The sequence below is a fragment of the Pseudoalteromonas sp. Z9A4 genome, assembly GCF_011378845.1.
In the GTDB taxonomy this organism is placed as follows: domain Bacteria; phylum Pseudomonadota; class Gammaproteobacteria; order Enterobacterales; family Alteromonadaceae; genus Pseudoalteromonas; species Pseudoalteromonas arctica.
Window position 1 is genome coordinate 115343 of record NZ_WTLA01000008.1, and the last position, 51879, is coordinate 167221.

Consider the following 51879-nt stretch of genomic DNA (forward strand, 5'->3'; position numbering starts at 1 on the left):
GCGCAATGGTAATGTCTGGATTATATTTAGCTTTTATTTCTTTAGCTAGCTTTGCGGTAACGTCAACAGGGTCTTTAAACTCTAAATGCCCAATATATTGAGGATTACCAATTTTAGCTGTGTCGGTTGTTGTTAAACCAATAACAGCAATAGTTAATTCATTTTTTTTGAATATTTTGTAACTATCAAACGCATGCTCGCCTGACTCTTTTTCAAATATATTGGCTGATAGGAAAGGGAAATTCACCCATTTTTGCTGTTGCTTTAAAACATCAATAGGGTTGTCGAATTCGTGATTACCTAATGCCATTGCATCGTAACCAATCAAAGACATACCTTTAAAGTCAGGCTCTGCTTTTTGTAAATCTGACTCAGGAATGCCAGTATTAATATCACCACCAGAGAGTAGTAGTACTGCATGACCTTGCTTTTGAGCTTTATTGCGTAAAGAGTCAATTAACGTTTTGCGAGCGGCCATACCGTATTCGCCTTTTTCGTTTTGCCAAAAACGCCCGTGGTTATCGTTAGTGTGAAGTACAGTAAGATATTGAGTTGCAGGAGAGTTACTTACACTTGAGTCGGTTGTAGCCGATGTACACCCAAGTACGCTTAAAAAAACTGAAAATAAAATAATTATTCGCATAAAATACCTGTCTATTAAGGCCCACTTAATTTATTGAGTGGCTAGTTTAAACTAGTTTTATGCGAAAAAAACATACTTATTTACATTTCATCTTAATTACGGCTTGTCGCAGCAGTTTCTCTGCGCTTTAACTCTTTACTCGCATATTCAGATTTTTCATGATTTGCTGCAATCATCCACGTTAAAAAGCTGGCGGGTAGCTTTGTGTAAGCTTCGCCTCTGTGTAAACCAAAGTCACAAATAGTGTGTTGTGTGTTTGACATTATTATTACCAGTGTTTTTTATTTTGTTTGATAGTACCAAAAGTACACACAGGGGAAAGATGATTTAGCTTTAGCTGTTTTGATTTATATAACTTAAAAGAATATAGCTAAAACAGCGAAAACAATGTAATTAAAATGTTATCGATGCGGTCTGATTTGTATCAATATGCAATTTGCTCTCGATTTATTCAGTGAGTAATAATAACCTATCTTTATATTAACAAAGCATTTAAACAATTATAACAACAGGAGTTAAATATGAAGAAGCTTTTCCTTGGTTCACTATTGGCAGCTGCTAGCTTTAGTAGCACTGCAACTATCGTTGAAATGAAAACTAGCCAAGGTATTATTGTGATTAATTTATTTGATCAAGACACGCCTAAAACAGTTGAAAACTTTTTAAGTTACGTTGATGATGAGTCTTATAATCAAACCGTGATCCACCGTTCACTGAGTGACTTTGTTATTCAAGGTGGGGGTTTTACTTTTTCTGACGACTTTGATCCAATTACTACTAAGCCTGCCATTATTAATGAACCTGTATTTTCAAATGTTAAAGGTACTATTGCAATGGCGAAAGTAGATGGCGATCCTAATAGTGCCACAAGCCAATGGTTTTTTAATATTGTGGATAACAGTGTTGGCAGTGCTCAATTAGACACCCAAAATGGGGGTTTTACTGTATTTGGACAAATAACAGAGGCAAGCCAAGCCACGCTAGATAATATTGCAGCGTTAGTTCATTGTGGTGATAGACCCGTTGTAGGTATTAGTTCTGAGCAGTGTTCAAGCAGTGATGTAACAATTAGCAGCACCAATCTAGTTTCTATAGAAAGTGTAGTTGTATTGGATGACGATCCACGCTCGTCAAAAGGCTTAACGGTTACGCTTAATACGTTGATTGATGAAGAGGATACAACTACACCAATTGAATCTGATAGCAGTTCGGGTGGTAGTATGGCTTGGATTTTAGCAGGGGTTTTATTCGTATTACCGCGTTTAAAACGTACTAAATAAAATGTTGTGAGCGGCGTAACTCGCGTCGCTCATCGTTTAATTACAATGACTAAGAAAGTAGAAACGTTAATTTAAAAAGCAAGTACCCGCCAAACCATCGCAAGCCAAATTGAAAACACACAAACACAACCCAGTAAAAACACTTTAAAACGTGCGCGTACGTTGTTTTCACCTAAATGAATAACACTGTGCACAATACGTGTTGCTACAAATAAACAGGCCAGTATTGCCACAAGTGTACTGGCGCTATTTAGTTGCAGTGCAAGTAAACAACCCACGTAAAAAAGCACAGGTATTTCAAACTGATTCGAAAAATTTCTATCTGCAACCCTAACAGTATCGCCAGCTTTATCTAATTGCATTGTTTTAAAATCGCTTAAATTTAACTGTTTGTTTTTAGCTGCAGCAAAGCGCCTTTTCCCCATTATAATCATTACGATAAGTGAGAGAGTTACTTGAACGAACATTGTTAAAATTATTACTTTTTCCATTGATCTTCCTTATTTATTTGAGTTTACAATTGAGTATGAAGATGTTTTTCACAATGTGTTACACAATTAAGCGTTATTTTGTGGCATATCATTAATTTAAAATGTTAGTTTAGCTTTACTATATTGCTTTCAACTGGCGCACTCTATATTTTGCGCGATGATTTTTAATGGAAAATAAAATGAAAAAAATAATTGGTTTTAGTGCTATCGCATTAGCCGTATTAAGTGGTTGTTCTAACATATCATCTGTTTCTGTGGCGCCTCAGGCCTCTTTACTATCAGACACTTTAGTTGTTAGCCCTAACGATAACCGCGAATATAAAACACTTAAGTTGGCAAACGACATTGAAGTTATTTTAGTGTCGGATCCTGGTGCTGAAAAGTCAGCAGCGGCACTAAGTGTAGGTGTTGGTTTACTACACGACCCAATGTCGCAACAGGGTATGGCGCATTATTTAGAACACATGCTGTTTTTAGGCACCGATCGTTACCCAGACACAAAAGGGTATTCTGATTTTATGACCAAAAATGGTGGCGCGCATAATGCCTACACTTGGCTCGATATTACTAATTACATGTTTAAAATTAATAACGACGCGTTTGATGAAGGGCTAGACCGCTTTGCCGACTTTTTCAAAGCACCTAAGTTATACCCTGAATACACAGACAAAGAAAAAAATGCAGTAAACGCAGAGTGGTCAATGCGCCGCGAAATGGACTTTTTTGGTCAATTTAAACTCGCGCGTAAAATGATGGGCGATCATCCTGCTAACCGTTTTTTAATTGGTAACCTAGAAACACTTGGCGACAAAGAAGGTAGCTCACTTCATAAAGAAACAGTTGATTTTTATAATAAATATTACTCTTCAAATATTATGAAAGTAGCGCTTATTTCAAATCTATCTATTGCTGAAATGGAGCAAAAAGCGCAAAAATACTTTGCTGATATAAAAAATAAAAATATCGAAAAGCCAACAGTGACTGCAAAAGTTGATTTTGATAACGCTGGCGGAAAACGCGTGTTTTATGCACCAAATGAAGATGTAAAACAGCTACAACTTGATTTCACCATTGCTAATAATAATAGCGAATTTGCACTTAAACCAAACCGATTTGTAGCGTATTTACTAAGTAATGAAATGCCGGGTAGCCCAGCGCAACTTCTTCGCGACAAAGGGTGGGTGTCTCAGCTTTCAGCTTCAGCTGCACCAAATCAATATGGCAACTACGGTTCGTTAAATGTAAATGTAGAACTTACCGATGAAGGCATGAAAAATCGTGATGAAATAGTTGCAACTATCATGCAGTACATCGATTTAATTAAAAAAGAAGGCGTTGATAGCAAGTACTTCAACGAAATTCGTACATCACTAAATAACCAATTTAAGTTTTTAGAAAAAGGTGATGAATTTAATTATGTAAGCTCACTTACACAAAGTATGCAAGATTACCCGTTAAATCACGCCATTAATGCACCTTATTATTATGCAAAGTTTGATGCTAATGCGGTAAATAAAGTACTTGAGCAGTTAAATGCCGATACTCTTCGTATTTGGTATGTATCGCAGCAAGAAGAGACAGACTCACAACTACACTTTTACGACGGTAAATACCGCATTAGTGATATTAGCGAACAAGAGATTGCAAGCTGGAAAAAACCAAGCGAATTTAAGTTAGCACTACCGACTGTAAACAATTTATTGCCTGAAAATTTTGCAATAAAAACTCAAGCATTTAAAGAGCAAAAACACCCAGAACTTGCTTACGATAAAAATGGCGTAAAAGTATGGCGCCAAGCAAGTCAAAAATTTGCAGAGCAGCCAAAAGGGCTTGTTGAAGTTTATATAAATACTCAACCAGGGTTGAACGATATTAAAGCAGAAGTCCTTTATTCTGTTTGGGCTGATTTATATAATATTCAACAAAGTCAGTTAAGTACCGAAGCAGCAATCGCCGGTATGAGTGTAAGCCTTGCGCCGAGTAATGGTCTTGTTTTATCTATGAGTGGTTTTACAGATAAGCAAGATGTATTGCTTAAACAAGCTTTAACCGGATTAAAAGCCGATGAAACAGCACAAGCATTTAGCCAAGCTGTTGATCGCTTTAAACGTAATTTACTAAACCAACAAAAGCAGTTTCCGTATGCACAAGCATTTGGCGAGTATTCAAAACTAACGCGTACAGGTGGCTTTGATACGGATGCGCTTATTAAAGCCGCTGACTCACTGAGTGTTGCCGACTTAGCACAACTAAAAACAGCTACGTTTGCACAAAACGATTTACGCGTATTTAGTTACGGTAACTACAATCAGCAAGATATAGACGCGATTGCAGAAGAATTAAGTGCAACATTACCAAGTAACCATAAGCGCAGTGAATTTGCACGAAGCAAAGCGTGGTTGCCACAACCGGGCGAAACGCTGGTACTGCAAAAAGATATTGATGTAGCCGATGTAGCGGTGGTTGATATGACCGTTCATCCTGTTGCGGGTTACAAACAAAAAGCAGAAGCGGCTGTATTACAAAGCCACTTTAGAACAGTTGGGTTTGATAAAATGCGTACTGAGGAGCAGCTTGCATACGCAGTAGGTGCATTAGCTCGCCCAATCGAGGATTACTCAGCAATTGGTTTGTATATTCAAACACCAGTTAAAGGACCAAAAGAAATACAAGCTCGTTTTGATAAGTTTAAAAAAGAATACGCAGTTGAACTTGATAACATGAGCGAAGAGACTTTTGAGCAGCTTAAAAATTCAACCCTAGTATCGCTTAAAGAGCAGCCTAAAAATTTAAGTGACGAAATGAGCCCACTTATAAACGATTGGTACCGTGAAAACTTTACCTTTGATTCTAAGCAAAAGCTGATTGATGAAGTTGAAAAAGTAACGCTTGCAGATATAAAAGACTACTACAAGCAAACAATGCTTAATCCTAATGCGGCACGTTTAAATGTGCAATTACGTGGTACTAAGTTTATAGAAAGTGACTTTGCCGATTTACCAAATCAAACTAAAATCACAACGCTTGATGCCTATTACAATGGTATTAAACTACAAAAATAAGCTTTATTTATACAGCTAAAAATAAACCCCAATGTATTGCTACATTGGGGTTTTTATTTATTCAGCTAATTTAAGCCATTATTAAAAAGCCTATAACAGCTAATGCCGCAGCAATTAGCGTGTAAGGCAATTGTGTAACGGCATGGCTCATTAAATTACAACCAGAGCCTTGCGCTGCTAGCACTGTTGAATCTGAGTAAAAACACGCTTGGCTACCAAAAGAAGAAGCCGATAATAGCGCTCCAATGACCAGTGGTATGTTTGCATCAACCGCATTTGCCAGTGGCATAACAATCGGAATTGATACAGCAAAAATACCCCAACTCGACCCTGTTGCAAACGCTAAAATAGCCATTGAAATAAATACCACGGCTGGTAAATATGCTGCGGTCATATAAGGGCTTAAGCTGCCAATAACAAACTGAGGTAAACCAATTAAGTCGCATACGTCTTTGAATATAAACGCCGCTATAACAGTACCAATAGCGGGGATCATACTTTTAAAGCCATCAAGCATGCGCTCAATCATTTCACTTACGCTCATTAATTTTTGTAGCGCATAAAACGGGAGAGTGACCGCCATTGTTGCTAGTAAGCCTTTGTATACGTCTATTTCAAAGTAAACAGTAAATGCGATTAGTAAAATAATCGGCACTAAAAAGTTACGTAATTTACCTTTAGGGTCGGCATCTTCAAAGTTTTCTTCAGCTGCTTTTACTGCGTATTCATCTGCTGTTTGAACGTTATTGTATTGAGCTGGATCGACTTGAGCTTGCTCAATTTGCGCCATTTGTTCTGCTTTTTTCATTGGACCAATCGCAGGAATAACACCCAACACAACAAGTAAAACAACAAGCACTGCAAACCACGCGTAAAACATGTACGGAATAGCTTGAATATAAACAGCAATACCTTTGCCTTCTTCAGCAATACCGTTATCTACCAATAAGCCACTAAAAAATACCGCCCAGGTAGATAAAGGGACAAGCACACAAATTGGTGCAGCAGTTGAGTCAACAACGTAAGCAAGCATCTCACGGCTAACTTTAAATTTATCGGTAATGCGTTTCATGGTTTCACCCACAGTAAGCGCATTTAAGTAGTCATCAATAAAAATAACCACACCTAAGCAAAAGGTCATAAACAAAGATGAGCGTTTACCTTTGGTGTATTTAAGAGCTAGCTTGCCAAAAGCCGATGCGCCACCTGTACGTACTAATAGCGCGATAAGTGCACCAAAGCCACCACATACAAGTATTAGCCAGCCGATAGTTTCGTCTGTCATCACTTTTAGCGATGTACTTGCAAAGTTAGTAAGTACCTGTGCAGGGTCGGCTATAACTAAACCAACTAAAGCACCAATAAGTAAAGATAAAATAGGGCGGCGTAATACAACAGCCAATACAACCACCACTAACGGTGGTAATAAACTCAACGCAGAAGGTTCAAGCATTTAAGTATTCACAAAATTAAAAGCATGCATAAAAATTAAAAATATAATTTTTAAACTGCTTATACAAAAACAAAGAAGATGATAAATTTGTTGTTAAATCATATTCCAAGTCACTGCTTTTGTACGCGCGGGAGGGTCACTAAATGGTTATGTTAAATAGCCATTTTAATGAAACGCGTTGGCTTTGGCGCCAGACGGTGCAAGGAGTGCAAACCGCTATTGTTGTGCCTGTAAAAACATCAGCGCAAAAATAATCTGCTTTTTAATTTCAGTCAATAAATAAATGCATTAAATAACATTTATTTTAATGCTGTGATTAAAAGCTATTTTGTACTGAACTTTCACTCAGTTAAAAAACGAATCATGATGCTTAAAATAAAAAGCCTATGCTGTAAGGATAAATAGCATAGGCTTTAATTATTAATTTGAACTGTAAGTAATAAACCTAAATGTCATTATGATTTAACGGACTCATAAATCCTCTTTATCAGATATTAGGTCAGTCAAAGTTAATAGCGATAGTTAATAACTCATTTTAAAGTGAGTTTAAAAATGTTAACAATGCTAATTGTTCTGATGAAGTGATGCTTTCATAGGCAATACGCGCATTTTCAGCCTCGCCGCCATGCCACATAATTGCTTCATTTATAGAACGCGCTCGTCCATCATGTAAATAGTTAGCGTCAGGTTTACACACATCATCACCCTGATAACCGGTAGGGTTAGTAACACCACCGGTTACGCAGGCTGATAGACCAAGACCCCAAAGAGGTGCTGTTCGCCACTCTGCGCCCGTTGCATTGCCAGCGCCTAAGTTATCAGCTAAACCTTCGCCCATATCATGCAATAATAGATCACTAAACGGGCGAATAGTTTGGTTTCGTAATTCGGCTAATGGTGCAAACTCACTGGTTTTCATTGTGCTGCGATGACAACTTTCACACCCAATCTCATTAAATATGGTTTCGCCTAGAATAACATTATCGTTATCAAGGTCGCGTTGTGCACGAACACCTAACAAAGAAATATATTTAACTAAATTATTTAAATTTTCATCGGACAGCTCACTACCCAATTCATTTCCACAGGTTGTTTGATTAGGGCCACAATCAGGTGTTGGCTTTACCGATGTCATTACTCCCATGTCAGTATTTAATGCACCAGCAACTTGATGTTTAATAGACGTTGCATTGCCCTTGTAGCCAAAACGACCTAAACGCGTTTCACCAGTAAGTGGGTCTATTGATAATCGCGCTTTACCCGAAATACCATTTCCATCAAGGTCATCTTGATCTTCTCGTTCTAATATAGTTGCTTCGCTGACAGCCCCAAGCAAACCTAAACCGACTAACTGAGGTGCTAATCGAGCAGAAAAACGTGCGGGTCTACCACTAGAAAATTCATAATTAGGAGAGCGCAGACCATTATTTTCAGTCCATGAGGCAATTGTGACTGTACCTTCACCTAATGCAGAGTTAATACCAATATTACTAGGCTGTAATACATAGCCTCTCAAAGGATCTGGTTGAGAATCTGCATCAGCGATTGCAAATACCCACTTATCTAAAGGAACACCGGTATCAGCTACTGAAGCTCGGCCATTGCGTTCATGGCAACCAGAACAAGATGTATTAACATAATGCGTACCAGCTTTACCTACAAGCTCAGTGAAAATGCCATTTTCAACACTTTCGTCGTGCCCACCCGTGGTAAAATTAGTGTGGTGAATTCGTCGACCTTGTACAAATACTTGACCGTTTACGTTTGATAAATTGGTAGCCATTTGCATAAAGTGGTTATCAGGTTCGTTAGTGTAGTTATAAGGTAAAGTGGTACCGCCACCTAGGCGACCATTTTGGGCAATTGGATATGAATCTTCACGTTCAGAACTCTCGTCATCAAAGTTACCAACGGTTTTCCAAGGGGCTAAACCTTCACCAACAATATATAAATAAGTTGTACCGTAGTAATTCGTACGACCTTCAGGGACTGATACATCTAAAAACTGGCTCACTTCAAACTCCATACGTTGGCCAACGTCTAGAGGCATAACATTAGATGGAGACCAATTTAATGGGCGATAATCATTAATAACTAATGTATATCGATATTGATTACCGGTATCGCTTATTTTATTAAAATCATGATCATAACTACCATTATCTAATTCAATCACTCGACCGCCAAGGTTACCATGGTATTCTGCAACGGTATTTAAACCTCGATACCAAGCTCTAAATTCTTTGGCGTCTAATTTCCACTCTGTGATAAAAGTAATTTCAATTGAATCGCCGCCCTTAGCAACATAATCAACAAATTCGAATTGTGCGGTACGGTGTGTCCAATAATGCGATAAATAGTGATCGTAAGCTTGAAATTGATCCTCTTTTGCATGGCGATCCCGTCCCCTGTCTGCAAAGCGAGTAACAAGTGCATCACCACGGTCAAAAGAAATAGCATGCTCAAGTACTGTTGAATTGTTATATAACGGGACAATACTGCCTAAGTCAGCTTCTTCTTCATTATCATTAGGCTCAATTATACAACCGACTGCATCAACAACTACGTTAGTTGCTGTGTTAGGGCATAGATCTTCGGTGTCATTAACACCATCATTATCTGAATCTGTACTATCAACAACAGCATTAAAAATATAGGTACTCCAAGGTGAGTCTTTTGCTGCTCCACTCTCATCTAAATAAGTATATGAGTACTTAATAATGTCGCCATTGCTCAAGCCCGTTAGTGTTCTGGTATTACGTGAGCCATTTATAATCATGCGAGCATTATGTTGATTATCGCTGTTTAAAATATAATGTACATCAGCCCAGTCAGATGTATTTACAAAAAATGTAATACTCGTTTGTGAGCTTATTTCAATACCAAACTGTTCATTAGCAACAACATTAGTATTTGCACTTAAGGTATTAAAAATACCTTTATTTAATTGATTATTAACCGTTGCATGTACTTGTGTGATTGAACACAAAGTAATACTAATAGCACAGCCAAGCAGTGTGCTTTTTTTCATATTATTTTCCTTAAAAAATATCCAATTACTAAGGGATTAACCTCAATTTTTACTACATCTACCGCTTTTATCTTTTATAAAACAGATAATTAAACGTGATATATAAATGATTTAAAGCTGTTAAATAGTAAGTAGAGTTGCGCAGGTTTTAGGGTTTTATGGCGTTGATTTTTTACTCGCTAAAAACAAATTAAGAATTAAAGAATCATTTACCAACTGCTCAATACCTTTACTCCTTACTATTAAGTTCCTTGCTTTTCGATAATTTATGCCTTGTTATCGACACCGTTTTATTACCTCAAAATAGACCTCTAAATTAAGCGAATTGCTATTAAACTAGCATGCATTAATTACATTCGTGTATATAAATACACAACTCAAAAGAATGAATGCAAAACGCATTGTACCTAAAACGGGGTTTGCAAGGTATCGGTAAATAGTGTGGGGAATGTGTCAGGATTAGGTTTGTGTTTAAATTTAGAAGAGGTATGTATTTAATTAAAAATACTTTGATATTTGAATTCAAAAAAATAATATTAAATTTAAAGTTGGTTGCACAATTACGAATGGGGTTTTAGTGAGGTTTTAAGGTATGTTGGAAATGATATTTGAATCTATATACGGTAGTCAGGTTTAGTAAATATTAGCGAATGTTATGAAATTTTATCGATGTAATATATTTGGAATATACAGCAAATTATGAAAGGGCTCTAACATCTTTCGCGCTCGTTTTTCGCTCAGTATAGAAGACCTTCGACCTTTTTATGAGACATTATGCCTTCACATTTATAACTACAGTTACAACGAGTAACACTATAACTGTAGTTAGTGCTTTTATTTAATCACTTTGTTCTTGTACTTTTTTGTCTTTTAACGAATAAAGAAAAAATGGCACTAAAATGACCGGCAAAAAAAACAAAATAGAGAATATGCTACCCGATAATATTCCTTGTATTTTTACCATTAGGCTACCACTCAAATATAATGATAAAGGAAAAATGACCAGTCCAAATACGATGTAATAACGCGTAAACATTGTGCCTATTTTGTCTTTAGTTTTTCTTTTGGAATTTGTTAAGGCTAATCGAATACCTAAAAATGGGTAAAACATTACATTCCAAGCAATAAAGATACCTAAGCCGAAAGGAAGATCCTTTGTAAGTATAAGCAGATGAGCAAGGATGAAGTAGGTTGCAAATACAATGAACAAACCACCTAAGTACTGAAAAAAAACCATTAACTTCAAGCGTTGGTTTGTTTTTGCTAAAACCTAATATTACGTCGTAACAAATACGATAAAACATAGAAAAGCAGATAACCAACACGAGTGAGTTAATAAGCATAATACCGCTCATAAAAATTTTATGTTGTTCAAGAGAAAGTGCTCTAGATATAGTTAAATGTTGTAATTTTGAACCTATATCTCCATAGGCAAGTTCGTAAAATTGACTCAAATTACTAAAGAGATAATCGAAATTAATGCTCGTTCCGAAGTGAAAATCTTGAATTGTAAACGTAAAAGTAAAAAGGAAAGGAAGGGAGACTGTAACCCAAATAGCTAAGAGTGTTCTAAAAAAAACAGACCTTGTTAAAAACATTAACGGTATGCACCAGAAAGGGCTAGTAATAAAATATAAAGGTTCTATTAAAGGAATATCAAGAAAGAAAAACTTTGCAGCAATAAAAAAGCTATATGCAGCGGCCAATAAAACAAGCCCGCCAACCCCAGCACTAATCATCTTCCTTTGACTTACAACATGAGCTCGTTCATCATTTCCCATTTGCATTAATTCTAAGTCGGTATAAGCGACCTCAACTTCTTTCATTTATAATTCCGTTTTAAGTTATTGAAAAAAGGCAACTTACATGCTTTTAAAATAATAATATATTATGAAGGGATTCATTTTTATTAATTTTAATGACCCCTCATTCTTCTTTTTTAGCTAACTAACAAGTGCTTCTTTAGTGGAAAGCAATGAATAAGATCAAAACTAAAGTCTTGCTTGTTCTATTTCTTTAGCGACATTTAGGTTGATGTTTAGCCATATTTTTTCAAGTGCCGAAACTAAACCGTCATAACCATCATCATCAATAGGTACTACGTTTGAAAAGTTATGAATACTAATTAAACGTCGCCCGGTTTCTGGGTGAGTGTAATATAAGCGCCAAAGCCCCGAGATATCAGCATTACCTTTTAGGTCACCATTAAAATGGTGTATTTCATATTCAAGTTCATAAAATGTTTGTTGATCGAGTTCAGTAATGACCGGTAAGCCCTTTATTACCATCCAATTTGGCATAGCATTAAAAAGAGTTTGCTGGGCTGTTGCAGTGAGCATTACATCCGGCGATTCGCCCCACAAGTTGTAATTAGCAGCATGTATTTGGTTGCTATCTATTTTCATAGCAATACCTAAATTATTTAAAGCACCTCTAAGTACAACTGTTTGTATTCTTAATTGTGCGTCTGTGTCTGTCACATTTCGAGATGATGCACCAATAGGCTGCTCAAACTGATAATACTGTGTGGCAGTTTGTATCGATGAACTACAACCTGCCAATAGTAATAATAAACTTGCAGTTAAAAATAACGATTTCATTATTGCTTCCTTGGTTTTGGATCTGCTGGTAATGATTTATCAAAAATTAGCATATTAGGTTGCTCGTTTAATCCGCGAGTTAGAGGCTGTAGGCCCTCACTTAAACGTTTAAACTCTTTTAATGTTTGCTGTATTTGATGATGAAGTTCAGAACCTGCTTGGTAACTGGCCATGGTTTTATCAAATTGGCGCATAGTTACTTCAAACTGCTCCATACTTTTTGTCATCTTTTCGAAATTACGATTAAAGTCACCTGGTAAGTTTTGTGTATCTTTTTGGCTTAGTAGCTCTCGCATTTCATTAGCAAGCGCTCGGTAATCGGTAAATGTGGCTTGCATTTGTTCTAAGCTATCTTCAACTTTTAAGTTATTTACTTTATTAAGTACGTCAGAGACTTGGTCTGCTAATACGGTTATGCCGCTAGAAATACTCGGAAAAACATCATATTGCACAAGTTTACCTAGGTGCGCTTGCGGTGCATCTGGGTATATATCAAAATCAACGTACACTGCACCCGTTAATAAATTACCAGGCTTTAACGAGGCGCGCATACCACTTTCAATCCAGCCTTTTAAACTACCTTGCCAATACTCTTTAGCTGAGGCACTGTCGTGATACAAGCGTCCGTATTCTACTTTTATAAGTACTGGAACCGCCGTATTATGGTTTCTAAAGTGGGCAGGTTTACCGTCAATAATTACATTGGCAGGGGTTTCAACAACAGTACCTACACGCATACCTCTATATTCGACAGGAGCACCTGTGCGTAGCCCTCGAACTGATTGTTCAAATTCAATGAGGTAGTAATCAAAATCGTAAAAGCGCTCTTCTAGCGCTTCTTTATAGCTTTGGCTTAACGAAAAGCTATGCCCATCTTGTGCTATTTCACCCGGGGCCTGTTGTTCAGGTAAGCCAACCGAAATGCCGCCTTTTAAAAGTTTACTTAAAGAGCCCGTATTAATATTGATGCCATCGGCAGATAGGTCAATTTCAATCCCTGCGTTCACCCAAAAAATAGAGTTCATGGTGATGAGATTTTGATAAGGTTCTTTAATAAATACGCCGTACTTCATTGCCTGGTTTTCCCAATCAAAAGTGGCGGTTTCTATTTGACCTATTTTGTAATTTTTGAAAAATATACCGGTACTCACATCAAGCACTTCAGCGTTGTAACTCATTAATTTAAAACGGCCACCTTTCACATCTTTACCAATGAGGGCGGGTTCGTCTTGTAATTTAAAACGCTCTTTTAGCTCTTTACTTTCACCGGGTGAAAACTCTAAATATACACCAGACAATAGCGTACTCATTCCGCTAATACCCGTTTCATCAATGCGTGGTTTTACAACCCAAATTTTGGCATCATCAGTTAATAAGTTATTGTAGTTTTTGTCTATTTGCGCACGGGCAATAACGCTGTCTTGGGTGTCTGATAGTCGAACATGATCAATTTGACCTATTTTTACACTGCGCACTTTTATTTCAGTTTTACCTGCAATAATGCCCTCAGCTTGTGGCATTTCGATAAAAATTGTAGGGCCTTTATTAGCTTGGTATTGGTATAACATCCACATGCCCACTAACAGCGCAATTGCCGGAATGATCCAGATAGCGGAAATTTTCGGTTCTTTTGTTATTTCGGCAGTTTCGGTCATGCTTTGTTCTCTGATTTTTTGTTTTTAGGGGAATCCCACAACAAGCGTGGGTCAAAGGCATGGGCAGCCATCATTTGGCATATTACCATAACTGTAAAAAATACAATGCCTAATCCTGGTGTTACTGACATTAAATTACCCAGTTGAACTAAGGCAACTAAAATAGCAACCACGAATACATCTATCATCGACCATTTTCCAATAAATTCAGTCAGTTGATAAATTCGCGTGTAACTTTTTGTATGTCTATTGGCAGGCCTTGTTACCATAAAGCATAAAAAGCTCAGTACAAATGCTTTAGCGAGTGGGACAACAACACTGGCTAAAAATATAATCGTTGCAATAGGGTACGAGCCACTTTTCCATAGCGTGATTACACCGCCAATTAAAGTCGAGGGCGATTCGTCTCCTAAGCTGGTGGTGTGCATAATTGGTAAAATGTTCGCTGGAATATAGCAAACAACAGAGGTTATTAGCCAAGCTGCCGCTTTTTGCACGCTGTAAGGATTTCTAACGTGTGTTTTTGTATGACAACGCTGGCAAATATTACCGGTACATAGTTGATGGCACACATGGCAGGCTTTAATATTTTCATCTATTGCACGTTTAGCATGCTCTGCGCCTTCGAGTACTTTTACAGGCTTTATTTGAGCCCATAAGCGTGGGCGATTTAAGTGAACAAGCGCGGCTATGTATAAAATAACAAACCCCACATAAGCCCAAAAACTCGTGCCAAAGCTAATATCAGCCAGCGACATGATTTTAACCATACTAACAAGTACGCCAATTAAAAATATTTCCGACATAATCCAGGGCTCTAACGCAAGGGTGAACTTTAGTAGTCGCCTTGCTATGCCCTCTGGTAATGTTTTTAAAAGCCCAAGATGCAAAGGAATTAAAATAAGAAGCAAACCCATAGGCAGAGCAATAATGCTCAAATCAATAAATAAGCCAAGCAGTTCACTATCGTAATTAAATAAAATTCGAGCCGCGTCGGGCAGAGTAATAGTTTGAGTAATACCACTACTGCTAAAAGAAATAAAAGGGTAAAACATACTGCTCAGCAGCATTAATAGTGCGCTAAAGCTTAGTGCAACTATACGACTATCGTGATTAACATCGGCTTCGCAAAGTTTATGGTGGCATTGTGGGCATATCGCCATTTGTTTTGCGATTATGCGAGGTATATCTATGATCAGATCGCAGCAGGGGCATACAGTTTGCAATTTAATACCAAGCATGAAGAATATTTCTCCAATTTTGCAATATTTAATGCATTAATACAACGCGAACAACTAATAAGCATTTAATGGCTAAACAATTTAATATTGTTTGGCCATACTTTTAGTCAAATAACGCCACTGTTTGACGTGTAAGCGCTATTAGCTCACCCGACTGCGACCATATACAGCCATCTTCTAAACCGTAACCATCTTTTGAATGATGAGTGATTGCTTCAAAGCCAAGCCATTCTCCAGGAGTTAAATTTGGCTCTTGTACAAACTCTAAATACCACGACATACTACTTGCCGGCGCAGGTTGTTTGAACATTTGTAAAAGTGTTGGCGGCCATGCATCGGTAAGTGCAATCACATGGGCTTCAGTTATTTGCTCGGGTGTATGTTTAAACCGCATCCAGCCACCTAAGTGAGAAGTTTCTGCACTACTAAATGGCATAGCACCTTGTTGGGGGCATAAATCAACATGTTGGAAAAATTCAGGCATCTGACCTTTTATAAAAGGTAATGTATGGCGCTTATCTACTGGCTTTAAACCCAAAGATTTTGAAACAGGTACATTAATACCTGACTCTCTACTTTTAGCAAAACACGCTTGTACAATTACGCACACTTGTTCATTTTGAATCGCTTTGGCGAGTACCTGTGTGCTACTTTTACCTTGGCGTAGTATTTCAACCGACAACGAAAAAGGAGTATCGGCAAGTAAAGGCCCTACAAAATTAGTACTGAGTGAAAGTAAGCGACGATCACCCGTTACCTTGCCTCTGATTGCTTGATATAACAGCGCAGCCGAAAGCCCACCAAAAGCAGTTCTGCCTTGGCACCAGTTTTCTGGGAATTGCATTGTGTTAGTTGATTGTTCGGTATTGTCTAAATTTCCAATTTTTGAAGCTTGGAGAAGTAATTGTTCAAAATGCATAGAAGATGTCCTTTTATAGTGCGATTTAATAAATTTATAACACAATCAAACTGGTCAGACTAGTAATTAAAAGCGACTCCTGCGGCGTAAAAATCACCATTCCTTACAATTATTAGGGTTATTTTGTAAATAAATCATAAAAAATGAATTTTTTTTCATTTTTACAGTTGAAATAAGTTTGGCGCATCCCTATTTACTATGTCATCGAACGTATTAACGAATATTGAAGTTGGAGAAGTTTCATGGGTAAAATTATTGGAATCGATTTAGGTACTACAAACTCTTGTGTTGCAGTACTTGATGGTGGCAAAGCACGTGTTATTGAAAATGCGGAAGGCGATCGCACAACCCCGTCTATTATTGCTTATACGCAAGACGGTGAAACATTAGTAGGTCAATCTGCTAAACGTCAAGCGGTTACTAACCCGACAAACACATTATTTGCAATTAAGCGTTTAATTGGTCGTCGTTTTGAAGACGAAGAAGTACAACGCGATATCGGCATCATGCCGTTTAAAATTGTTAAAGCCGACAACGGTGATGCATGGGTAGAAGCGGGCGGCGAAAAACGCGCTGCACCACAAATTTCTGCTGAAGTACTGAAAAAAATGAAGAAAACAGCTGAAGACTTCTTAGGTGAAGAAGTAACTGAAGCCGTAATCACAGTACCTGCATACTTTAACGATTCACAACGTCAAGCTACGAAAGATGCTGGTCGTATTGCGGGTCTTGAAGTTAAACGTATTATCAATGAGCCAACTGCTGCGGCACTTGCTTACGGTATGGATAAAAACCGTGGCGAAAACGTAGTTGCAGTATATGACTTAGGTGGCGGTACTTTCGATTTATCAATCATTGAGATTGATGAAGTTGAAGGCGAGCACACTTTTGAAGTACTTGCTACAAACGGCGACACTCACTTAGGTGGTGAAGATTTCGATAACCGCGTAATCAACTACTTAGTAGCTGAATTCAAGAAAGATCAAGGCTTAGACCTTAAAAATGATCCACTTGCAATGCAACGTGTTAAAGAAGCTGCTGAAAAAGCAAAAATTGAACTTTCATCTGCACAGTCTACAGAAGTAAACCTTCCGTATGTAACTGCTGATGCATCGGGTCCTAAGCACATGAACGTGAAACTAACACGTGCTAAGCTTGAGTCACTAGTTGAAGATTTAGTAACTAAAACAATTGAGCCACTTAAACGTGCACTTGCTGATGCTGATTTATCAGTAAGCGACATCAACGACATTATTCTTGTTGGTGGTCAAACACGTATGCCTTTAGTACAAAAAATCGTTGCAGAGTTCTTCGGTAAAGAGCCTCGTAAAGATGTTAACCCTGATGAAGCAGTAGCCGTAGGCGCAGCGATTCAAGGTGGTGTACTTGCTGGTGATGTTAAAGATGTACTATTACTAGACGTTTCTCCATTATCTCTAGGTATTGAGACAATGGGTTCAGTAATGACTGCATTGATTGAGAAAAACACAACGATTCCTACTAAGAAATCGCAAACGTTCTCAACAGCTGAAGATAATCAATCTGCTGTAACAATCCATGTACTTCAAGGTGAGCGTAAACGTTCAAGCGACAATAAATCTCTAGGTCAATTTAACCTAGAAGGTATTCGTCCAGCACAACGTGGTACACCACAAATCGAAGTAACATTTGATGTTGATGCCGATGGTATCTTACATGTATCTGCGAAAGATAAAGATACAGGTAAAGAGCAAAAAATTACGATTCAAGCATCTTCAGGCTTAAGCGATGACGAAATTGAAGCGATGGTTCGTGATGCAGAAGCACATGCTGAAGACGATAAAAAGTTTGAAGAACTTGTAGCTGCTCGTAACCAAGCTGACGCTTTAGTTCACGGTACACGTAAGCAAGTAGAAGAAGCTGGCGATGCATTACCAAACGAAGACAAAGAAGCAATTGAAGCTGCTGTTGTAGATTTAGAAGCTGCAATTAAGAGCGACAATAAAGAAGAGATTGAAGCTAAAACTCAAGCTCTTGCTGAAAAGTCTCAAAAACTGATGGAAATTGCTCAAGCGAAAGCACAGCAAGGTTCAGCAGACGCAGGCGAGCAACAGTCAACTAAGCAAGATGATGACGTTGTTGATGCAGAGTTCGAAGAAGTGAAAGACGACAAGTAATTGTTGCTAACGCTTCTCGCTAACCAAAAGTACTTAACTCAGTTAGGCGCTTAGGTTAGGATGAACAATTGAGGCGCGCGAGCAATAGCTTGTCGCGCCTTTTGCATGTATTCAAGGTTTAAAAATTCAATGATAAATCGATGCGATTTATCGATTTATCCTGCAGCTTACGCTGCAAACAGAAAAGAGTAGTGTGATAGATATGTCAAAACGCGATTATTACGAAGTCCTCGGCGTAAGCAAAGATGCGAGTGAGCGAGACATAAAAAAAGCGTATAAACGCTTAGCGATGAAATATCATCCAGATCGTACCGCAGGCGATAAAGATCTCGAAATAAAATTTAAAGAAGTTAAAGAAGCGTACGAAATACTAACCGATGATCAAAAACGTCAAATGTATGACCAACATGGTCACGCAGCCTTCGAGCAAGGTGGCGGTGGTGGTCACGGTGGTTTTGGTGGCGGACATGGCGACTTTGGTGATGTATTTGGCGATGTATTTGGCGATATTTTTGGTGGCGGCGGTGGTCGACGTCAATCTCGTCAACAACGTGGATCTGATTTACGTTACAACATGGACTTAAGCTTAGAAGAAGCTGTTCGTGGTAAAGAAGTTGAAATTAAAGTACCTACATGGGTTGGTTGTGAGCCATGTGATGGCAGTGGTGCTAAAGCGGGTTCTAAGCCTAAAACATGTACTACATGTCATGGTGCTGGCCAGGTGCAAATGCGCCAAGGTTTCTTTGCTGTTCAGCAAACGTGTCCAACGTGTCAGGGACAAGGTCAAATTATTTCAGACCCTTGTAACAGTTGTCATGGACAAGGCCGCGTAGAAAAAACTAAAACGCTTTCAGTTAAAATTCCAGCGGGCGTAGATACAGGCGACCGTATTCGCTTAACGGGTGAAGGCGAAGCCGGAATGCATGGCGCGCCGTCGGGCGACTTGTACGTGCAAGTATCGGTTCGTGAACATGAAATATTTGTACGTGAAGCGAATAATTTATATTGTGAAGTACCAATTAGCTTTACTACCGCAGGCCTTGGTGGCGAAATTCAGGTTCCAACACTTGATGGTCGTGCAAAACTTAAAATACCGTCTGAAACTCAAACGGGCAAAATGTTCCGTATGCGTGGCAAAGGTGTTAAGTCTGTACGCAGTGGTGCACAAGGCGATCTAATTTGTAAAGTGGTAATCGAAACGCCAGTTAATCTTAACGAGCGTCAACGTGAACTACTTCAAGAGTTAGATGAAAGCATGGGCACAGATAGCTCTAAAAACCGTCCTAAAGAGCAAGGCTTTTTTGACGGTGTTAAAAAGTTTTTTGATGATTTAACTAAATAAATTTAAATTATTATGAACCCAAAAACGACGCTTTTAGCGTCGTTTTTTTTGCTTTAAACTTAATTTTTGTTACTGTGAATAAAAAAGATGAAACAGCATGACACCAGCAATAGATCTACTTAAAAAGCAAAAAAAAACCTTTGAAGTACTCAGTTATGAGCACGATAAGAGTAATAGCCACTACGGGCTTGAAGCCGTTGAAAAGTTAAATTTAGACAGTGCACAAGTATTTAAAACCTTAGTACTTGAAACACATGAAGGGCAACTGATTGTTGCTGTTACGCCTGTATCTCAACAAGTTAATTTAAAACAGTTAGCTAAACTATGTGGTGCTAAAAAAGTAATTATGGCTGCCCCACAAAAAGTACAAGTTAGTACTGGTTATATTTTAGGAGGGGTGAGTCCGCTTGGACAAAAAAAACGTCTAGCTACGTTTATTCATAGCAGTGCTTCTCTCTTTGACACTATTTATGTGAGCGCCGGAAAAAGAGGCTTAGAAATAGCACTCTCGCCAACTGATTTAGCCTTATTGACCAATGCAAAATTTGGCGATTTATAAATTTTATTTTTATAATTACCTTCTATACAAAAAATTAATTCAAGTTAAGGCATTTGCTCAATATCCTATTTATAACTACATTGGGAGTATCTTTATACCGTGAGTGTTTATTCACAACGGTATTACACATTTTGTATACGGCTGTTTGTATGAACCTTTTAGATGTTGATTACTTTGCGGTACTAGTCGCTGCACTATCTTCTTTTATGCTTGGCGGTATATGGTATTCAAAAGCTCTCTTTAAAAATGCATGGCTAGAAAGTATTGGCTTAACTGATCTGGATTTACAATCGGCTAACCCTAAGTTGATATTTGGTGGCAGTTTTTTTTTAGTTTTTATAGCGGCTTTAATGCTATCTCTTTTTTTAGGTAAGGATGCAAGCGTAGGTGAAAGTATAGGAACCGGCTTTGTGATCGGCTTTTTTTGGATCAGTAGTTCATTTGGATTGAGTTATATATTTGAGCAACGCCCTCTAAAGCTTTTTTTAATTAACGGGGGGTACCATATTTTACAATTTTCGTTGATGGGGCTCATTTTAGGGGTATGGCCGTAAGATTTAAATAATCAGCAAATCCAAATTTGATCCTTATCTACGAGTAGAGTAGTTTTATATAATCCCATTATACAATTTGGTAAAGAAACTAATGAAAATATTAGTTGTTGATGATATGCCACTCATGCGACACGTATTAATTAATATGCTTAGAAAACTAGAGTATAGCAATATCGTTGAAGCAACTGATGGATTGCAAGCTTTGGTATTTCTGCGCAACCAGCATTTCGATTTGGTTATTACTGACCTTCATATGCCAAAAATGGATGGAGTTAGTTTACTTACTAACATTCGAAAAGATAAAGAACTCGCTGATATTCCCGTTTTAATGGTTACTTGTGAAGACAGTACAGATAAAGTTAAGCAAGTTATTGCAGCTAAAGTATCAGGATTTATAGTCAAACCTTTTAATATGAATGTATTGTCATCTCAGTTAAATCGCTTCTTTTTTAAAGATTAGGATGTGTTTATTTTATAAAGGTTATATGTAATGGGCCTTTATAGATTAAGTCTGCCGTATCTAAATTCTAAGTCAGAGGTGGTAACCTTTACCCATCTAAACTGATATAATTGCTAATTACTCTTTATATAATACCGCAGGACGTAATGGCAAAACCCAACAAAAAAGGCCCTACTAAAACGGTTGATATTTTTTGCTCTGCTTGTAAAGCCTCTTTATTTAAATATCGAAAAGGGGGAAAAGGAACATTAATTAAGTGCTTTAAAGAGCGTATTAGCCAAGACTTTACAACAGAGGCTTGTATTTGCCCTAACTGTAGCCGGCCATTTGCCCGAGAAGCGATTATTCGCGGTGCGCCTGCCTATAAAATAATTGGTGGTAAAGTAACCTTTAAATAAGCTGTGTGAAGTAATACCAACCCACAATAATACTTAATTAAGCGAATTAGTATAAAGGCTTTTGTATGCGGACATATGGCCTTGTTAGAATTTACCATATTGATAGAATCGCCCGGTTTGCTGTTTCAATGAATGAAAAAATACCCTCCCCATGGATCGGGCCAGTTTTTTGGGTTATTTAAAAATGCATAAAGGATAGTTTCGTGATAGCACTCTTATTTGACATCATAGGTATGACAGGCACTTTTTTAGTAGTTGGTTCATTTTTTTTGTTGCAACTAGGTAAAACGTCTCCAGCCAGCCTAACGTATAATATGATGAATTTAACAGGGGCGATTTTATTGTTAATTAGCCTTTGCTATAACTTTAATTTAGCGAGCTTTGTGATTGAAATATTTTGGATAGCCGCGTCATTAATCGGTTTATACAAATACCTAAAAAACAGATCAACTTTAGCTACAAATTAATAACGTATTAGTTTTGTTCTACATTTTAAACACTGCAAACATAACTGTTTGCGGTGTTTTTTGCTTTTAGGATTAAATTTAGTTTACAAGGGTAATTAAATGCTTTTGTTAACAAAAATTTTATATCGCTGGATCATATAAGTCGTTACACTACCGGCCTTAAATTCTTTAGGCTATTTTCGGGCAGGCCATGTTTTCGTTTTCTAAAAGAATAATTGCAGTAGGTTTATTATTGATATTAATTTTAGTTGTAACATTCTGGGTAGGCCGTGCTCATGATATTGATAAAGCAACTGTGCAAGCACAGGGTCAAGTCACTCAATTAAATAATTATATTGATACTGAGTTAGTTCGTTTTTCTGCTATCCCACAACTGCTTACTTATAATCTGTTAATGATTGATTTTGTAAGTGGTGAGCACCAACACTACAACGCTATTAATAATTATTTAGCCGACATCCAACAGGCAAGTGGGTCCTCTGATATATTCGTACTTAATACGCAAGGTGAAGTAACCGCAAGTAGCAATTGGCAAGTCGATAACACCTTCTTAGGTAGTAACTTTGCATTTAGACCTTATTTTAAACGTGCTTTTGCAGGCGAAAAAGTGGCATATTTTGCCTTAGGTATGCGTTCAAAAGAGCGAGGGATTTACTTTTCACAAGCTATCTACCATGAAAAGAAAGCCGTAGGTGTTGTGGTTTTAAAGGTGAATGTGAGTAAATTTGAAAATGATAGAGAGCTTTTAAACACATCAATGGCGAGTCATTTTTACTTGCAGCTTGCTGATGACGTTATTGCTATGTCGGATGTGCAAGCCTGGCGTTTAAATAGTTTTCGTAAGTTTGATATAACACAGCGCCGTAACATCAAATTACGTAGAGCGTATTTAGATCACCAACCTACTTATATTGAGCAATTTCAATATACTAGTGAAGGTGTAATGCATTATAAAATAGACAATAAGCTGTATGTTAGCGCAGCCAAACCATTGCGTTATTTTAGCGCAAATATGTATGTGCTTGTTGATGTAACCTCTGTAAATCCGGCTCAATTACCTCGGTTATTTTGGGCAAGCATCATTTACGGTTTAGTAACTATTATAGGATATAGCTTACTGGCTCGTTTTGCTGGCTATAAAAAACTTTTATATTCAAGACATAGCCTTGAGGCAAAAGTAATTGAGCGAACTCAAGAGCTTGAAAAAGCACAAGTAGCGTTAGTGCAATCTGCTAAGCTGGCCACAATAGGGCAGCTAAGTGCAGGAATCAACCACGAAATAAACCAGCCGCTCAGTGCTATTAATACTTATTTAGCTTCGGCAAAGCGTTTATTAGCTAAAGGAAATACTTCAGCACTTGGTGAAAGCTTAGTAGTGATTGAGGGATTAGTTAATCGAGTGCACCAAATTGTAGGTCAGTTAAAGCATTTTAGTAAACCTTCAAAAATGCAGCTCAGACCTTACCCTCTTGCAGGGCTTGTTAATAACGCATTAATGATTTCTAGCGCGCAGTTAAAGCAAGATAACGTACAAGTAGAGCCACCTCAGTTTGATGAAACAGTCGTTGTGTGGGTCGATTCGCTTAAATTTGAACAAGTACTCGTTAATTTAATTACTAATGCTAGCCAAGCTATGAATGGCGCAATTATTCGTAACTTAAGTTTTCAGCTGGAGTGTTTTGAAGAGCGAGTAAAACTGTCGATTTTAGATACTGGCTCTGGTATTGAGCAACATGCATTTGGTAATTTATTTGAACCTTTTTATAGTACTAAATCAAGTAAAGGTTTAGGCCTTGGTTTATCTATATCAAAACAAATAATAGATTCGTTTAATGGTTGTTTGAGCGCGCACAATCGAGTTGAAGGCGGGGCTGAATTTATAATTAGCCTCTCTAACAGGCAGGAAAATAAAGATGATTGATAGCTCCCCATGTAATCACATAATAGTCATTGATGATGAAGCAATGATCAGAGACTCTTTAAAGCAATTGCTCACTCTCGAAGGATACGCCGTTGAGTGCTTTAATGACGCAAGTACCGCTCTTAGCAAACTCAATAGGCGCTTTGCTGGAGTTGTGCTGAGCGATATAAATATGCCGAACATGGATGGCTTAACGCTTTTAGAGCAAATAACGGCTTTTGATAGTGAGCTCCCTGTAATATTTTTAACTGGTTACGCTGATGTATCGATAGCAGTTAAAGCGATGCAATTAGGTGCGTATGATTTATTTGAAAAACCAGTTAACGAACATCTTCTTGATTGCATAGCACGAGCGTGCGACAAACGAAGCCTTGTTATGGAGAACCGCGCATTAAAAGTGGCTGTACAGAAAACCTCAGCCCCAGGTGTACGCATACTAGGTGACACACCTAAAATGCAACACATGATGCACTTATTAAACACAATTATAGATACCCCAACCGATGTAATGATTGAAGGTGAAACTGGCACAGGTAAAGAACTTGTAGCGCGGTATCTACACGATCAGAGTAATCGCTCTAGCTGTAATTTTGTTGCTATTAATTGTGGCGCAGTACCAGAGCAGTTAATAGAAAGCGAATTGTTTGGTGCAGCAAGTGGTGCCTATACAGGGGCTACTCAAAGTCGAAAAGGTAAGTTTGAATATGCACAAGGTGGTACGGTCTTTTTAGATGAAATAGAAAGCACTCCAATGGCACTGCAAATTAAGTTATTACGCGTATTAGAAGAGCGAAAAGTAACACCTGTAGGCGATAACAAAGCAATTGATTTAGACATCAGAATTGTTGCAGCTACAAAAGTAGACTTACTTGCGTTAGTTGAAAAGGGTGATTTTAGAGCTGATTTATACTACAGACTTAGTTTGGTTAACGTTAATATTCCGCCATTACGAGAGCGAAAAGCTGACATATTACTTTTGTTTAAACACTTTAGCTCTATTGCTGCAACTCGCTATCATAAGCCGCCGGCGGCAGTAAATTACGAAATACAACAGCGGTTAGTTGCCTATGACTGGCCGGGCAATGTGAGAGAGCTAAGAAATCAAGCAGAGCGAGCTGTATTACTTGGTGCCGAACTTGCCTTTGCTGAAGTTAAAACACAACAATTAGGTGGCTTATCTCCCGATTTAAGTTTATCTGAAAAAGTCTCTTTTTATGAGCAGTCACTTATTGAGTACGCGCTTGAGCAAAACCACGGCAGTATTAAAAATACCATGGAAACACTGCAAATTGCTCGTAAAACACTTTACGATAAAATGAGTAAATACAATCTTAATAGAGATATGTTTACTGACTAAATGTGTGGGTTTGGTGACAAGACCCACTTTCTTATGTGTGGTAATTCACACGTTTTTATTTAAATCAAACGATTTGCTTTAGTAAGTTATTGAAATATATTGCTTTTATAAACTTGGCAGTAAAGTTGCGTTATAAGCGCTACAACAAGTAGATTCTAATAATTAGGGCACACGATGACAAAAACTACACACACCTGTATTTTATTTCTATCCTATGGTTGCTTAGCTACATTTTCACACACATCTTTTGCTGCAGAGTACGCTGTATACGGTAAAGCTGAAGTACAAATTGCCAGTACTGATACGGGCATAATGCGTTATGCCGAAGAGGGTACTCAAATTGAAGCGCCATACTCGCGTATTGGTATTAAGGGCGATCATAAACTTAACGAATATTTAAGTGCTGTTTTTAAATATGAGGTACAAGTTAAAGGTTTTGAAGAAGATGATACGCAAGAACCTTTCACAGCACGTAATACTTACTTAGGTTTAAAAGGCGCGTTTGGTGAAGTTGTTGTAGGTCGTAACGACACTCGTTTTAAATATTCTGAAGGTAAACTCGATAACTTTAACGAAACTCAAGCCGATATGGCACAGGTTATAGCAGGCCAAGATCGCCTCGGTGATACTATAACTTACACCTCAAACTATTGGCATAATACGCAGTTTTCATTTACCTACGCTCCTAAAGACGATAATAAAGATAATGAAGCAGGTTTTGCTGCTACGCTTATTTATGGTGATCGTAATTTAAAAAGTACTTCATATTACTTATCGTTAAGCCATGTTGATTCACTTAATAATATTACTGCAAGTAGAATTGCCGGTGTTTATAAGTTCGAACAATTACAACTTGGTGCGCTGTACCAGCATTCAGAATCAGTAGATGGCAGTAAGTCGGGCAATGGTTACGTATTAAGTGCCAGTTATACACTTGATAAGTGGGTGCCAAAAATTCAATTTGCAAAGGATGACTCAACTCTTCGTCAAGCATCTGAGGCAACGCAATGGAGTACAGGCCTTGATTATGTATTTGATAAGCAAACTACAGCTTATCTTTTATATACCGATCTTAATTTAGAAGAACAAGACGACAGCAGTGTTGCGCTTGGTCTTAAATATAAATTTTAGGAAAAGTAATGACTCAACAAATTTTAAAAAACAATTCTCCTAAAAAACAGAGTATGCAATGGTTTTGGCTATTACTGGGCCCAAGCGTTATGTTGCTTACCTGTCTAGTAAACCCACCTGAGGGTATGTCGGTTGCTGCATTTAAAACAGCAGGCTTAGCATTTTGGATGGCATCGTGGTGGGTAAGTGAAGTAGTGCCAATTCCAGCAACAGCTTTGCTTCCTTTGGTAATATCACCACTTGCTGATATAGAAGCCATAAAAAGTGTGGCTGCACCGTATGCGCACCCGCTAATATTTTTATTTTTAGGCGGATTTTTAATCTCTATCGCTATGGAGCGATGGGGGTTACATAAACGTATAGCGCTTAGCACCATGTTATATGCGGGTAAAAAGCCAAGTTTGCAAATTTTAGCAATGATGCTTGTAACTGCATTTTTGTCGATGTGGATGTCTAATACCGCAACAGCCGTAATGATGCTACCTATTGCACTTTCAATTACCAATTTGGTTAAGCAATCAGACCCAAGTAATGAAGGGTTTGGCAAAGCATTGCTACTATCAATTGCTTATGGTGCAAGCATTGGTGGTATTGCTACTTTAATTGGTACACCGCCTAATGCATTAATGGCTGCATACCTATCTGACAGTTACCAAATTGAAATAGGCTTTGCTCAGTGGATGATTGTAGGCGTACCACTGTCTTTAAGTATGCTTATTATTAGTTGGGTTTGGCTTACCAAATTTGCGTATAAAGTAGATGCTAATGTTAAAAACGATCAAAAAATTGATACAAAAGCGGTGTTTTCAACGCAGCTAAAAAGCCTAGGTATAATGCAACGTGCCGAAAAAGGCGTGTTATTTGTGTTTGTTTTAGCAGCACTGTGTTGGATATTTAGACCTATACTTGGCGACATAACAGGGCTTAAAATTTCTGATACGGGTATTGCGATTGCCGCTGCATTATTACTATTTGTTTTGCCTGCAAACAAAGGCAGTGACGAACGTATTCTTGATTGGGAAAGCGCAGCTAAAGTGCCGTGGGGCGTTTTATTATTATTTGGTGGCGGGCTTACACTTGCATCTCAAATTAAGTCATCAGGGCTTGCTGAATTTATTGCTCACCTAATTGAAGGCGCTAGTGCCATTCCACTTGTTATGAGTGTACTTGTTGTTGTGGCATTAATTACATTTTTAACTGAGATCACTAGCAATACAGCGACTGCAGCTGGCTTTCTTCCTTTGTTAGGACCCGTTGCAGAGTCTATAACAGGTTCGCCTTTAGTTTGGGTTATTCCTGCAGCTATAGCGTGTAGTTGTGCGTTCATGATGCCGGTAGCGACACCACCAAACGCTATTGTGTTTGGCTCAGGGCAAATTCAAATGCGCGACATGATAAGAGCCGGCTTTGTGCTAAATATTGTCGCCATTGTATTAATTACGCTAGTGACAATGACTATCGCAGCGCAAGTATTTGGCTTTTAAAACTGTACTAAATTAGTTCCAACCAACCTATATCAGAGTAGTTTTGTTTAAAGTTATAACTTAAAGCAAAGCTACTCTTTATATCCAATCTATTTCAGTTAAATTCACGCCATTAGTGTTCAAAAGAGTTGCTTAGGGTAGATTTACCCTTAAAAACTCAAGTTATATATTACGCTTTCAAGCAAATTAGTGTTATTGCTCGAAAAACAGAACAAGGTTATAGTCTGCGGTAACTTTAAAAATTGAGTAATCTATTTTGAGCACCGACACATCACAGGCAATGCCTTTAATTCCTCAATTTGATGAATTGCAAAAAAGCTTTCTCGAAACACCTTACTTGCCAATTGATAAACGTCTCGTTTTATTAAAAAAACTCCGTGTACGTATTGTTGAACTTGAGCAAGAGCTAGTGGATGCTGCTTCAAAAGACTTTGGTTACAGAACCGCTTTCGATACTCTACTTGGCGATATATTACCTACGGTTCAAACACTCGCGCACATTATCAAAAAGCTACCAAAATGGGCAAAGCCAAGTAATCGCTCTGTGGGTTTAAGCTTGTGGCCTTCAAAAGTAAGTGTTAATTACCAACCTAAAGGTGTGGTTGGTATTATTGCACCGTGGAATTACCCTATTCAGTTAGCGTTAGTACCTGTGCTTACCGCCATAGCTGCTGGTAATAGAGTTATGCTCAAATTAAGCGAGTTTACACCTCACACAAACGCCGTTATCGAAAAAATATTTAAAGACGACATGCAAGCGCATTGCAAAATAATACAAGGCGGTAGCGACGTAGCCGCGCAGTTTTCATCACTGCCATTTGCTCATTTATTATTTACGGGGTCATCGGCCGTTGGTAAATTAGTAATGGCGTCAGCGAGTCGTAATTTAACGCCGGTAACGCTTGAGCTCGGTGGTAAATCGCCAGTTATTATTACGCAAAATGCCGATATTAAAAAAGCGGCACAAGCTTTACTGTTTGGAAAAATGGCCAACGCAGGGCAAATATGTGTAGCACCCGATTACGTATTTGTACCCAAAGCGCTTGAGCATCAGCTGGTTCAGCAATTATGTGAGCTGTATAAAAAGCATTTTAAAGACGGTGTTGAAGGTAAAAACTTAACTTCTATTATTAGCGATGCACACTATAAACGTTTAGCAACCTACTTAGAGCAAGCCCAAGAGCTTGGCGCAAACATTATTAAGCCACTTGAGCAAAACCAGCAAGATGAGCAAAAACATCGTATGGGGCTGCACTTAGTGACTCAAGTTACTGACGAAATGCAGCTTATGCAAGATGAGCTATTTGGCCCAATACTACCAATAATGAGTTATGACAAGCTCGACAGCGCAATTGACTATATTAAAGCCCATCACCACCCGTTAGCGCTTTATATTTTAGGGCAAGATAAGCACGCTCAAGAATATATTATGAAGCAAACAATCAGTGGCACTGTGGCGATAAACGATACGTTAGTGCAAGTAACTGCTGACGATGCCCCTTTCGGTGGTGTAGGGCATTCAGGAATGGGGCATTATCATAGCATAGAAGGGTTTTTAACGTTTAGCCATGCTAAAAACACGTTAGTATCGGGCTCGTTTAATCCTCGTATTGTTATGCTGCTAAAACAAAGCAAACTTCTTATTAAGCTACTAAAGTGGCTTTACATAAAATAAGAGTATGTTGATTTTGTAAAGTTGAATAGATTTTGAACTTGCTAAATCAAGATATTAAAAAGGCTGAATTACGTTATGTAATTCAGCCTTTTTAGATTAGTTTCAAACTAAGGTTAAGGTCTTAAACTCTTAAGAGTCTTAAACTTTAAAATAAGCGACCTTCGCCAGCATAAGTACCCACTTGTATTTTTGCATAAATGGCATCGGCTTTTTCTTTAGCTTCTTCAATTTCTTTAGGCAGCATTTTACGCTCATCAAGTTTGCGGCTATGACTCGCTTGCATATTGCCGTTGTACTCAGCGATAGTATTCCAAATGTATGACTTTACTAAATCTTTTGGCATACCTAGCCCTTCAAAATACATGAGGGCTAAATTGAATTGTGCTAAAGAGTAATTGTTTGCAGCTGCTTTTTCGTACCAGTTGCGTGCCGCTTCATAATCTCGCGTAACGCCCACGCCATTGGAATACATTACACCTAAATTAAACTGAGCCGCAGGCAGGTTTTTATTGGCTGCTTTTTCAAATAAGGTAACAGCCATTTGGTGATCAAGCTTTACGCCTTTACCTTCGTCGTATAAAACAGCTAACGCAAACATTGAATCCGGATGGTTCTTTTTAACGCCTTGTTGATAAAGCGCAGCTGCCTTGCGGTAATCGCGTGTTACACCGTATCCACCTTCGTATAATTTAGCTAGTTCGTAAATTCCTGGCGCAAAACCTTTATCGGCAAGGTATTGAAATTCTTTTAGGGCGACTGCAAATTCACCTTCGTTAGCTGCTCTTATGCCATCTTCTAATGTTGCATGAGCGAAAGGGCTGGCAAGTAAAACGCCAGCAAGAACGAGTGCTTTCAAATTAAACTGTGACATATTAATGTCTCCAATTAGTAATAGTTACGATAGGTTTTAGGGCCAGTATATCTTGCCGCGATTAAATAGCGCCTAAATAGAACAAGTTTTAATCCCGACAGGTAAACAGACTTTAGTTAAATGCTAAATTATTAAATTTTTGCACTATTTGCGCATTTTAAACGTTTAATACTCAATGCATTTAAGTAGAGACTAAATCGGTTATTATAAATAGATGCAAAAAAGGGTGTCTACTGTTATGTTTTACGCCAGCTTTAGCGCAAACGCAAGGCGATACCTTATCAGATCGTGCGTATAAAATGTAAATAACAGCGCGGTGGACTTTTAAGGTAAGTAAACGAGTTTAAGAAGTGTAAGATACAGATTTTATAGAAAATTTAAAGAAATAAAAAAAGCCCGTTAGGGCTTTTTTGAGTCATATTAACCGTCACTAATATGAGCAATGTAGCAAGTAAATATGATATTTGATGTTATTACTTGGGTCGAGTAAGTAATAACACGAAGCGGCACGCTCTTCTTTTAATGTGTCAGCATCCTTGCTGAATATTCTTCCGTAGGCACTGAGGTCGTTACACTGTGTTTGTGCGAACGATTATCAGTTAGATCTAAATGCAAGTCAATACTTAAATGATAATTATTATCAAATGAGTTTTGAGCTTCGCCACAATATAAATAATAGAGAAAGTTATGCTTAATAATTTCAAAGCAAAAAAACTAAAACAGATATGCCTTGCTGTAAGTATGTTGTTTTTATGTAGTTGTTCGGCATCTTTTACTTACAATAATTTGAGTTGGCTTTCATCGTTTTGGGTTGACGATTATGTTGATTTAAATAAAAAGCAAAATACACAGCTAAAAAACATAATTACAACAACACAAAATTGGCACCGAACTACCCAGTTACCCGCCTACAGACAAGACATACAAAATATAAAAGTATTGTTTAACCAAACATTGGAGGCTAAACAATTAAAAACACAGGTTGTGCTTGCAAAACAACATTGGCAGAACCTACTTGGATACGCAAAGCTGCCTTTAGCTGAGCTTGGGGCAACCTTATCAAGTGAGCAAAGAGGTGAGCTTTTAAACAATATCCAAATAAAAATTAACGACGAACGCGAAGAGTTTAACGAACAAACCCCGCTTGAGCGAAAAAGTGAGCGTTTAGAAGAGCAATTTGAATACTACGAGCAGTGGATAGGCAAGCTTAATAAACAACAAAAAGCGCTGATTAAATCGACTAATGAGCAACATCAAGACTCAGGAGCGCTGTGGTTAGAGTACAAGCAAAACCGTTTGAATGCAGCCAAACAGGTATTTACAAATGCTGAAATTACAAAAAAAGAATTTATAAATCAGTTAAGTACGGTTATTGAAGAGCGCGAACTTTATATGAGCAACGCGCTATTGAAAAGCAATGAAGTAAACTTAAATTTATATATAAATTTACTCTACAAATTAAACCTAACTCTAAATGATAAACAACGCCAAAGTGTTAATGATCAATTTGATGAGTTAATTGAGACCTTAAACGATATAATAGAAAACTAAATTGTGCGTGAATTATTAAGTTTTAAATTAGCTGTTTAGGCTGGTTTGTTTTTAAACGCAAAAAATGCTTTTTAAAGGGCAATATATGGTTACAGATTTGAAAAGTATCTTAAACACTTGGCATCTCAATAGGGACAACCAAGAATGGGTTTTAGCTACTTTGTACAAAATTGAAGGCTCTAGCTACAGAAAACTAGGGGCTATGATGCTTATTTCGAGCCTAGGCGAGCGCTTGGGGATGCTTTCGGGTGGCTGTTTAGAAGCTGACATACAGCGCCACGCTAAACAAGTAATGAGTACTTTAACCAGTAAAACCATCAGTTATGATGCTACCGACGAAGACGATTTAACATTTCAACTTGGCATTGGTTGTGGGGGCATAGTACACATTTTATTGCAGCCCATCCACAAGGCTAATGACTATTTACAGTTAGAGCTTGTATCTAAAGCACTTAATGAGAATAAACCAGGGCGATACCTTCAACAAGTAAGCCCCATTTTGCCAGCCGGTAGTGGTGTATTTACGCAAAATGATGAGTTACATGGTTTATCAATGAACCGCAAAGCGCAGTTGGTAGAATTACAAGGCGCTACGTGCTTGCAAACTTCTATTTATCCGCCTCCTCATTTATTAATAGTGGGTGGTGGGGCCGATGCAGTTCCGGTTTATACATTTGCCAAACAACTTGGTTGGAGTGTAACTGTATGGGATACACGTGCTGCCAATGCAAAAAGGCAATATTTTAAAAATGCTGATGCTATTTTGCGCATCACACCGAGTGAGTTAAAAGAATATTGCATAACTAATAAAGTAGATGCTGCTATTTTAATGGCTCACAGCGTTGAGCTCGACGCGAATACGTTGGCTCAATTTAAAGATGTTCCGTTTAAATACATAGGGTTATTGGGTCCTAAGCACAGACGTGAACAAGTTTTAGAGCACGCAAATACGCGTGTTTCACAAATAAAGTCTCCTGTTTTTGGGCCTGTCGGTTTAAATTTAGGCGGCGACTCGCCAGAGAGTATTGCACTATCGCTGATCAGTGAAATACATGCAGTGCTGTGTGACAAAAACGCCCAATCGCTAAGCCATTGGGGGCAAGAGGCGTGCTAATTGCAAAAGTTGTTTTAGCCGCAGGTCAATCATCTCGCTTTAACGGCTGTAAATTAACGGCTGATATCGGGTTTGGCAAAACAATGATTGAGCATGCAGTAAATACACTTCAAGCACTTGATGACACGCCGGTGTATGTAGTTACCGGGGCATGGCATAAAGAAGTATCACAAGCACTGGCAGGTTATAAAAACATAGAGCTCATTGAGAACAAGCAATGGAGCCAAGGTTTAGGTAATTCAATCGCGATAGCTTCTCAAACAGTGTTTAAAAATAAGTCCTTTGATGGGGTTTTATTTATGCTCGCGGATCAGGTTGAGCTAAAAGTAGCGCACTTAAGTGAGCTAGTTACTGGTTTTACACGTAATCCATCGCGCTGGTGCGCAAACTATGGTGAGCGTTTAGGCGTACCCGCTATATTCCCAGCAGTTGATTTATCTCAGCTTACAAGCTTAACTTCAGATAGAGGTGCACAGCAATTACTGCGCTCCAGCAGTGAGGTCGTCAATACAATTAGTTTACATAGTGCGAGTTTAGACATAGATACTCAAAAGCAGCTAAGTAATTTTATAGCTAAAAATGAGTGAAAAAGTAGTAGTAGGGCGAAATAAGTTTTAGCTGCGCTAACGCTTTAGTGCAGTGGTTATGGTATTTAGCTGTTAATGTAGCTGATGCGGTAACTATATGTGTTATGGATTAGTAGTTACAACAATCTTAACTGTTATAACCTGCGTTTAAATTAAATAATTTAAACGCAGGTTATAAAGCTTAATCAAGGGGCAAGCTATGGTGACGTTTACAATTAATGGCAAGGTGGTTGAATCACACGCAAGTGAAGATACACCATTGTTATGGGTTATTCGTGATGAAATTGGATTAAAAGGTACGAAGTTTGGTTGCGGTATTGCAATGTGTGGTGCGTGTACGGTGCATTTAGATGGGCAAGCAACTCGCTCATGTGTTTTACCAATTGGCGCAATTGCAGGAAAAAACATTACCACAATTGAAGGGCTTAATAACGAACACCCACTTCAAAAAGCATGGGTTGAAGAGCAAGTACCACAGTGCGGTTACTGTCAGTCGGGGCAAATAATGCAAGCTGCTACATTACTGGCAGCTAATCCAAGTCCTTCAGATGAAGAAATAGTAAGCCATATGAATGGTAACTACTGTCGCTGTATGGCTTATAAACGTATTAAAACTGCTATTCAACGCGCTGCAGATGAGTCACAAAGTGTAGTAAATATATTTGATCCAAATGCACAAGACGCTTAACTGGAGCCGATAATGAAAAAATTATTTCAAAAAAATAGCGAAACCGTTAATTTAAATCGTCGCTCGTTTATGATTGGCACTGCTAGCGCAGGTTTAGTCATGGCGTTTGCCCCTGCGTTATTTTCGGGTTCGGTCAGTGCAAAAGAATCAATTGCGCAACAGGCTTTCTCACCAACCATTTGGTGGACTATGAGCACCAACGGCGCCGTAGAAGTGAGTATTGCAAAAGCTGAAATGGGTCAACATATTGGTACTGCTCTTGCGCGTATTGTGGCTGATGAGCTTGAATGTGATTGGGATAAAGTATCAATTACCTACGTAGATACCCATGAAAAATGGGGCTTTATGGTAACGGGAGGTTCGTGGTCTGTATTTCAAAGCTTTAAGCCATTATCTCAAGCCGGTGCTGCGGGTCGAATTGCATTAATAGAAGCTGGAGCTAAAATGCTCGGCGTGCCTGCAGACAAATGTCGTGCTGAAAAGGGCTATATTATTGCAGGCGAAAAATCGGTTAGTTACGCTGACATAGTTAAAAAAGGCGAGTTTAATCGTACATTTACCAGCGATGAAGTTGCAAACCTTCCACTAAAACCTGCTAATAAACGTCATTTAACTGGGCTTAAACAAGACTTTAAAGCGCTTGATATACCAGCCAAAACAAATGGCACCGCAGTATATGGGATAGATGTAGAAGTTGAAGGCATGCTGTACGCGCGACCAGTAATACCGCCAACCCGTTATGGCAGTACAGTAACAAACGTTGACGATAGTGCAGCAAAAGCTATTAAAGGTTACAAAGGCTATGAAATTTTAAATGACCCTAGTAACACAGTGCAAGGCTGGGTTGTTGTATTAGCTGATAGTTACCCAAGTGCCATTAAAGCAGTAGATGCTTTAAAGGTGAGTTACAAAAAGGGTGAGTCAGCAAATATATCTGAAGCTGATATTCAAAAAGAAGGTAAGCGATTATGCGAGCAACGCGACTCGGGTACTTTATTTGTTGATCAAGGCGATATAAAGAAAACCCAAGCAGACGCCAGTGAGTCGTTAGAATCAATGTATACCACAGCGACAGCGAGTCATTATCAGCTAGAGCCATTAAATGCGGTTGCAGAATTTAAAGACGGAAATTGGATTATTCATACTGGTAACCAATGGCAGTCACTTACGTTACCTGCGCTTGCTAAAGCACTCGAAATAGAACAAAACAAAGTAATTATTCGTCCTTACTATTTAGGTGGTGGTTTTGGTCGTCGATTATTTGGTGATTGGACTGTACCTGCAGCTCTAACTGCAAAAGCAGTAGGTAAACCAGTAAAACTGGTATTTACACGAGCAGACGATAGTTTATTCGATCAGTCTCGTTCTGCATCTGCTGCAAAAATGACGGCGTCGTTTGATAAAAACGGTACTTTTACTGGTTTAGAGCATGCATTTGCTGCAGGTTGGCCTACTAAAGCAATGGCACCAGGGTTTTTATCACCGGGTGTGGATGGTAAAGGTAAATTTGATGCATTTTCGGCATCGGGCGCTGATCATTGGTACAGCATGAGCAGTCATCGTGCACGTGCTATTAATAACGAAGTTGCACAAAGCACCTTTACTCCTGGTTGGTTACGTTCAGTAGGGCCTGGCTGGATTGCATGGAGCCTTGAGTCGTTTATTGATGAAATTGCCCATAAGCAAGGCAAAGATCCAGTTCAATTTAGAATTGAAATGTTAGACGGTAAAGGCAAGCAAGCGGGTAAAGCACCTGAGAGCGTTGGTGGAGCACTGCGCTTACGTAATGTGCTTAAAACGGTGTCTGATAAAGTAGCTTCTGTTAAATTAGCTAAAGATGAGGGCATTGGTTTTTCTGTAAGCTCAGGGCAAGAACGTACCATGCCAGCATGGCTTGCAACCGCAGCGCATGTTCACGCTAACCGTGATAGTGGTAAAATAACGCTTAAAAAGCTCTATGTTGTTGTAGATGCGGGCTTAATAGTTCACCCTGATGGCGCACTGGCGCAAATTGAAGGGTCGTTACTATGGGGCAGCAGCCTTGCATTGCATGAATCAAATACGTATAAAGATGGACAGGTATCAGCGACTAACTTTAATACTTACTTACCGCTAAGAATGCAAGATGTGCCAGATATTGACATTGAATTTTTACAAAGTGATGAGTTTCCAGTTGGTTTAGGCGAACCTGGCGTTATAGGGGTCGCTCCTGCTATTGGTAATGCTGTGTTTAATGCAGTAGGCGTGCGTTTACGTGACCTACCAATGAAGCCAAGCGAACTTAAAAAAGGCTTAGAAGCGTAAAACAAAAATAACTAAAGGGGGTATGCTTTAAGCTGCCCCTTTTAGTTATTAAATATATTTATGTAATTATTATTTATGTATCAATAAGTAGCGTTGTTTATACCAATTTGCTTAATTAAATGATTAAGTATTATTGCAAATTGGTATTAGGTTGTTATTACTTGTTGATATTAGTTAAGGTTTATTTATGCTAATCGACCCAACAGGGCGAGAGTTTAGTTACTTACGTTTGTCTATTACTGATGTATGTAATTTTAAGTGTGTTTATTGTTTACCAGATGGTTATCAGGGCGGTCATGACCGTGGCTTTCTCACAATTGATGAAATTAGCAACACGCTTAAAGCGTTTGCACACCATGGTATCGAAAAAGTAAGGATCACTGGCGGAGAGCCAACTCTTCGTAAAGACTTTATAGATGTTGTTCGCGCGGCAAAAGATGTCGCGGGCATAAAAAAAATTGCAATGACTACGAATGGTTTTTCCCTTCATAAGAATATTCATGACTGGGTAGATGCAGGCTTAAACGCCATTAATGTAAGTATTGATAGCTTAGATTCACGCATGTTTAACACCATTACTGGGCATGACAAATTTACCTCAGTAATGAAAGGTATTGATACTGCGCTTGAAACGGGTATTGATTCGGTAAAAATAAACAGCGTGCTGATGAAGCAATACAACGCAAAAGAGTTTGATACATTTTTAAATTGGGTTAAACACCGTCCCGTTACCATCCGCTTTATAGAATTGATGCAAACAAACGACAACAAAGCCTTTTTTGATGCTAACCATGTTTCTGGGCAAGTTTTAAAAACTCAGTTATTACAAACGGGTTGGCAGCAAGTTGCGCGTAGTGCATCAGCAGGTCCTGCTCAAGAGTTTGCCCACCCTGATTATCAAGGCAGAATTGGTTTGATCATGCCTTACAGCAACGACTTTTGTAGTACCTGTAATCGATTAAGGGTTACAGCTAAAGGAAATCTGCACTTGTGTCTGTTTTCTGAAGAGGGTATTTCGCTAAGAGAATATATGAACGACAGTTCAAACAGTGAATTAATGGCATTGTTATCTCGTTATATTAAGACCAAAAAACCAACTCACCTTTTACACCAAGGTAATACGGGTATCACTACTAATTTATCCATGTTAGGTGGCTAGTTGTTAAAGCCACTTAGTGATACTAAATCACCAAACGTGTCTCTAAAATACGCTATATCATCCTAAAGAATCAAATAACAGGTTGTGTTTACATGCTCTATACCAACAAGGCTTGTTAAATTATATTTTCACGTTAAACTTACTTTTTATATTTTATCAAGTGATTAGAATGGATATTGCGGCACTTAACAGCACTAAATCATTAAGGAAGAGCGTTCTTAGATGGATGTGTCTTTGTTTTGGTTTTTTATCGCTAGTATTTGCGAGTGTTAATTTAACCGTAAATAACTTTCCATTACTTGGCTATATCGAAATATGTTTTTCCGTTTATTGTATATTTACTTATATTTCAGTTACACGCCGTCCACTACAGTTTTGGCAATCCTTAATAATGTGCGCACTGGTAACGTTAATCATTATTTTAGGTACATACTTAACATCGCCACGTAATGGTGTGTTTGTATGGTCGTTTGCATTACCTATTTTGTACTACCTGTTGTTAGGTAAACAATACGGTGTAATTTTCTCTGCAAATTTATTAGTTATCCAAGTGCTTATTTTAGGGAGTAAGTCTACTCATGCCCCCTTTGAAACTTTTAACTTATCCCTTAATTTAATCTGTGCTTATTTTAGTATTTGGGCGATTTCTCATGTTTTTGAAGGAAGCCGCTCGCATTTTTCAAAGCGCCTTAAAAATTTAGCGTTACTTGATCCATTAACGGGTGCAGGTAACCGCCTTTCAATGAACCACTACTTTGAAGTAGAACTAAAAGATAAGTCGCAGTTATATTTGTTTTTACTCGATTTAGACTTTTTTAAACAGGTAAATGATGAGCATGGCCATGGTGTCGGTGACCAAGTACTTATCGAAGTGGCCACTTTACTAAGAGTTGTGCTTGGTAGAGGGTATGTATTTAGAGTAGGTGGTGAAGAGTTTGCTTTATTTAGCTCTTTTGCAAATGAAGAGGCTGCACTTAATACCGCTGAACAAATAAGAGCACGTTTTGAAAATACCACATTTGACATTGACGGCCTTGCAATTAATGTTACAACCAGTATTGGTGTTGCAAAATTTAAAAGTACTAATTCATTGGAAAGCTTTGTAAACCAAGCAGATAAACAGTTATACAAAGCAAAACAATTTGGTCGCAATAAAGTGTATTGTAAGTTTAAAAAAGAACACGACGATGAGACGGTAGTTGCTTAAGCAGGGTTACTTAATACATTTGCTCAAAATTGGGGATCCCGTTTTCCCAAATCGGTTTATCTTTTCCTAAATGCTCGCGCACAGCATCAAAAAACAACCGGGTCCTCACTGGTAAATCTCGGTGCGGATATACGGCATACATCGCACTAAACTCCATCAGTTTTACATCGGTCAATAAAGGCACTAGCTTACCTTGTATTATTTCATCACCAATAATAAATGCAGGGGCGACAAAGTAAGTTGTACCCGATAATGTTTTCATTAACAATGACTCGGCATCATTAGCACGAAACACACTTTTTATTTTTTGCTCGCAGCGTTCACCCTTACTATCGTAGTAATCTATGGTTTCTACTCGAATAGAATTACTGGCATAGCTTGCTGCTGGTAATTGCGCTAACTCTTCGATTGTCTTTGGCATACCGTAAGTTTCAATAAACTGCGGTGCAGCTAAAATTAATAATCGGTTACGCGCTATTTTACGTGCAATAAGTGACGAATCTTTAGGCTCACCTACACGAAAAGCCAAATCAAATCCTTCAGAGACTATATCTACTAATCTATCGTCTAAACGCAGTTCAACTTCTACTTGAGGAAAGCGTTTTTGAAAATCATTAAGTACAGGTTGTAAATAACGACGACCAATCAATGTTGATGACGTGATTTTTAACACCCCGCGTGGCTCTAAATGGTAGTTTTCAGCCATGCGTACTGTTTCGCCGAGCAACTCTCTAAGCTCAGCGGCTTTTTTGATCATTTCGGCGCCCGCCGCTGTGAGCGAAAACGAACGCGTTGTGCGGTTAAGTAACCTAACGCCTAACTCATCCTCTAAACGGCTAATTTGTTTAGATATAACAGAGCGATCTATGTTGCGTAATTCTGCAGCTTTTGCAAAAGAGCCTTGCTCAACCACTTCAAGTAACATTAAAAGTCGACTTGTTGTATCCATTATTACACCTTAACTAATTCATTGATGCCATTTTGGCATTAATGAATTTAAAAATCTATGGTTTTTAAACACGGGTTAAATCCGTATTATGCGAGGCTAATCAACAATGGAGCGTCTTCATGAACAAACATCTAATTGCTGCTGCACTTACTGCGGCATCTTTAACACTAGCAGGTTGTGCCGATGAGAGCACAGCTCAATCAGCACCTGCACAGCAACTTCAACCAATTGATGTAGCACAGGTGCTTGTTAAACCAGTACAAAGCTGGCACACATATACAACTCGTTTAGAGTCTCCACAAGAAGTTGCTTTAATGCCGCGTGTATCGGGAATCATCGATAGCATTGAATTTAAAGAAGGCGATGTGGTTAAAGAAGGCGATGTTTTATTTCAATTAGATGCTCGTCCATTTGCTGCTGTGGTTGCTAGTTTAAAAGCGCAAATCAACAGCGCACAAGCTGCCTTAGAGCAAGCTAAAAGTGAAGACAAACGAGCGGTACGATTATTAGACCGTAAAGCAATTTCTACTGAGCAAGCACAAGCGCGTACTTCAACACTACGCCAACGCGAAGCACAGCTTTCTGCACTTCAAGCACAACTTACTTCAGCAGAGCTTGATTTAGAGTTTACGTCAGTAGTATCACCAATTGATGGCATTATTTCTCGCGCAAATATTACCAAAGGTAATAACATACTTGCGGGTCAAAGCGTATTAACGTCAATTGTTTCAAACCAAGCTATGTACGCTTATTTTGATGTTGATGAACGCACATGGAATCAATCTTTTAATGATGTTACTGCTGCGAGTCAGCAAACTGTTGTAATGCAAAAAGTGGGTCAAAGCGATTTTGCATACAAAGGCTACATTAACTTTATTGATAACCAAATTAATTCATCAACAGGTACATTACGTGTACGTGCAGTATTTAATGAAGACAGCAACCAGTTACGCGCAGGCTCGTTTGCACGTATAAAGCTTGCTGCAAATTCTATTAGCGACGCGATTATTATCCCAGAACGTGCAATTGGTACCGACTTAAAAAATCGTTTTGTATTAACGGTTGGCGAAAACAACGTACTTGAATACAAACTTATCACTACAGGTGAGCGTTACGGTGCCTTACGTGCGGTTACATCGGGCCTTAACGAAGGTGATGTTATTGCTGTAAATGGCCCAGCTCGCGTAGGCCCTGGTATGCCAATCTCTCCGCAAACAGTAACAATTGATACAAGTGGTGTGGCATTTACATTGTTAAATGACAACGCACAACTTGTGGCTAAGCAATAAGGTTTATTGATGAAATTCTCGCATTTCTTTATACAGCGTCCAATATTTGCGGCCATGCTGTCATTGGTTATTTTAATTGCTGGTGGTATATCACTATTCCAACTACCAGTAAGTGAATACCCAGAAGTAGTTCCTCCAACCGTGGTTGTAACCGCTAACTACCCGGGTGCTAACCCGACCGTTATTGCGCAAACAGTGGCAACACCGTTGGAGCAAGAAATTAACGGCACTGAAAACATGTTATATATGTTTTCGCAAGGTACCAGTGATGGCCGCATGACACTAACGGTAACCTTTGCATTAGGTACCGATTTAGACCGTGCTCAAGTACAAGTACAAAACCGTGTAAACAGTGCGCTTCCGCGTTTGCCAGAAGAAGTACAACGTTTAGGTGTTGTGGCTGAAAAGTCATCACCAGATTTAACCATGGTAGTGCATTTATATTCACCTGAAAAAACGCACGACACAGCGTACTTATCTAACTATGCCGATTTAAACATTAAAGATGAAATTGCACGTTTACCGGGTGTAGGTGATATTCGCATGTTTGGTGCCGGCAAATACTCAATGCGAGTATGGCTAAACCCAGATGCACTTGCTGCACGCGAATTAACAGCAACAGATGTAGTAACAGCACTTCGCTCGCAAAACCAGCAAGTTGCTGCAGGTAGCTTAGGCGCGCAACCAATTTCAAACGACAGTCAATTTCAAATATTGTTAAACGTTAAAGGTCGTTTAAACAGTATTGAAGAATTTGAACAAGTTATTATTAAAGTAGGCGACGAGGGTCAGTTAACGCGTTTATCTGATATAGCCCGTGTTGATTTAGGTCAAGACACTTACTCACTTCGAGCAGAGCTTGATAATCAACCAGCACTTGCAATGCCAATATTTCAACGCCCTGGTTCTAACGCTATTGAGCTATCTGATCAAGTACGCGAAACAATGGCGCGCTTATCTAAAGATTTTCCTACCGGTGTTGAATACGACATTGTGTACGATCCAACGGTATTTGTTCGCGGCTCAATTGACGCGGTAATTGCCACTTTGCTTGAAGCAATTGTATTGGTAGTTATTGTTGTTATTGTATTTTTACAAACATGGCGTGCATCAATTATTCCGCTAATTGCTGTGCCTATTTCACTTATTGGTACGTTTGCCGTAATGCAGTGGTTAGGTGTCTCAATTAATACCTTATCGTTGTTTGGCTTAGTATTGGCCATAGGTATTGTTGTAGATGATGCGATTGTAGTTGTTGAAAACGTAGAGCGTAATATCGAAAAAGGCTTATCGCCACTTGAAGCAACCCGCGTTGCAATGAGTGAAGTAACAGGCCCTATTATTGCCATTGCGCTAGTACTAAGTGCTGTATTTATTCCTACTGCGTTTATTACCGGTTTATCAGGTCAATTTTATAAGCAATTTGCACTTACAATTACTATTTCGACTATTATCTCAGCGTTTAACTCATTAACGTTATCGCCTGCGCTTGCTGCATTGTTATTAAAATCGCACGATGCAAAACCAGATGCGTTCACGCGTTTACTTAATAAATTGTTTGGTCGTTGGTTATTTAAACCATTTAACCGCGTATTTAATCGTGGTGCTAAAGGTTACGAAAAACTGGTACAAAAACTAATTCGTATGACCGTTGTTGTTATGGTGGCTTACATAGCACTTGTTGGTGGCACAATTAAGTTATTTGATACCGTACCGGGTGGCTTTATTCCACAGCAAGATAAACAGTATTTAGTGGCTATTGCGCAGTTACCTGATGCATCAAGCCTTGATCGTACTGAAGATGTGCTTTCTCAAATGCAGCAAATTGCATTAGAAGTACCAGGCGTTGCACATACAGTTGCTTTTCCTGGCTTATCAGTGAACGGTTTTACTAATAGCCCTAACAGCGGCATTGTATTTACACCACTTGAAAGCTTTGACAAACGTACCGACCCAAGCCAATCAGCGATGGCGATTGCTGCCGAGTTGAATAAACGTTTTGCTGCCATTGATGAAGCATTTGTAGCGGTATTTCCACCGCCGCCAATTCAAGGTTTAGGCACTACCGGCGGTTTTAAACTGCAAATAGAAGACAGAGCAAATAAAGGATTTGAAGCCTTATTTAATAGTCTGCAAGCTGTTATCGGTAAAGCGCAACAAGACCCAGCATTAATGGGCTTGTACTCAAGCTTCCGTATTCAAGTTCCACAAATGGATATTGATATTGACCGTGAGCAAGCGCTAATTCAAGGTATTCCACTTGATGAAGTATTTAACGCACTGCAAATTTACTTAGGCTCTGTGTACGTAAATGACTTTAATATGTTTGGCCGTACCTACCAAGTAAATGCACAGGCTGATGCTGACTACCGCTTAGACCCTGATCAAATACTTAATCTAAAAGTACGTAACCGCTCAGGAAATATGGTGCCACTAGGCTCTGTATTAACAGTAACACCAACAATTGGTCCTGACCGTGTTATGCATTACAACGGTTACCCAAGTGCAGAACTAAATGGTAGCCCAGCGCCAGGTTATAGCTCTGACCAAGCACAAGTTGCTATTGAAAAAGTACTCGCAGACACACTACCAACAGGTATTGAGTATGAGTGGACTGAAGTAACGTACCAACAAGTACTTGCCGGTAACACCATGGTTTATGTATTCCCGTTAGTTGTATTACTTGTATTTATGGTACTTGCAGCGCAGTACGAGAGCTTACGTTTACCACTGGCAATTATATTAATTGTACCAATGACTATTTTCTCAGCCTTATTAGGTGTGTGGTTTGTCGGCTCTGACAACAACATATTCACCCAAATAGCGTTAATAGTACTGGTCGCGTTGGCTTCTAAAAATGCGATATTGATGGTTGAGTTTGCAAAAGATAGACACGACTCAGGCTTATCGCACTTAGAGGCAATACTTGAGGCATGTCGTATGCGCTTGCGCCCAATATTAATGACCTCAATTGCATTTACAGCAGGTGTTGTACCGTTAGTTCTTGCTACCGGTGCGGGCGCCGAAATGCGACACGCAATGGGTAACGCAGTATTCTCAGGGATGATAGGTGTAACCGTGTTTGGCCTATTGTTTACGCCGGTATTTTATATGTTAGTGACTAACAAAAAAGAGAAAGCGCAGGAGAATACTCATGACTAAATTAATGCAAAAAAGACTTAAAACAAGTCTGACCGCCAGTGCAGTATTAGTTGCTGCGTTTTTAGCAGGATGTGCGAGTAAAATAGACACCATGAGCGAGCAAAAAGCCGTTAACGAATTTGTTGCTAAAGCTAATATTGCTAGTAACGTTAGCGTTGCTGATGAGACAAACTGGTGGAAAAAGCTTAATTCTGATCAACTAAATGAGCTTGTTACTGGTGCGCTTGCAAATAACTATAATTTGCAAACAAGCCAGTTAACACTTAAAAGTGCATTAGCGCGATTAGGAGAGCAAAAAGCCCAATACCTGCCGCAAGGTGGCGTAAATGTTGGCGCAGCTCGAAGCGATGCACCAAGCGTGTTTGACCGCCAATCAAGTGCAAACGTTGCACTTGATTGGCAACTAGATTTATTTGGTCGCATAACGGCGTTGGTCGATGCTGCAAATGCATCAGCCATGAGCCAAGCAGAGCAAGTACGTTTACTGCAAATTGAAGTTGTTTCGTCAGTCGTTAAAGGCTTTGTAAGTTATCAAGGTAATGTTGAAAAACAACACATTGTTACGCTACAAATTGAAGCGCTTGAGCAAAGTATTGACGTACTACAAGCTCGTGTTGACGAAGGTGTAGCAAACGAGCTTGATTTAAACCGTACGATGGCGCAGCTTAGGCAGCAACAAGCATTAATGCCTGCTATTGAGTATGCAAAATACAGCGATTTATCTGCGCTTGCAGTACTAAGCGGTAAGCTAGCGCAAAATATTGCTATTGAAAACGAGCAAGGCGTGCTTGAACGTGACTTTAGCGTAGCACTAAAAAACGCTAATAATGCCATTGCCTTGCGTCCTGATATTAGCCGCGCGCTGTTTGATTTTAGCCAAGCAAATAGTTTAAGTGTTGCAGCTAGCAAAGCGTTATTACCCGATATTAGCTTATCTGCATTTGCAGGGGTTGTGAGTATAGATAGCACAGGCTTAAAAAATACCGACCAACAGTGGCAAGTAGCGCCGCAATTGCAATGGTCGTTATTAAGCTACCCAGCATTATTAGCACAGCGCGACGCGCAACAGTTTTTAAGTGAAGCTGCGTACAGCGATTATCAACAAGTAGTATTAACTGCACTAAGTGAAAGTGAACTTTCACTGCAATTGTTGGTCAATCAAGCACAGCAAAAACGCTTTGCCGATGAACGTTATGACTTTGCTAATAAAGCATTTTTACAAGCACAAGCAATGTACGAAGAAGGTCAAATTCCTTACCTTGAGTTGTTAGATGCGCGCCAGGATGTTTTAATAGCACAAGAAAATGCTGTTGAAACAACAATTTCTTCACTGCTTGCCAAAGTAAATGCTTACCAGTCATTTAATGGGCAATGGAGTTATGCGTTAAACGACACTAATAAGTAGAGTTATATTGATGCCAAATACTGAAAATTTACATGAATACATTATCCCGCAAACTATGCGCGCTATTGTACTGCCAGAACCAAATGAAGCAATTGACTTAGCGGATGCTGAGCTGCCTGTTCCTATTTGTGCAGATAACGAGCTGCTTGTAAAAGTAGAGTACGTTGGTTTAAATCCAGTTGATGGTCAATTTGCTAAAACAGGCTTTTGTAAATGGCAGTATCCACACATTTTAGGCTTAGATGCCGTAGGTGTTGTGGTTAAAGCTAATAAAGGTGTGTTTCCAAATGTTGGCCAGCGCGTTATGTGGCATGCCAACATTGGTGAGCAAGGTGCTTTGAGCGAATACACCAAGGTACCTAACTTTGCAGTGTCGGTTGTGCCAAGCGGTTTAAACCCGGCCATTGCAGCAACACTTCCATGCGCCGGTATGGCAGCACTTATTAGTTTAGATAAAATAGGCATTAGTGAAGGCGATACTATTTTTATTGAAGGCGGAGCCGGAGCGGTAGGGCAGTTTGCTATTCAATATGCAAAACAGCGCGGTGCAGACGTATTTACCACAGCATCAAAGCGTAATCATAAGTTGGTTAAGCAGTTAGGCGCTGATGTGGTTTTTGACTATAGCGATAAAAAGCTATGCGAAAAAATCCGCAGAGAACTTGGCCCACAAGGCTTTGATGCGGTTATTGATACGATTGGTGGTGAGTGTACTCAGCGTAATATTGAGTTAATGCGTTTTTGCGGACGTATTGCCTGCTTAAATCCGCTCCCTTGTTTTGATCAAGACTTAATGTATCACCGAGCGCCTAATATTAGCGTAGTATCAATTGGTGGAGCATGGCTTGCTAATAGTTTATGTGCACAACAACGTTTGAGTTTTATGGGCAACCTGTTACTTGAAGGCGCTGTTAGTGGCGACATTAAACACCCAGAAATAACGCCCGTAGATTTTAGTGCTGACTCAGTATCGCAAGCGCTTAATAAACAACTTGCTGGTGGTTTTACCGGCAAGCAAGTTGTTAAAGTTGCTAAGTGAAGCGCTTATACAATTTGATTTAAATTTAGGTAGTTTTAGCTAGATTAACTAATAATGTAGCCTCTACAAATTGAATAAAAACGTAGCCTATTTGTGCTGCGTTTTTTTATGCCCATAAAAAAATAGATACAGCGCTAGAGCTTTTGCTGTTTTATTCATCATTTTAATCAAAATACTTTTTTTCAGCGTACAACTGTAAGCCTTTGTGTTTCAACAGTTTACGTTCAGGTAAAGAAAATAAATTGAAAAAACTGTTAATTAATTGAATAGAGCAATTGATCTAAACGATTTTTTATGACGTAATGTAGGTATTATTTAGCTGGTCGGATGAGTTCAATCATGAGTTTACGTACAAAACTAAAAAAAGTATTACCAAGTATTTCTATCACAGAACAAGAAGCGCTAGACGCGGGTGATGTATGGCTTGAAGGTTCTATCTACCAAGGTAAACCTGATTTCAGTGCACTTCGCGACGTACCTGCTGCTACATTAAGCGCAGACGAGCAAGCATTCTTAGACGGTCCAGTAAAAGAGTTATTGGGCATGATTGACGATTCAGTGATTCAAAACGGCATTCATTTACCAAATGACATCTTAGAATTTTTGAAAAAAGAGCGTTTTTTCTCGCTTATCATTCCTAAGTCGTTTGGTGGTTTAGAGTTTAGCCCTTATGCAAACTCTACTATTGTTGGCACAATTGCGACTAAAAGCTCAGCAGTTGCGGTAACCGTCATGGTTCCTAACTCGTTAGGCCCAGGTGAATTATTACTTCACTTTGGTACGCAAGAGCAACAAGCACATTATTTACCACGTCTAGCAAATGGTACAGACATTCCATGTTTTGCATTAACAAGCCCAGAAGCGGGTTCTGATGCAGGTGGCATTCCAGACATTGGTACAGTTACTAAAGGCATGTATAACGGCGAAGAAGTACTTGGCCTTGAAATCACATGGGACAAGCGCTACATAACGCTTGCACCTATTGCTACCGTACTTGGTTTAGCTTTTAAAGTAATGGACCCTGATGGTTTATTAGGTGGTAAAGAAAGCTTAGGTATTACCTGTGCACTTATTCCTAAAGAGCACCCAGGTGTAGAGCTTGGTAATCGCCACGACCCAATGGGTATTCGTTTTTACAACGGTACTACACGTGGTAACAAAGTATTCGTACCAATGGATTTTGTTATTGGTGGACAGAAAAACATCGGCCGTGGTTGGCAAATGCTGGTTAGCTGTTTAGGTGCTGGCCGTGGTATTTCATTACCTGCGCTAGGTGTTAGTACAGCACAAGTTGCATTTAAATCAGCATCTGAATACGCAGCAGTGCGTGAACAGTTTGGTTTAGCCATTGGCCAGTTTGAAGGTATTCAAGAAAAACTAGCCGACATTGCAGGTAAAACATACCTACAAGAAGCAATGCGCGTACTTACAACTGAAGGTTTAGGCATGGGCTTAAAACCATCAGTAGTAACTGCAATCGCTAAATACCACATGACAGAGCTTGGTCGCGACGTGCTTGATTCAGCAATGGATATTCAAGCGGGTAAAGCGATTCAAAACGGTCCACAAAATACATTAGCAAGTGGTTATGTTGCTCAGCCGATTGCCATTACGGTAGAAGGCGCGAATATTCTTACACGTAACCTAATGATCTTTGGTCAAGGTGTTATGCGTTGTCACCCATATTTACAATCTATGGTTGAGTCAATTCACAGCGAAGACAAAGGCGCAGACAAAGAATTTAACGGTATTTTACGTAAAACAATTGGCTACAGCACAGCAAACAGCTTACGTGCTTTCCGCTTAGGTGTTTTACCATTTACAGCAAGTGCTAATTCTGAATTACCAGAAGTACGCGACTACGAAAAAGCAGTACATAAATTATCTGCAAAACTTGCAGTGTACGCAGACTTTTCGTTACTTGTACTTGGCGGTAAGTTAAAACAAGCAGAAATGCTATCGGCACGTTTAGGCGATGTAATGAGCTTCTTATATGCAGCTATGGCATCAATTAAATACTACGAGCAAAAAGTATCAAGTAGTGACCGTGAGCAAGCAGCACCTTATTTCCATTACGCGACTCGTTTTGCACTACAAAGTGCTGAAGAAGCATTGCATAAGTTTTTAGATAACTTCCCTGCAAGTGGTACACGTAAGTTTATTCGTTTTATTACAATGAACTACTCAACTAAAATGCCAAAAATTAGTGACGATTTAATCCGCGAACTAGCTAAGCAAGCTCAGCTAGATACCGCATTTAAAGCGCAAATCACGCATTTAGTTAAACCAGTAGTGGGCGATGGCCATCATATTAATGAGCAAGCTTACAAAGCTAAAATGGCATCACTTGGCGAACTGGCTAAAGTTAAAAAAGCATTACGTGCTAAAGTAATTAAACCAGGTATACGCTTTAACATCACGCTTGATAACGCACTAGCGGCAAACGTAATCACGCAAGCTGAACACGTTCAGTTAATTGATTACAACATCAAACGTGAAAAAGCGATTCGTGTAGATGAGTTCGATTTTGATATGAACCTACTAGACGATAACGCACAGCCGATTAATCCGCTTAAAAGCGTAGTTAATCAGTAAGTTAAAGTAATAAAATTCAATGATGCAAAGCGCCCGCAGTATCGGCGCTTTTATTTTTGAGTAAAAAATTAGTGTGGAGCCCCGCTTGTGTAAAAACAAGCGGGGCTTTTTTGTGTTTTTTTAAAGTCGAAATTGATAGCTGTATTGATTCGTAAGCGAGTATGTATGCCTAGAGGATTAAAAAGGGACGCTTATAATCTTGAAAAAGGGCTAACAACCCCGTTAGCACCTTGCTGCAGTACATGGGTATATATTTGCGTAGTACGCACATCACTGTGACCTAGCTGTGTTTGTACTGTGCGGATATCAGCGCCGCTTTGCAGCAAATGCGTAGCGAAAGAGTGACGCAAAGTATGTGGCGTAACGTGTTTGTTAATATGTGCATCAAAAGCGGCTTTTTTAACAGCGCGTTGTAATTGCTTTTCATCGATATGATGGCGCCTTAATTGCTTACTCTCGGGATCAAGACTTAATTTATGTGATGAAAATAAATATTGCCATCCCAGCTGCTTATTATGGTTTGGATATTTTTTACGTAACAAATGCGGCATATAAGCGCCGCTATATAAGGGGTTTTTCAGATCTAATTGCAGGTAACTATCAACTAATTGTATTTGAGAACGTAATTGCGGTATGAGCTCTACTGCAAGCGTTACAACACGATTTTTACCTCCTTTGCCATCCCAAATTCGAATGCAGTTATAGTCAAAGTCAATATCGTGAACTCGTAAACGCAGTACCTCCATTAATCGCATACCACTGCCATAAAGTAATCCACAGGGTAAATAATGCTTTGCTACACAGTGTTTAAATAGCGCTGAAACTTCTGTTTGAGTAAGCACAACGGGTAGTTTTCTTGGGCGTTCACTTTTTACAAAGTCTAATGATAATGAAAGGGGGCTCTTAATTATTTCTTTATATAGGAAACTTAGCGCATTTAGTGCCTGCGCTTGTGTGCCTTGCGCTACGTTTTGCGAGTTTACTAAATGGTTCAAATACGATTCTACTTGAGTGTCTCCCATAGAGCTTGGGTGCTGCATATTATTAAAGCGGATATAGCTAGCTATCCAAAAAAGATAAGCTTCAATAGTGCTCTTTGCATACCGTTTGCTATACATATGGTCTTTAATCATGGTTAGAAAGAGAGATTTCATAAATGATATTCAACTTTTAAAAACATACTGTATATATAGACAGTTGTTCGTGTTTTGTCCAATAACATTATTAAAAGTCGTTTTGGTGTATTTTAACAACAATAACTTTACAAAATACGTAATTACCTGTTTACATAGAAGTTGTTTAGTGGAATTATTAAGCAATGTAATATACGCCGTTTTGGGGTGTTATAAACCCCCAAAGTGGTGTTCAATAAGCTGTTAAATGGCTACCTTCATATCGGAGATATTTTGAGAAATCCATATACAACTAATAGAAACAGATTGGCGGATGTAATTGCTGCTATTCAAGTAATGGCAACTTACAAGTTTTACAAAGCTGATCATTCTACTTGGGCTAAAAGAATTGAGGGTAATGAGTCCAATGGTGAATATTGGAAAACAATATTTGAAGATCATCCTGAGTTTTTTCGTTTAGGTGGAGGTCGTAATAAAGCGTCTTTAGTTTGGCGAAGAAATTATCAGAAACTCTATAATGTCGACTTAGAAGAAAAAATTTCGAGAGAGAAATTTAAAGCTCTTACTGATGAGCAGAGAGTTCGTATTTCTAGAGTACCATTAAGCAACGATGATATTTCGACGTTAATTAACACTGCAATCAATTTACATTCTAGCGAAATAGATCATAAAAAAGACTCTAGATGGTGGGTCGCAATAGTATCTGGGTTAGTTGGTATTATTATTGGTTCTTTAATAAAAGTGTTTGCATAAAATCCATTTAACAAGCGCATTAAATCTGACGTCACACATTGTCCTATTTTTTGCTTAAAAGAAAATGACGCAAAAAAGCATCCAACATGTTCCGCAGCTTATGCGGGCGTTGAGGCTGTAGAATTACTCTTTTTAGGAACGTATCCAACTATTTTTTTGTTGGTTGCTTTTTAACCTTGAATCCATCTGTTCGC

The 51879-nt window shown here is 38.7% G+C and carries 41 protein-coding genes (1 of these 41 running past the window's edge); 27 read left to right on the forward strand and 14 right to left on the reverse strand.

Translation table 11 applies throughout. The features are described 5' to 3' along the window. Together ushA and GQR54_RS08570 are read right to left on the reverse strand one after the other, a co-directional pair. A protein-coding gene (gene ushA / locus GQR54_RS08565; protein WP_166377179.1) for a bifunctional UDP-sugar hydrolase/5'-nucleotidase UshA crosses the window boundary here: on the reverse strand, positions 1-643 show its beginning. The gene continues 992 nt to the left of window position 1, outside the view; only the first 643 of its 1635 coding nucleotides appear in the window; its start codon is at positions 641-643; its stop codon lies off the left edge, out of view. A 92-nt stretch (positions 644-735) separates the two neighbouring features. Further along, on the reverse strand, positions 736-906 hold the full coding sequence (locus GQR54_RS08570) for a hypothetical protein (RefSeq protein ID WP_010553952.1): 171 nt from the start codon (positions 904-906) through the stop codon (positions 736-738). 258 nt (positions 907-1164) lie between these two features. On the opposite strand from GQR54_RS08570, the gene GQR54_RS08575 reads away from it, so the two are divergent. Then, positions 1165-1923 carry a peptidylprolyl isomerase gene (locus GQR54_RS08575; protein WP_166377181.1) on the forward strand — a complete coding sequence of 253 codons (759 nt, stop codon included), beginning with the start codon at positions 1165-1167 and terminating at the stop codon, positions 1921-1923. A gap of 71 nt (positions 1924-1994) precedes the next feature. On the opposite strand, the gene GQR54_RS08580 is transcribed toward GQR54_RS08575, so the two are convergent. Further along, positions 1995-2414, reverse strand: coding sequence for an MAPEG family protein (locus GQR54_RS08580; protein ID WP_166377183.1), 420 nt, complete (start codon positions 2412-2414; stop codon positions 1995-1997). A 179-nt stretch (positions 2415-2593) separates the two neighbouring features. Here GQR54_RS08580 and GQR54_RS08585 point away from each other — a divergent pair, with 179 nt between their 5' ends. Then, positions 2594-5476: an insulinase family protein gene (locus GQR54_RS08585; RefSeq protein WP_166377185.1), complete on the forward strand. Its 2883-nt coding sequence runs from the start codon at positions 2594-2596 to the stop codon at positions 5474-5476. A gap of 70 nt (positions 5477-5546) precedes the next feature. Here GQR54_RS08585 and GQR54_RS08590 read toward each other — a convergent pair whose 3' ends face one another. From GQR54_RS08590 to GQR54_RS08620, 8 genes are all read right to left on the reverse strand, one after another. Then, positions 5547-6929, reverse strand: a complete 1383-nt coding sequence (locus GQR54_RS08590; RefSeq protein WP_024591807.1) for a Na+/H+ antiporter NhaC family protein — start codon at positions 6927-6929, stop codon at positions 5547-5549. A 535-nt stretch (positions 6930-7464) separates the two neighbouring features. Further along, positions 7465-9960 carry a di-heme oxidoredictase family protein gene (locus tag GQR54_RS08595; protein ID WP_231609366.1) on the reverse strand — a complete coding sequence of 832 codons (2496 nt, stop codon included), beginning with the start codon at positions 9958-9960 and terminating at the stop codon, positions 7465-7467. An 838-nt stretch (positions 9961-10798) separates the two neighbouring features. After that, complete coding sequence (locus tag GQR54_RS19715; protein WP_277344599.1) at positions 10799-10924, reverse strand: hypothetical protein; 126 nt, start codon at positions 10922-10924, stop codon at positions 10799-10801. Positions 10925-11012: 88 nt separating this feature from the next. Next, a complete protein-coding gene (locus GQR54_RS08600; RefSeq protein ID WP_166377187.1) occupies positions 11013-11786 on the reverse strand; it encodes a hypothetical protein in 774 nt (257 codons plus the stop codon). Between the two features lie 165 nt (positions 11787-11951). Further along, positions 11952-12560, reverse strand: coding sequence for a PqiC family protein (locus GQR54_RS08605; protein ID WP_166377189.1), 609 nt, complete (start codon positions 12558-12560; stop codon positions 11952-11954). Continuing rightward, positions 12560-14215 (reverse strand): intermembrane transport protein PqiB, encoded by a 1656-nt coding sequence (gene pqiB, locus GQR54_RS08610; RefSeq protein WP_007582433.1) that lies wholly within the window; start codon positions 14213-14215, stop codon positions 12560-12562. Before pqiB ends, GQR54_RS08605 begins: the two co-directional genes overlap by 1 nt. Continuing rightward, a complete protein-coding gene (locus GQR54_RS08615) occupies positions 14212-15378 on the reverse strand; it encodes a paraquat-inducible protein A (RefSeq protein WP_231609365.1) in 1167 nt (388 codons plus the stop codon). Before GQR54_RS08615 ends, pqiB begins: the two co-directional genes overlap by 4 nt. 181 nt (positions 15379-15559) lie before the next feature. Further along, positions 15560-16375 carry a thioesterase family protein gene (locus GQR54_RS08620; protein ID WP_166377191.1) on the reverse strand — a complete coding sequence of 272 codons (816 nt, stop codon included), beginning with the start codon at positions 16373-16375 and terminating at the stop codon, positions 15560-15562. A 242-nt stretch (positions 16376-16617) separates the two neighbouring features. Between GQR54_RS08620 and dnaK the strand changes: the two genes are divergently transcribed. From dnaK to GQR54_RS08675, 12 genes are all read left to right on the forward strand, one after another. Then, entirely contained in the window at positions 16618-18531 is a 1914-nt protein-coding gene (gene dnaK / locus GQR54_RS08625) for a molecular chaperone DnaK (RefSeq protein ID WP_024591803.1), read from the forward strand. 202 nt (positions 18532-18733) lie between these two features. Further along, the gene (dnaJ, locus tag GQR54_RS08630) at positions 18734-19873 is read left to right on the forward strand and encodes a molecular chaperone DnaJ (protein ID WP_010553942.1); all 1140 of its coding nucleotides are present in this window, start codon (positions 18734-18736) and stop codon (positions 19871-19873) included. Between the two features lie 97 nt (positions 19874-19970). Further along, entirely contained in the window at positions 19971-20432 is a 462-nt protein-coding gene (ybaK, locus tag GQR54_RS08635) for a Cys-tRNA(Pro) deacylase (RefSeq protein ID WP_166377193.1), read from the forward strand. A gap of 149 nt (positions 20433-20581) precedes the next feature. Next, positions 20582-20986: a DUF1761 domain-containing protein gene (locus GQR54_RS08640; RefSeq protein ID WP_166377195.1), complete on the forward strand. Its 405-nt coding sequence runs from the start codon at positions 20582-20584 to the stop codon at positions 20984-20986. Positions 20987-21077: 91 nt separating this feature from the next. Further along, positions 21078-21446: a response regulator gene (locus tag GQR54_RS08645; RefSeq protein ID WP_010553939.1), complete on the forward strand. Its 369-nt coding sequence runs from the start codon at positions 21078-21080 to the stop codon at positions 21444-21446. A gap of 146 nt (positions 21447-21592) precedes the next feature. Further along, positions 21593-21844: a hypothetical protein gene (locus GQR54_RS08650; protein ID WP_165729466.1), complete on the forward strand. Its 252-nt coding sequence runs from the start codon at positions 21593-21595 to the stop codon at positions 21842-21844. A gap of 203 nt (positions 21845-22047) precedes the next feature. Then, positions 22048-22311, forward strand: coding sequence for a hypothetical protein (locus GQR54_RS19575; RefSeq protein ID WP_166420050.1), 264 nt, complete (start codon positions 22048-22050; stop codon positions 22309-22311). 190 nt (positions 22312-22501) lie between these two features. Next, positions 22502-24232 (forward strand): ATP-binding protein, encoded by a 1731-nt coding sequence (locus GQR54_RS08655; RefSeq protein WP_166377197.1) that lies wholly within the window; start codon positions 22502-22504, stop codon positions 24230-24232. Then, positions 24225-25589 (forward strand): sigma-54 dependent transcriptional regulator, encoded by a 1365-nt coding sequence (locus GQR54_RS08660; RefSeq protein WP_166377199.1) that lies wholly within the window; start codon positions 24225-24227, stop codon positions 25587-25589. Before GQR54_RS08655 ends, GQR54_RS08660 begins: the two co-directional genes overlap by 8 nt. 174 nt (positions 25590-25763) lie before the next feature. Beyond that, positions 25764-26720 (forward strand): porin, encoded by a 957-nt coding sequence (locus tag GQR54_RS08665; RefSeq protein WP_166377201.1) that lies wholly within the window; start codon positions 25764-25766, stop codon positions 26718-26720. 8 nt (positions 26721-26728) lie between these two features. Continuing rightward, positions 26729-28204 carry an SLC13 family permease gene (locus tag GQR54_RS08670; protein WP_024593159.1) on the forward strand — a complete coding sequence of 492 codons (1476 nt, stop codon included), beginning with the start codon at positions 26729-26731 and terminating at the stop codon, positions 28202-28204. Between the two features lie 256 nt (positions 28205-28460). Then, the gene (locus GQR54_RS08675; RefSeq protein WP_197193042.1) at positions 28461-29879 is read left to right on the forward strand and encodes a coniferyl aldehyde dehydrogenase; all 1419 of its coding nucleotides are present in this window, start codon (positions 28461-28463) and stop codon (positions 29877-29879) included. A gap of 145 nt (positions 29880-30024) precedes the next feature. Here GQR54_RS08675 and GQR54_RS08680 read toward each other — a convergent pair whose 3' ends face one another. After that, on the reverse strand, positions 30025-30750 hold the full coding sequence (locus tag GQR54_RS08680; protein ID WP_166377203.1) for a tetratricopeptide repeat protein: 726 nt from the start codon (positions 30748-30750) through the stop codon (positions 30025-30027). Between the two features lie 687 nt (positions 30751-31437). Here GQR54_RS08680 and GQR54_RS08685 point away from each other — a divergent pair. The 7 genes from GQR54_RS08685 to GQR54_RS08715 all read left to right on the forward strand — a co-directional run bounded on the left by GQR54_RS08685 (position 31438) and on the right by GQR54_RS08715 (position 39360). Continuing rightward, the gene (locus GQR54_RS08685; RefSeq protein WP_166377205.1) at positions 31438-32301 is read left to right on the forward strand and encodes a DUF6279 family lipoprotein; all 864 of its coding nucleotides are present in this window, start codon (positions 31438-31440) and stop codon (positions 32299-32301) included. An 85-nt stretch (positions 32302-32386) separates the two neighbouring features. Next, the gene (locus GQR54_RS08690; protein WP_166377207.1) at positions 32387-33415 is read left to right on the forward strand and encodes an XdhC/CoxI family protein; all 1029 of its coding nucleotides are present in this window, start codon (positions 32387-32389) and stop codon (positions 33413-33415) included. After that, positions 33409-34002 (forward strand): nucleotidyltransferase family protein, encoded by a 594-nt coding sequence (locus GQR54_RS08695; protein WP_010553929.1) that lies wholly within the window; start codon positions 33409-33411, stop codon positions 34000-34002. The genes GQR54_RS08690 and GQR54_RS08695 overlap by 7 nt, the downstream gene beginning before the upstream one ends. Positions 34003-34201: 199 nt before the next feature. Further along, positions 34202-34690 carry a (2Fe-2S)-binding protein gene (locus GQR54_RS08700; protein ID WP_007582016.1) on the forward strand — a complete coding sequence of 163 codons (489 nt, stop codon included), beginning with the start codon at positions 34202-34204 and terminating at the stop codon, positions 34688-34690. 12 nt (positions 34691-34702) lie between these two features. Next, a complete protein-coding gene (locus GQR54_RS08705) occupies positions 34703-36994 on the forward strand; it encodes a molybdopterin cofactor-binding domain-containing protein (protein ID WP_166377209.1) in 2292 nt (763 codons plus the stop codon). 187 nt (positions 36995-37181) lie between these two features. Beyond that, positions 37182-38153, forward strand: coding sequence for a GTP 3',8-cyclase MoaA (gene moaA, locus GQR54_RS08710; protein WP_007582018.1), 972 nt, complete (start codon positions 37182-37184; stop codon positions 38151-38153). 169 nt (positions 38154-38322) lie between these two features. After that, the gene (locus GQR54_RS08715) at positions 38323-39360 is read left to right on the forward strand and encodes a GGDEF domain-containing protein (RefSeq protein ID WP_166377210.1); all 1038 of its coding nucleotides are present in this window, start codon (positions 38323-38325) and stop codon (positions 39358-39360) included. Positions 39361-39370: 10 nt separating this feature from the next. On the opposite strand, the gene GQR54_RS08720 is transcribed toward GQR54_RS08715, so the two are convergent. Next, positions 39371-40309: a LysR family transcriptional regulator gene (locus GQR54_RS08720; RefSeq protein ID WP_166377213.1), complete on the reverse strand. Its 939-nt coding sequence runs from the start codon at positions 40307-40309 to the stop codon at positions 39371-39373. A 119-nt stretch (positions 40310-40428) separates the two neighbouring features. Between GQR54_RS08720 and GQR54_RS08725 the strand changes: the two genes are divergently transcribed. From GQR54_RS08725 to GQR54_RS08745, 5 genes are all read left to right on the forward strand, one after another. Continuing rightward, positions 40429-41598 carry an efflux RND transporter periplasmic adaptor subunit gene (locus GQR54_RS08725; protein ID WP_165740179.1) on the forward strand — a complete coding sequence of 390 codons (1170 nt, stop codon included), beginning with the start codon at positions 40429-40431 and terminating at the stop codon, positions 41596-41598. 9 nt (positions 41599-41607) lie between these two features. After that, positions 41608-44760, forward strand: coding sequence for a multidrug efflux RND transporter permease subunit (locus tag GQR54_RS08730; RefSeq protein WP_165729477.1), 3153 nt, complete (start codon positions 41608-41610; stop codon positions 44758-44760). Next, entirely contained in the window at positions 44753-46165 is a 1413-nt protein-coding gene (locus tag GQR54_RS08735; RefSeq protein WP_101217022.1) for a TolC family protein, read from the forward strand. The genes GQR54_RS08730 and GQR54_RS08735 overlap by 8 nt, the downstream gene beginning before the upstream one ends. A 10-nt stretch (positions 46166-46175) precedes the next feature. Beyond that, positions 46176-47204, forward strand: coding sequence for a zinc-binding dehydrogenase (locus GQR54_RS08740; protein WP_024608449.1), 1029 nt, complete (start codon positions 46176-46178; stop codon positions 47202-47204). Between the two features lie 339 nt (positions 47205-47543). Next, the gene (locus GQR54_RS08745; RefSeq protein ID WP_165740175.1) at positions 47544-49799 is read left to right on the forward strand and encodes an acyl-CoA dehydrogenase; all 2256 of its coding nucleotides are present in this window, start codon (positions 47544-47546) and stop codon (positions 49797-49799) included. Between the two features lie 191 nt (positions 49800-49990). Here the strand turns inward: GQR54_RS08745 and GQR54_RS08750 are convergent, their stop codons facing one another. Next, complete coding sequence (locus GQR54_RS08750) at positions 49991-50953, reverse strand: integron integrase (protein WP_166377215.1); 963 nt, start codon at positions 50951-50953, stop codon at positions 49991-49993. Between the two features lie 252 nt (positions 50954-51205). Between GQR54_RS08750 and GQR54_RS08755 the strand changes: the two genes are divergently transcribed. Further along, on the forward strand, positions 51206-51685 hold the full coding sequence (locus GQR54_RS08755) for an N-carbamoyl-L-amino acid amidohydrolase (protein WP_240918911.1): 480 nt from the start codon (positions 51206-51208) through the stop codon (positions 51683-51685). The last annotated feature ends 194 nt before the right edge of the window (positions 51686-51879 follow it).

Coding starts and splice junctions, on each gene's coding strand:
- GQR54_RS08570 (WP_010553952.1), bottom strand. CDS start 906: ATGTCAAACACACAACACACTATTTGTGACTTTGGTTTACACAGAGGC.
- GQR54_RS08575 (WP_166377181.1), top strand. CDS start 1,165: ATGAAGAAGCTTTTCCTTGGTTCACTATTGGCAGCTGCTAGCTTTAGT.
- GQR54_RS08580 (WP_166377183.1), bottom strand. CDS start 2,414: ATGGAAAAAGTAATAATTTTAACAATGTTCGTTCAAGTAACTCTCTCA.
- GQR54_RS08585 (WP_166377185.1), top strand. CDS start 2,594: ATGAAAAAAATAATTGGTTTTAGTGCTATCGCATTAGCCGTATTAAGT.
- GQR54_RS08590 (WP_024591807.1), bottom strand. CDS start 6,929: ATGCTTGAACCTTCTGCGTTGAGTTTATTACCACCGTTAGTGGTGGTT.
- GQR54_RS08595 (WP_231609366.1), bottom strand. CDS start 9,960: ATGAAAAAAAGCACACTGCTTGGCTGTGCTATTAGTATTACTTTGTGT.
- GQR54_RS19715 (WP_277344599.1), bottom strand. CDS start 10,924: ATGGTAAAAATACAAGGAATATTATCGGGTAGCATATTCTCTATTTTG.
- GQR54_RS08600 (WP_166377187.1), bottom strand. CDS start 11,786: ATGAAAGAAGTTGAGGTCGCTTATACCGACTTAGAATTAATGCAAATG.
- GQR54_RS08605 (WP_166377189.1), bottom strand. CDS start 12,560: ATGAAATCGTTATTTTTAACTGCAAGTTTATTATTACTATTGGCAGGT.
- pqiB (WP_007582433.1), bottom strand. CDS start 14,215: ATGACCGAAACTGCCGAAATAACAAAAGAACCGAAAATTTCCGCTATC.
- GQR54_RS08615 (WP_231609365.1), bottom strand. CDS start 15,378: ATGGCGATATGCCCACAATGCCACCATAAACTTTGCGAAGCCGATGTT.
- GQR54_RS08620 (WP_166377191.1), bottom strand. CDS start 16,375: ATGCATTTTGAACAATTACTTCTCCAAGCTTCAAAAATTGGAAATTTA.
- dnaK (WP_024591803.1), top strand. CDS start 16,618: ATGGGTAAAATTATTGGAATCGATTTAGGTACTACAAACTCTTGTGTT.
- dnaJ (WP_010553942.1), top strand. CDS start 18,734: ATGTCAAAACGCGATTATTACGAAGTCCTCGGCGTAAGCAAAGATGCG.
- ybaK (WP_166377193.1), top strand. CDS start 19,971: ATGACACCAGCAATAGATCTACTTAAAAAGCAAAAAAAAACCTTTGAA.
- GQR54_RS08640 (WP_166377195.1), top strand. CDS start 20,582: ATGAACCTTTTAGATGTTGATTACTTTGCGGTACTAGTCGCTGCACTA.
- GQR54_RS08645 (WP_010553939.1), top strand. CDS start 21,078: ATGAAAATATTAGTTGTTGATGATATGCCACTCATGCGACACGTATTA.
- GQR54_RS08650 (WP_165729466.1), top strand. CDS start 21,593: ATGGCAAAACCCAACAAAAAAGGCCCTACTAAAACGGTTGATATTTTT.
- GQR54_RS08655 (WP_166377197.1), top strand. CDS start 22,502: ATGTTTTCGTTTTCTAAAAGAATAATTGCAGTAGGTTTATTATTGATA.
- GQR54_RS08660 (WP_166377199.1), top strand. CDS start 24,225: ATGATTGATAGCTCCCCATGTAATCACATAATAGTCATTGATGATGAA.
- GQR54_RS08665 (WP_166377201.1), top strand. CDS start 25,764: ATGACAAAAACTACACACACCTGTATTTTATTTCTATCCTATGGTTGC.
- GQR54_RS08670 (WP_024593159.1), top strand. CDS start 26,729: ATGACTCAACAAATTTTAAAAAACAATTCTCCTAAAAAACAGAGTATG.
- GQR54_RS08680 (WP_166377203.1), bottom strand. CDS start 30,750: ATGTCACAGTTTAATTTGAAAGCACTCGTTCTTGCTGGCGTTTTACTT.
- GQR54_RS08685 (WP_166377205.1), top strand. CDS start 31,438: ATGCTTAATAATTTCAAAGCAAAAAAACTAAAACAGATATGCCTTGCT.
- GQR54_RS08690 (WP_166377207.1), top strand. CDS start 32,387: ATGGTTACAGATTTGAAAAGTATCTTAAACACTTGGCATCTCAATAGG.
- GQR54_RS08700 (WP_007582016.1), top strand. CDS start 34,202: ATGGTGACGTTTACAATTAATGGCAAGGTGGTTGAATCACACGCAAGT.
- GQR54_RS08705 (WP_166377209.1), top strand. CDS start 34,703: ATGAAAAAATTATTTCAAAAAAATAGCGAAACCGTTAATTTAAATCGT.
- moaA (WP_007582018.1), top strand. CDS start 37,182: ATGCTAATCGACCCAACAGGGCGAGAGTTTAGTTACTTACGTTTGTCT.
- GQR54_RS08715 (WP_166377210.1), top strand. CDS start 38,323: ATGGATATTGCGGCACTTAACAGCACTAAATCATTAAGGAAGAGCGTT.
- GQR54_RS08720 (WP_166377213.1), bottom strand. CDS start 40,309: ATGGATACAACAAGTCGACTTTTAATGTTACTTGAAGTGGTTGAGCAA.
- GQR54_RS08725 (WP_165740179.1), top strand. CDS start 40,429: ATGAACAAACATCTAATTGCTGCTGCACTTACTGCGGCATCTTTAACA.
- GQR54_RS08730 (WP_165729477.1), top strand. CDS start 41,608: ATGAAATTCTCGCATTTCTTTATACAGCGTCCAATATTTGCGGCCATG.
- GQR54_RS08735 (WP_101217022.1), top strand. CDS start 44,753: ATGACTAAATTAATGCAAAAAAGACTTAAAACAAGTCTGACCGCCAGT.
- GQR54_RS08740 (WP_024608449.1), top strand. CDS start 46,176: ATGCCAAATACTGAAAATTTACATGAATACATTATCCCGCAAACTATG.
- GQR54_RS08745 (WP_165740175.1), top strand. CDS start 47,544: ATGAGTTTACGTACAAAACTAAAAAAAGTATTACCAAGTATTTCTATC.
- GQR54_RS08750 (WP_166377215.1), bottom strand. CDS start 50,953: ATGAAATCTCTCTTTCTAACCATGATTAAAGACCATATGTATAGCAAA.